Here is a 56865-nt window from a genome sequence, read left to right as displayed (position 1 = left end):
CATCCTTGCCAGGATCCTAAGTGAAAGGCATCCTGGACCGGTCAGATATGGGGTCTGCCACGGCACAAGGCGCGGCAAGGAGCAAGAGTGGTTTGAGAAGTACCTCGCAGATGGCGCAGATGTTTTTGGCACCGAGATTTCGGATACTGCGACAGATTTTCCAAAAACCATTCAATGGGATTTTCATGAGAGAAAGGCCGAGTGGGAAGGTCGTTTCGATTTCATTTATTCAAATTCATGGGACCACACGTATGATCCAAAACTCCTGTTTACGACTTGGGCATCCTGCTTGAACAAGAACGGCTATCTGATGATCGATCATGGGTGGAATTACGATCCCGATCGGGTCGATCTGCTCGACGCGTTTGGAATATCAGAGACGAATCTGATCACTTTACTGAACCGCGAATGCGCAGAATTCGGGCAGGTGGAGGATGTCATAGATGGCGGGCATCACAAGCGACTTCCAATCAGAACGATACTCTTCAAGGCGCTTTCATGACATCTCGCGATAACGGGGTCGTTCTCTATTCATGTTATTTTGGTCACCACGAGCCGCTGAACATTGACTGCCTCGGGGTTTCAACAGCTGCACATAAGATTTTATTCACGGATCGCGAGGATCTGCGCGAGCTCGGTCTACCGGATGATGTGGAATGTCTTCGTTTGCCCGGCGACGACGCCAAGACAGCATCGCGGCTGCCCAAGATCTGCCCGCATCTGGTGCTTCCTGAGACGGCGCGATGGGCTTTGTATGTCGATAACCGCGCAATCCTGAAAGTTTCGCCAGAAATTGTCATTCAAGACCTTGAACTCCAATTCGGTAACTGCCCTTCGGGACGCTATCTCTTTAGGCATCATTCCCGCCGCGACGCCTATCGAGAGCTAAAGACCATTTTGAACAAGGGCTATATCGATCAGAGCCAGTACGATCAGACCCGAGCGCTTTTTCAGAGGTCGGGCTTGCCAACGGGCGGAAATCTTTATGTGAACACAATGATGGTTCAGAAGATGGGTGATGACAGAACTGATCGGCTTAATGAGACTTGGCTCGAATTGTTCTCCACAACATGCCCGCGCGATCAGCCGATCCTTCCTTACGTTATGTTCAAGGCCGGTTATCCCGAAAGAATTATCTCAGCAGATATCTCTGATTACATCGACTGGCCGGTGTTCAAATTCAAAGATCGGCGCCGCTACCGCCGCGAAGTGGAACAGAGCAAAGCACTCCGTCAGAAAGCATCGTGACAGATGACGGGCGCGCGCAATTGTTAGCTTGCGTCCTGCGCCTGGCTTCGGCACCCTTCGGCTTTAGCAGAGAGTAGCTGACCCATGTCGGACATGTTCGAAGACGACACCCCCGATCCCGGCGGCCCCGGCGGCAACGCTCCGCCGCTGTCGGTCTCCGAGATCTCGGGCGCGGTGAAGCGCGTGATCGAAGGCGAGTTCGGCCGGGTCCGGGTGCGCGGCGAGATCGGGCGGGTGTCGATGCCGCGCTCGGGGCATGTCTATTTCGACCTGAAGGACGACCGCGCGGTGATCGCGGCGGTGAGTTGGAAGGGACAGGCCGCCCGGCTGAGCCAGAAACCCGAGGAGGGGATGGAGGTCATCGCCACCGGCAAGCTGACCACCTTTGCCGGGCAGTCGAAATACCAGCTGATCGTGGACGAGCTGGAACCGGCCGGGGCCGGCGCGCTGATGGCGATGCTGGAAAAGCGGCGCAAGGCGCTTGCCGCCGAAGGGCTGTTCGATGCTGCGCGCAAGCAGCCCCTGCCCTTTCTGCCGCGCGTGATCGGGGTCGTCACCTCGCCCTCGGGCGCGGTGATCCGCGACATTTTGCACCGGCTGCGCGACCGTTTTCCAAGCCATGTTCTGATCTGGCCGGTGGCCGTGCAGGGCGCGGCTTCGGCCGGTGAGGTCGCGGCGGGCATTCGCGGCTTCAACGCGCTTGCGCCGGACGGGCCGATCCCGCGCCCCGATCTGCTGATCGTGGCGCGCGGCGGCGGCTCGATCGAGGATCTGTGGGGCTTCAACGAGGAAATCGTCGTCCGCGCCGCCGCCGAGAGCGCCATCCCGCTGATCTCGGCGGTCGGGCATGAGACCGACACCACGCTGATCGATTTCGCCGCCGACCGCCGCGCGCCGACGCCCACGGCGGCGGCGGAAATGGCGGTGCCGGTGCGGCGCGAGCTGGGGCTGCAATTGCAGCAGGCGCGGTTGCGGATGGGGCAGGCGATGGGCCAGCGGCAGGAGCGGATGGCGCAGCGGCTGGTGGATCTGGCGCGCGCGCTCGGCCGGCCGCAGGCGCTGACCGAGGGCGCGCGGCAACGGCTGGATTTTCGCGGCGGCACGCTGGAGCCGGCGCTTCGCAACCTCGTCAATCGCCGCCGCGACCGGCTGGACGGGTTGCGGCTCGGCCCGGCGATGCTGGGGCGGCTGACCGAACGCGCGCGGACTGCACTTGGCAATCTGACCCGGCATATGGGCGTGGCCGCGCAGGGGGCCAACACAAGGCGGCGCGACCGGCTGGACGGGCTGGGGGCGCGGCTGGAAAACGGCCGCAACCGGGTGCTGGCCGATGCGCGCCGCGAGACGGCGAAAGGCCGCGACCGGCTGGCGCCGCTGTCGGCGCGGCTTCAGGCGGGTTTCGCGCGCGGCATGGCGCAGCGCGATGAGGTCTTGCAAAGGCTGGACCGGATGCGTGTCTCGCTCGGCTACCGGCAGACGCTGGAGCGCGGCTTCGCCGTGATCCGCGACACGGAGGGCGCGGTGCTGACCACCGCGCAGGCCGCACAGGACCGCGCCCGGCTGGAGATCGAGTTCGCCGATGGCACGCTGCCGGTGCGCAGCGACCGCGACCCTCAGGGCTCGCTGTTCTGATCGGCGGGCGTCGGGGGAGGCGGTCTCGGCCGTTCGTCCCATGCGCCCGAGAGAATCCGCGCCGCGTCGCCCTTGGGATCGTCATATTGCCGGGCGTGCAGCGACCACAGGAATGCCCCAAGACCTGCCCCGCCGAGCAGGATCGAGACCGGGATCAGCACCGCCAGGATCTCCATCAGCGCAGCCTCAGCGCGTTGAGCGTGACCGAGACCGAGCTGGCCGACATCGCCAGCGCCGCCATCAGCGGCGTGGCCTGGCCGGCCATCGCGACGGGCACGGCCAGCAGGTTGTAGCCAAGCGAGATGGCGAAATTCTGCGTCATCCGCCGCCGTGCCTGCTGGGCCAGGCCGAGTGCCGCGGCCACCGGGCGCAGATCCTGCCCGGTCAGCACGATGTCGGAGGCCACCCGCGCCGCATCCAGACCCGTCGCGGGAGAGATCGAGACATGCGCCCCGGCGAGTGCGGCGGTATCGTTCAACCCGTCGCCCACCATCAGCACCTTCGCCCCCTGCCGCGCCAGATCGGCAATCCGGGCCTGCTTGCCCTGCGGAGAGATCTCCGCGCGATACGCCGAAATGCCAAGCCGCTCCGCCGTGCCGCGCACCGCCGGGGCGGCGTCGCCGGAGAGCATCATCACCTGAATGCCCTGCAAGCGCAGCTCCGCGATGCATTCTGCGGCGCCGGGTCTTGGCGCATCGGCAAAGCGCAGCACCACCGGTGCCGCCCCTTCCACCGCCAGCAAGCTGCGCGGGCCGTCGGCGGCGGGGCTGTCTGCCGGTGCGCGACCGCCCTCGGCCCAGCTTGCCCGGCCAAGCCGCACCCGCCTGCCCTGCCAGACCCCCTCCACCCCATAGCCGGGCCGTTCGCGCAGCCTGTCCATCGGCGCCGCCACCACGCCCTGCTCACCCAGCACGGCAGAGATCGCGGCGGAGAGCGGATGGGCCGAGCCTGCCGCCATCGCCAGTGCGACCGGGCGCAGCGCGTCGGGCAGATCGTCGGGGTTCAGCCAGTCCGGCCGGCCGAGCGTCAGCGTGCCGGTCTTGTCGAACACCACCGTATCCACCTCGGCCAGCCGTTCGAGCGCGGTGCCGTCCTTGATGAGCAGGCCGCGCCGGAACAGCCGCCCCGAGGCCGCCGTCACCACCGCCGGCACGGCCAGGCCGAGCGCGCAGGGGCAGGTGATGATCAGCACCGCCGCCGCGACATTCAGCGCCAGCCGCGCATCACCGCTCTGCCACAGCCAGACGCCGAAGCTGAGCAGCGCCAGCAGATGCACCAGTGGCGCGTAGAGACGCGCGGCGCGCTCGGCCAGCGAGGCATATCGCCCCCGCGCGGTCTCGGCCATCGCCACCAGATCGGCCAGACGTGACAGGGCGCTGTCCCGGCCTGCCGCGACGACACGCAGATCCAGCACCCCGGTCAGGTTGATCTCTCCCGCCGACAGCATCGCGCCCGGCCCGGCCTGCACCGGCAGGCTTTCCCCGGTCAGCAGCGCGCGGTCGATCTCGGACATGCCGGCCACCACCTCGCCATCGGCGGGCAGCCGGGCACCGGGGCGCACCCGGATCAGCTCGCCCGGCACCAGATCGGCGACATTCACAACCCGCTCGCCCCCGTCGCAGATCCGCACGGCGCGCGGCACTTCGAGCGCGGTCAGCTCCTCGGCGGCGGAGCGCGCAATGGCGCGGCTGCGGAAATCCAGATAGCGCCCGACCAGCAGAAAGAAGCACAGCATCACCGCCGCGTCGAAATAGGCGTGGCGGCCGGACTGCGCGGTCTCGAACAGCGAGATCGCGGTGGCAAGGATCAGCGCGAGCGAGATCGGCACATCCATCCCCAGCCGCCCGGCCCGCAGCGCGGCCCATGCGCTGGCGAAGAAGGGCTGTCCGGCGAAGGCCACGGTCGGCACGGCGATCGCGGCCGAGATCCAGTGGAACATGTCCCGCGTCGGCCCCTCGGCCCCGGACCAGACGGCGACCGAGAGGATCATGATGTTCATCATCGCGAATCCCGCAACGCCGATCCGCATCAATATGTCACGCCCCTGCCGCGCCGCGGCCCCGCTGGTGACGGCGCTGCCGTCCAGTTCGAACGCCTCGTAGCCGATGGCGTGCAGCACCGGAATGAACTCGGCCGCCTGCCGTCCCGGCGCGTCGATCATCACCCGGCGCAGGGTCAGGTTCACCCGCGCGCCGCGCACATCGGGCGCGGCCATCAGCGCGCGCTCGATCGCGGCGATGCAGGCGGCGCAATGCGCGCCTGGCACGGAGAGCAGCAGATCCCCCTGCCGCAGCCCGCGCCCCGCCACCCGCTCCGCCATCGGGGCGGCTGTGCAGGCCGGACAGGCGCTGATTGCGGCACGCTCGCTGCGATGGGCGCTGATCTCAGCCATGTCAGCGCGCCACCATGCTGCCGGGAAACCCCGACAGGCGCTGCCGGAAGTCCGTGCCGTCCGGGGCCCTCGCCGCGACATGCAGCACCCAGGCACCCGGCGGCAGGTCCACCTCTGCGCGCCAGACCCCGCCCGCGCCCCGCATCTCGAGCGATCTGTCGTCTCGGCTCTGTGTCGGGCGGCCGATGGTCACGCTGAGATCGCTGAGCGCGGCCGGCAGGCCCTGCGCATCGCGGATCGCCAGCGTCAGGGCCTGGCCGTCATAGACCGGCGCGACCTGCCAGCCGAGCGCCTGCTGCGCCGCACGCGCGCGGTCGAATTGCTGCGAGGCGACATAGGAATTGGCCACCTCCAGCCCCGGAAAGCTGCGCAGCGCGGTGACGGCCATGGTCAGGTTGGCCGCGATCACCACCCCGAACAGCGACAGAACGAGGCCGAGCATGGCGGTCGCACCGAGCGCCCGGCGGCGCAGGAACAGCAGGAACGGCGCCAGAAACAGCAGCGCCACCAGCACCACGAGGATCAGGCTGGCGACACCCGGCGGGATCTGCGAGACCAGTTTCATCGCTCAGTCCTTTCCGTGAAACACCGTGCCGACCGTGGCTTGCGCGCCACCCGCATCGCGCACCACCAGCCGCAGATCCGAACTGTCCGCCCGGCTCAGCGGCGTTCCCGGCCCGGCGGTCAGATAGATGCGCAGGCTGGCCGTGGCATCGGGCGGCACGGCGATGCGCCCGCCTGCCGCGCCTTCGATGCCCAGCGTCAGGCCGGGGATCGCGCCCCCCCGGTCGTCGGTCACGGCGACGGTGTATGCCATCTCTTCACCCTGCTTGTTGCGCAGGCGCAGCGCGTAGATGTTGCGGATCGCACCGTCCGACAGCGTGACGAACAGCGGATTGCGCTCCGGCGTGACGTTCAGATCGAAGGGCGCGCGCATCAGCAGCGCCAGCAGCAGAACCACGCCGATCCCTGACCACAGCGTGAAGTAAAGCAGCGTGCGCGGGCGCAGCACATGGCGGATCAGGCTATCGCCCTCCTGCCCGGTGCGCTCGGCGGTCTCGTCCTTGAGCGCCATGTAGTCGATCAGCCCGCGCGGCTTGCCGATCCGGTCCATGATCTCGTCGCAGGCATCGATGCACAGCGCGCAGGTGATGCATTCGAGTTGCTGGCCGTCGCGGATATCGATGCCCATCGGGCAGACATTCACGCAGGCGAAACAGTCGATGCAGTCACCCTTCGCACCGGGCGGCTGATCGGATTTGGTCGGCTCGCCGCGGCGGATCTTGCCGCGCGCTTCGCCGCGCCATTCGCGGTAAGCGACGGTCAGCGTGTCCTCATCCATCATCGCGCCCTGGATGCGCGGCCAGGGACAGGCATAGATGCAGATCTGTTCGCGCATGAACCCGCCGAAGACGAAGGTGGTCAGCGTCATGATGATGATGGTCGAATAGGCCACCGGATGCGCCTCGCCGCGCAAGAGATTGCCCATCAGCGTCGGCGCATCGGTGTAGTAGAATACCCAGGCTCCGCCCGTCGCCAGTCCGATCACGAGCCACAGCGCCCATTTCGTGAGCCGGAGCCGGATCTTGCGCGCGTCCCATGCCGACCGGTAAAGCCGGATCTGCGCGTTCCGGTCGCCCTCGATCCAGCGTTCGACATGGGTGAAAAGGTCGGTCCACACGGTTTGCGGGCAGGCATAGCCGCACCAGACCCGGCCGAGCGCCGAGGTGAACAGGAACAGCCCCAGCCCGGCCATGACCAGCAACCCGGCCACGAAATAGAATTCATGCGGCCAGATCTCGATCCAGAAGAAGAAGAAGCGCCGATTTGCCAGATCGACCAGAACCGCCTGGTCTGGCATGGCCGCGCCGCGATCCCAGCGGATCCAGGGCGTGACGTAATAGACCGCAAGCGCGATCCCCATGATGATCCATTTCAGCCGGCGGAACCGGCCATGGGCGGCGCGCGGAAAGATCGGCTCGCGGGCGGCATAGAGCTGCGGCGGATGGGACTCCGGGTTCGACATGACGTGATTCCTGTTGCGCGTCTCTGGCATAGCGCCGATCCGGCGCGGGCGACTTGACCTGCATCAAACCGGGCGGCAATCGCCCGGCCCCGTCCGCGTCCCGATCAGGCGCATGCCGCACAGAGGATGCCCGCCTCGCCGCGGTTGCTGACCCCTTGGCGTGGCGGGCATCACTGCCTTTTCGGGATGCCGGCCCCTCTTGAAACGCGCGAACAGGACGAGGGACCGGCACCATCCCGGCGACCGCAGCCGCCGGAATTCACATGGCTCATTCACCGCCGCCGAGGCTGTGGACATAGTAGGACACGGCGCGGATCTCGTCCTCGGACAGGCGCGGCGACCAGCCGGGCATCACCCCGAAGCGCGACTGCGAGACGGATTGCCGGATCGCTGCCTCTGACCCGCCATAGAGCCAGATCGCATCGGTCAGATCCGGCGCGCCCTGCATCCGGTCGCCGCCGCCATCCGCGCCGTGGCAGGCGGTGCAGTTCTCGGCGAAAACCCCCGCGCCGCGTTCAGCCGAGGCGGCATCATGGTCCTGACCCGACAGCGCCAGCACATGCTGGGTCACGTCGTCGATCTGCGCCGCCTCCAGCAACCCGTCCGCCCCGAAGCGCGGCATTTCCGAATAGCGCGCGTCGGGATCGTCGGTGGTGCGGATGCCGTGGGTGACGGTGGTGTGGATCTCCGCCAGCGAGCCGCCCCAGAGCCAGTCATTGTCCAGCAGGTTCGGATAGCCCCGCGCGCCGGCCGCCCCCGATCCGTGGCATTGCGCGCACCAGGTCGCGAACACCGCGCGGCCCGCATTCATCGCATAGCTGGACAGTTCCGCATCCGCGCCGATCTCCTCCAGCCCGACCGCGGCAAGCCGGGTCTGAACCGCCCCATTCGCCGCATCGAACCGCTGGATCTCGGCCGCGACCTCCTTGCGGTAATCCGTGCCCAGCAGACCCTGCGTCGCCCCGTTGATCAGCGGCCAGGCCGGGTAGAACAGCGTGTAGAGCACCGACCAGATGATGGTGGCATAGAAGGTCCACAGCCACCAGCGGGGCAAGGGGTTGTCGTATTCCTCGATCCCGTCCCAGCTGTGCCCGGTCGAGGAGACCTCTGCGATCATCCCGCCGGCCTTCTGCTTGCCGGTGCGCGGCCCGGCGCGGCGGGGCTTATGCAGGTTCTTGCCCTCTGCCTCTCCGGTCGGGTGGGCCAGGATCTCGGCCTTGTGCTCGGCGTCGGCGGCGCTGCGCTCCAGCCCGATGCGGTTCTCGGGGTTCTGCTTGCTGTCGGTTTCGTCGTCTCCGGCCATCATCCGCGCTCCCGAACGTCGCGGCCTGCCCCGGCGGGGCGGGTCTCGTTGCGGAAGATGCTGGCGGCGGCGGCGTCATGCGCCTTGCGCGCGCCGGGCCGCCAGACCCAGACCAGAACCCCCAGGAAGATGAGGCACAGCCCCAGCAGGGCCCAGCTATCGGCGAATTGGCGCATCAGACCGTAGGTATCCATCGCGCGCTCCTTAACGGGTCGGATCGGGTTCAAAGGTCGAGAAATCGACCAGCGTGCCGAGCATCTGCAGATAGGCGATCAGCGCATCCATCTCGGAGATGCCGGGATTGCCGTCGAAATTGCGCTGCTGCATCTTGGGATAGCGCGCCTCCAGCCCCTCGCGGTCGCCATAGGGATCGGCCTGGGCCATGAAATCGGCCCGCGCGAGCTGGATCATCTCGTCGCTATAGGGGACGCCGACCATCGACTCGGTGCGGATGCGTTGCACGATATCCTCGCCGGTCAGCATCCGGTCCTCGAGGAAGCCATAGGACGGCATGATCGATTCCGGCACCACGGATCGCGGATCGCGCAGATGGTCCAGATGCCATTCGTCGGAATAGCGCCCGCCGACCCGTGCCAGATCCGGCCCGGTGCGTTTCGAGCCCCACTGGAACGGGTGATCATACATCGATTCCGCCGCCAGGCTGTAATGGCCGTACCGCTCCACCTCGTCGCGCATCGGGCGGATCATCTGGCTGTGGCAGACATAGCAGCCCTCACGGATATAGATGTCGCGCCCGGTCAGCTCCAGCGGCGAATAGGGCCGCATCCCGTCCACCTCCTCGATGGTGTTGTCGATATAGAAGAGCGGCGCGATCTCCACGATGCCGCCCACCGTGACCACCAGGAAGGAAAACACCAGCAGCAGCGTCGCGTTGCGCTCCAGGATCTTGTGTCGTTCGAGAATTCTCATGGCGCGTCCCCCCTCACTCGGCCGGCACGGTGACGGCGGCGGGCCGGGCGCGGTCCTGCCGCGTGACCGTGGCCCAGAGGTTCCAGGCCATGATGACCCCTCCGGCCAGATAGGCCGCCCCGCCCAGGAAGCGGACCACGTTCATCGCGTATTTGGCCTGCACCGTGTCCGCGAAGGCGTTCACCAGGAAGCCCTGGTCATCGACCTCGCGCCACATCAGCCCTTCCATGATCCCCGAGACCCACATCGACGAGGCGTAGAGAACCAGTCCGATCGTCGCGAGCCAGAAATGCCAGCTCACAAGCTGCGCGGAATACAGCCCGGCCCGGCCCCAGAGCCGCGGCACCAGGTAATACAGCGCGCCGAAGGTGATCATCCCGTTCCAGCCAAGCGCGCCGGAATGGACATGGCCGATCGTCCAGTCGGTGTAATGGCTCAGCGAATTGACCGCCTTGATCGACATCATCGGCCCTTCGAAGGTGGCCATGCCGTAGAAGCCAACGGCGACCACCATCATCCGCAGCACCGGATCGGTGCGCAGCTTGTCCCAGGCCCCTGACAGCGTCATCAGCCCGTTGATCATCCCGCCCCAGCTCGGCATCCACAGCATGATCGAGAACACCATGCCGAGCGTCGAGGCCCAGTCGGGCAGCGCGGTGTAATGCAGGTGATGCGGACCGGCCCAGATATAGAGGAAGATCAGCGCCCAGAAATGGATGATCGACAGCTTGTAGGAATAGACCGGGCGCTCGGCCTGTTTCGGGATGAAGTAATACATCATCCCAAGGAAGCCGGCGGTCAGGAAGAAGCCCACGGCGTTGTGGCCATACCACCACTGCGTCATCGCATCCTGCACCCCGGCGAAGACCTGCACCGATTTCGCCCCGAACAGGCTGACCGGGACGGACAGGTTGTTGATGACATGCAGCAGCGCGATGGTCACGATGAAGGACAGGTAGAACCAGTTCGCGACGTAGATATGCGGCTCGCGGCGGCGCAGGATCGTGCCCAGATACACGACCAGATAGACCACCCAGACCAGGGTCAGCCACCAGTCCACATACCATTCCGGCTCTGCATATTCCTTGGACTGGGTGGCGCCGAGGATATAGCCCGTCGCGGCCAGCACGATGAAAAGCTGATAGCCCCAGAACACGAACCAGGCCGCGTTCCCGCCCCAGAGACGCGCCGCGCAGGTCCGCTGCACCACGTAGAACGAGGTCGCGATCAGCGCGTTGCCGCCGAAGGCGAAGATGACGGCCGAGGTGTGCAAGGGCCGCAGCTTGCCGAAATTCAGATAGCCCTGCGCGGCATCCGAGAAATTCAGCGCGGGCCAGGCCAGTTGCGCGGCGATGGTGACGCCGACCAGGAAGCCCACGATCCCCCAGAACACGGTGGCGATCACACCGGCGCGAATCACCCCGTCCTGATAGGCGGTTTCGTCAATTGCGGGCCGCGGCTCGCCGGTGCGGCGCAGATAGAAGATGAACAGCCCGGCGCCGCACAGCATCACGATGGCCATGTTCACCGTATAGGCCGCATCGCGCCCGTAATTCGCCGCGATCGCGGCCAGAAGCGTCACCAGCCCCAGCAGGATGAGCTTGACGTAATCCGACATCTGTTCCTGTCCCCTTTCCGGCTCACGAAAGGCAACCGGCGCGCCCGGCCTGCGCGCGCCCCGGTCATGTTCGCAGGAACCAGTGCTACCGGCCGGCGGCGGCGCGCACCTTGATCTGGGTCAAATCGCAGCGACAGGTTTCCGGCTGTGCTGCGCCACGCACCGACCCGCGGCCGAGACCGCTTGCGCGACGCCCCGGATCGGTCGCAGACTGGACCACAGGGGACGAAAGGATATGCCCATGGCCTACAAGACGATTCTGACGGTCCTGTCCACCGAGGGGCAGACGGCCCAGCTTGACGCCGCCATCGGCCTGGCGCGGCGCGAGGATGCCCATCTCGACGTGTTCTGCCTCGGCATCGACCATTCCCAGACCGGGTATTACTACGCCGGCGCCTCGGCCTATGTGTTCCAGGAAAGCATCGACGCCTCGATGGCGGCCGCCGAGAAGCTGGAGGCCCAGGTCCGCGACCGGCTGGCGCGTGAGGATCTGCGGTGGTCGGCGGACAGCGCGGTGGCGCAGGTCGGCGGGCTGACCACGCTGATCGGCATGCGGGCGCGGTTTTCCGACCTGGTGGTGCTGACCCGCCCTTACGGCGAGAACGCGGCACCCGATGCCGAGGCGGTGACCGAGGCCGCGCTGTTCGAGGGCGCGGCTCCGGTGCTGATCGTGCCCCATGCCGGTCTGCCCGAAGGCTTCGGGCGCAAGGTGATGATCGGCTGGAGCCAGTCGGAGGAGGCGCTGACCGCGGTGCGCCGCGCCTTGCCGCTGCTCAAGGCTGCCGAACAGGTCGAGATCACCGTGATCGACCCCTCGCCGCACGGGCCGGAACGCGCCGATCCGGGCGGTGCGCTGTGCCGGATGCTGACCCGGCACGGAGTCACCTGCGACATCGCCGTGCTGGCCCGGACCCTGCCCCAGACCAGCGACATCCTTAATCACCGCGCAACGGAGATCGGCGCCAACCTCATCGTCCTTGGCGCCTACAGCCATTCCCGCTTCCGCGAGGCGATCCTGGGCGGCACCACGCGCAACATGCTGGGCAAGACCGGATTGCCGGTGCTGATGGCGCGCTGATCCGCGCCCGTCCGGGCATCTTCTTCACCGAAATACCCTGGGGGGAGGCCGCAGGCCGGGGGGCAACGCCCCCCCCCTTCTCCCGACCTCAGACGAATTGCTCGCGGGTCAGCCGCTCCTCCAGACCGTGACCGGGATCGAAGAGCAGCCGGTGCCGGATCGACGCCTCGGACCGGATCTCGACCGAATGAACCGAATCCACCCCGCGGGAATCGGCATCCGCCATGACCGGGCGTTTCTCCGGCTCCAGCACATCGAACCGCACCACCGAGGACTGGCGCAGGATCGCCCCGCGCCAGCGGCGGGGCCGGAAGGCGGCGATCGCGGTCAGCGCCAGCACATCGGACCCGACCGGCAGGATCGGCCCGTTGGCGCTGTAATTATAGGCTGTGGACCCGGCGGGCGTGCAGAGCAGCGCGCCATCGCAGACCAACTCCTCCATCCGCACTTTGCCGTCGACGGTAATGCGCAGCTTCGCCGCCTGCGGCCCCGCGCGCAGCAGGCTGACCTCGTTGATGGCCAATGCGGTATATTCGCGCCCGTCGGCGGTGAGCGCGGTCATCGACAGCGGGTTGGTCACCGCGGCCTCGGCTTGGCGGATCCGCGCCGGCAGATCCTCCTCCGAGAACTCGTTCATCAGGAACCCGATCGTGCCGCGATTCATCCCGTAAACCGGCAGGCCGCGATTCTGATGCATCACGTTCAGCATCAGCCCGTCCCCGCCAAGTGCGACCACCACCTCGGCCTCGCGCCAGGGGGTCTGGCTGTGGCGGGCGATCAGCCGGGCAAGCGCGGATTGCGCGGTGTCGGTCTCGCTGGCGATGAAATGGATCCTCATGCCGGGTATCATGGCCCGCCTGCCGGGCTTGTCCAGCGGCAATCTCGCGCAAGGTCTTTGCCGGGCCGGAAAAAGCCGCTACACCCCACGGCAATGCCAGCCAAGGAGCCGCCCATGAATCGCGACCAGTTCTTCACCGAGACGCTTTCCGCAGCCGATCCCGACATCGCCGCCGCCATCGACAAGGAGCTGGGCCGGCAGCGCGACGAGATCGAGCTGATAGCCTCGGAAAACATTGTCAGCCGCGCCGTGCTGGAGGCGCAGGGATCGGTGCTGACCAACAAATATGCCGAAGGCTATCCGGGCAAGCGCTATTACGGCGGCTGCCAATATGTCGATATCGTCGAGAACCTGGCCATCGACCGCGCGAAAGAGCTGTTCGGTGCCGAATTCGTCAATGTGCAGCCCAATTCCGGCAGCCAGATGAACCAGGCGGTGTTTCTCGCCCTGCTGAAGCCGGGCGACACCTTCATGGGGCTGGACCTGAATTCCGGCGGCCATCTGACCCATGGCTCGCCCGTGAACATGTCGGGGAAATGGTTCAACGTCGTCAGCTATGGCGTGCGCGAGAAGGATCACCAACTGGATATGGGCGAGATCCGCGACAAGGCGCGCGAGCATAAGCCGAAGCTGATCTTGGCCGGCGGCACCGCCTATAGCCGGGTCTGGGACTGGGCGGCGTTCCGCGAGATCGCGGATGAGGTCGGCGCCTATCTGATGGTGGACATGGCCCATATCGCCGGGCTCGTCGCGGGCGGCGCGCATCCCTCGCCGGTGCCGCATGCCCATGTGGTGACCACCACCACCCATAAATCCCTGCGCGGCCCGCGCGGCGGCATCATCCTGACCAATGACGCGGATATTTCCAAGAAGATCAATTCCGCCGTCTTCCCCGGTCTGCAGGGCGGGCCGCTCATGCATGTCATCGCCGCCAAGGCTGTGGCCTTCCGCGAGGCGCTCGATCCCTCCTTCAAGGATTACGCGGCCCAGGTCGTGCGCAACGCGCAGGCCATGGCAGACGAGTTGACGCAAGGCGGCATCGACATCGTCTCGGGCGGCACCGACAACCATCTGTGCCTGGCCGATCTGCGCCCAAAGGGCGTCACCGGCAAGGCCGCCGAGGCCGCACTTGGCCGCGCCAACATCACCTGCAACAAGAACGGCGTGCCGTTCGATCCGGAAAAACCCTTCGTCACCTCGGGCATCCGTCTGGGTGCGCCCGCCGGCACGACGCGCGGTTTCAAGGAGGATGAGTTCCGCCAGATCGCCCGCTGGATCACCGATGTGGTGGACGGTCTCGCCGCCAATGGCGAGGACGGCAATGCCGAGACCGAGGCCCGCGTGGCGCAGGAGGTGCAGGCGCTCTGCGATCGCTTCCCGCTTTACGAGGGGATGTGAGGACAGACCAGTCTCGGGCCGGCGCCACCCGCCGGCTCGAACGACGATTAGGGGATTGGGCGCGCGCGCGCCTGCCCGGCCCGATCGTCGATCTGGTCATGTTCACGCTGAAAATGGGCTGGTCCGCCCTGTTCGGTGGGCTGCTGCTGATCGCGATCCTGCTCAGCAAGGCCGTCTGGCAGGCGGATTGGGTCGTCCATCGCTATGACGCGCTGTTCCTGTTCGCGGTCTCGGTTCAGGCCCTGCTGCTGATCCTGCGCATGGAGAGCAGGGCCGAGGCGCGGGTGATCCTGCTGTTTCACCTGACCGGCACGGCGATGGAGCTGTTCAAGACCTGGGCGGGGTCGTGGTCCTATCCCGAGGCCGCGATCTTCCGCATCGCCGGGGTGCCGCTGTTTTCCGGCTTCATGTATGCCGCTGTCGGATCGTTCATCGCCCGCGCCATCCGAAATTTCGAAATGCGCTTTGTCCCCTACCCGCCCTTCTGGGCCACGGTGCTGCTGGCGTTGGCGATCTATGTCAATTTCTTCGCCCATCACTATCTGTCCGATCTCCGCTGGCTGCTCTTTGCCGCGACTTTGCTGGTCTATGGGCGGACGATGATCTGGTTCGACACGGGCCGCTGGTATCGTCTGCCGATGGTGCTGTCGGCGTTTCTGGCCAGCCTGTTCCTCTGGATCGCGGAGAATATCGGCACGCGCAGCGGCACATGGCTCTATGCCGGGCAGAACGAGGCGCAGATGGTCAGCCTGGGCAAGATCGGATCGTGGTATCTGCTGCTCTATGTCAGCTTCGTCACCGTGACAATCGCCGCGCCCGGCGCGATCATCGGCGCGCGCCGGCCCGATCCCGTCGCGAGGACCATTGCCGAGGCGGAGCCGCAGGGATAGCCTGCCGGCAAGTCAATTGCAGGAGTCGATCATGGCCCAACCGCAAAGCTGGGAAAAACGCGCCGAGGAATACAGCTTCTACGGCTTCACCGACCTGCCGAGCGTCCATCAGCGCGGCACGGTCGTCGTCACCCATGGCGAGGGGCCGTATATTTTCGACACCAACGGCAAGCGCTATCTCGACGCCAATTCCGGGCTGTGGAACATGGTCGCGGGCTTCGACCACCAGGGGCTGATCGAGGCCGCCAAGGCGCAATATGACCGCTTCCCCGGCTATCACGCGTTTTTCGGGCGCATGTCAGATCAGACGGTGATGCTGTCGGAAAAGCTGATCGAGGTCTCGCCCTTTGAGCGCGGGAAAGTGTTTTACACGAACTCTGGCTCCGAAGCCAATGATACCATGGTGAAAATGCTGTGGTTTCTTGGCGGGTCGGAGGGCCAGCCGCAGAAGCGCAAGATCCTGACCCGCTGGAACTCCTATCACGGCGTCACGGCGGTCTCGGCCTCGATGACCGGCAAGCCCTATAACGAGGTGTTCGGCCTGCCGCTCGACGGGTTCATTCATGTCGGCAGCCCGCATTACTGGCGGTTCGGCGAAGAAGGCGAGACGGAGGAGCAATTCACCGCCCGCCTCGCCCGCGAGCTGGAGGAGGTCATCACCCGCGAAGGTGCCGACACCATCGCCGGGTTCTTTGCGGAACCCGTGATCGGCGCGGGCGGGGTGATCCCGCCATCGAAAGGGTATTTCCAGGCCATCCAGAAGGTGCTCAAGAAACACGGCATCCCGCTGATCGCCGACGAGGTGATCTGCGGCTTCGGGCGCACCGGGAACACCTGGGGCTGCCAGACCTATGATTTCATCCCTGACGCGATCATTTCCTCGAAGAACCTCACGGCGGGCATGTTCCCGATGGGCGCGGTGATCCTCGGCCCCGAACTTGCCGACCGTCTGGATGCGGCGGTGGAGGCGATCGAGGAGTTTCCCCATGGCTTCACCGCCTCGGGCCACCCGGTCGGATCGGCCATTGCGCTGAAGGCCATCGACGTGGTGATGAACGAGGGGCTTGCCGATAACGTCAAGCGCCTCGCCCCGCGGATGGAGCAGGGGCTGCGCGAGATCATGGAGCGGTCCAACCATATCGGGGAGCTGCGCGGCGTGGGCTATATGTGGGCGCTCGAGGCCTGTCTTGACCCGGCGACCAAGACACCGTTCGACGGCGATCTGTCGGTGTCGGAGCGCATCGCCAATACCTGCACCGATATGGGGCTGATCTGCCGCCCGCTCGGCCAGTCCATCGTGCTCTGCCCGCCATTCGTGCTGACCGAGCCGCAGATGGACGAGATGTTCGACAAGCTGGAACAGGCGCTGAACAAGGTCTTTGCCGAGGTCGCCTGAGCGCATTGCCCGGCGGACGGGTCGCGCCGCCGTCGGCCCGGTCCGGCGGCCGGCATGACGGCCCGGTCGACCGGGCGGGATGTCTCACCCCGCTTTGCCTCCCATGCCAGCGGCTTGGTGCCCGGTATGTCGGGCACAAAGACCCGCGCTCAGGGCGATCAAGCCGCCTCTCAGTGCGGTCCCGGACTTGCCTGTCGATCTGATCGGCACCCGGCTGCATGCGCCGCACCGCCTGGGCCACGGCCCGGCGCGTCAATGCGACCAGGGGCGGTTGCCTGTGACCGTCGCGGTGCTGCGCCAATGCCATGCGCCGTCGCGCAGTGTCACCGACATCGCCCCGCTCTGCCGCAGGTGGCGACGGTCGAGGAGCAGGCAGTCACCGCTGAGCGGCCCGATCTCCTGGTTCGAGACGATCACCATCTCCGGCCCACATAATCGGGACGCGGCCTCCGCCGATCCCTTTCCGGTCAGATGCAGGATCTCCAACCCGCCCAGCCGGGCCTGCCTGGCCTTGACCGGACCCGTCCATCCAGCTCGCTCGGCCGCCTCCGCCCTGTCCGCCCGGTCGCCATCCTTTTCCAGCCATTCCCCGACCGTGAAGGCGCCGCCCTTCGGCTTGGAGAGGGCGCGGCCGGCCTGCGTCATCAGCCCGACCGCATCGCCATCGCGCGAGATCAGCAGATCGGGCCTTGGCGTCGCGATCCACAGCAGCGCCGCCGCAGCGATCAGCAGCCCGCCCGTGCCAACGCGCGGGTTCCGCCAGAACGGCAGATCGGCGCGGCCGCACAGAAGCGCCAGCAACGCGCCCAAGCCCATCATCGGCAGCGCCCCGGCCGGCGGCATCACCACATAGCTCACCGCCCCGTCAAGCCCGGCGATCCACCCGCCCACCGCCAGCATCCATCGCGTGCCCAGCCCCATCAGCCACAGCGCCGGCCCCTCCAGCCCGACGGGCGAAAGCAGTGCCGCGACCGGCCCCATCGGCATGATGAGAATGCCGGTGACCGGAACCACCAGCAGATTGGCCAGGATGCCGTAATGCGCCATGCGGCTGAAATGCGCCGCGGCGATGGGCGTTGTGGCGAGCCCTGCTATGGCGGAGGACAGGATCAGCATCAGCGCCGGGCGCAGCAGCAGCGGGACCGCGCGCCCCCATCGCTGCCACGGCGCATAGATCAGGATCAGCGCGACGGTAGCCGCGAAGCTCATCTGGAAGCCGGGCGTCAGCAGCGCCTCGGGCGCCAGCGTCAGGATCACCACCGCCGCCAGCGAGACGGTGCGCAGCGACAGCGCCCGGCGGTCGGCCAGGATCGCGCCCAGCATCACCGCGACCATCAGGAAGGCGCGCTCCGTCGCCACCCCGCCGCCTGACAGCCACAGATACATCAGCGCCGCCGCAATCGCCCCGCAGGCGGCGAGCTTATGCGCGGGCCAGTCCCGCAACCGCCCGGTCGCCGCCTGCACGGCAACACAGCAGAGCCGCAGCGCCGCATAGACGAACGCCGCCAGCATCCCCATATGCAGGCCGGAAATCGAGATGATGTGGTAAAGGTTCGAATCCCGCATCACCTGGTTGGTGGCCTCCGCGATATGGCTGCGATCGCCGGTCATCAGCGCGGCCGCGACCGCGCCCGCCTGCCCGCCGATCCGCTGCTGCATCGTGGCAGACAGCTCCATCCGAAGCCGGTGCATGGCAAAGCCGCGCCCGGTATCGGGGGGGCCTGCCAGCAGCACCGGGTTGCGGGTATAGCCGATGGCGCCCAGACCGGCGAACCACGCGCTGCGCCGGAAATCGAACCCGCCCGGCTCGGTCGGCCCGGGCGGCGGGCCCAGATGGCCGGTGGTCATCACATGGGCACCGGGCGCGGGCGCATGGCGCACCCCGTCAGGCAGGGACAGCCGCACCCGTCGGGGGATCTTCGCCGGGTCCATGCGCGCCAGCCGCACCCGGTCCAGCGTCAGGCGGATCCGGTCGCGGCCGGAGCGGTCAACCGCGATCACCCGGCCTTCCACCGGGCCGTAATAGCGAAAACCCAGAACCGGCGCCTCGACCCGCGCAGCCCGCAGGCTGGTCACGGCAAACCCGGCCGCCAGGAAGATCAGCGCGAATCCCGCCAGCCGCGCGCCCTCAGCGCTGATGCCGATCCCGACGCCGCGCAGCCGCCCGGCGCCTTGCCAGGACGGATGCCACCACAGACACAGCCCCCCGCACAGCGCCGCGAGCGCCAGAAGATTGGCCGCCGGACCCGGCTGTTGCGGCATCAGGAACCACAGCCCGATCCCGACGCTCATCCAGACCGGCGCCCAGGGCATCAGCCCGGCGCGTTCGCCGATTGCCGGCACGGCACCGCCGCGCGCATCCCCCGGCCGATGCCGCCAGCTTGCCGGGGCCGCGCGGCGCGACCCCGGCCCGGCCGGCATGGAAGCGGTTGCGCCAGATGCGGCCATTCTTGTCTTGTCCCGGACCCTTCGCTATCCCTCCGCCAACGCTAGAACCAAGATCGTTGAGAACAGGTTAACCGGCGCGACCGGCCGGAACCCGAGCGAAAGGCACGCCATGTCAGACCAGATCGTCACCCGCTTCGCCCCCTCGCCCACCGGCTATCTGCATATCGGCGGCGCGCGCACCGCGCTGTTCAACTGGCTCTATGCGCGCGGAAGGGGCGGCAAGTTCCTGCTGCGGATCGAGGACACCGACCGCGCCCGCTCCAGCCCCGAGGCGACGGAGGCGATCCTGGACGGGCTGCGCTGGCTGGGTCTCGACTGGGACGGCGCGCCGGTCAGCCAGCACGCCCGCGCAGAGCGTCACGCCGAGGTCGCTCGCGAGATGCTGGACAAGGGCCATGCCTATCGCTGCTATGCCACGGCCGAGGAAATCGCCGCCTGGCGCGAGGCCAATCCCAACCGCCCCTTCCCGTCGCCCTGGCGCGACCGCGACGATGCGCCCGACGCGCCTTTCGTGATCCGGCTGAAAGCCCCGCGCGAGGGGGACACCACCATCGCGGACGCGGTGCAGGGCGATGTGACGGTGCGCAACAGCCAGCTCGACGACATGGTGCTGCTGCGCAGCGACGGCTCGCCCACCTATATGCATGCGGTGGTCGTGGACGATCACGACATGGGGGTGACCCATATCATCCGCGGCGACGACCATCTGACCAATGCCGCGCGTCAGGCGCAGATCTATGACGCAATGGGCTGGAAACGCCCGGTTTTCGCCCATATCCCGCTGATTCACGGCACCGATGGCAAGAAACTGTCCAAGCGGCATGGTGCGGTCGGGCTGCATGAATACGCGGCGATGGGCTATCCGGCGGCGGCGATGCGCAACTACCTGGCCCGGCTGGGATGGGCGCATGGCGATGACGAGCTGTTCGACGATGCGCAGGCCCGGCAATGGTTCGATCTGGACGGAATCGGACGCGCCCCGGCACGGCTGGATTTCAAGAAGCTGGAGCATGTCTCCGGCTGGCATATCGGGCGGATGGACGACGTGACGTTGCTGACCGAAATCGCCGCTTATCTGGAGGCCAGCGGGGCCGCACCGCTGACCGACGCCCAGACACAGACGTTAAGACCTGTCCTTTCCGTTCTGAAAGAAAAGGCAAAAACCATTCCCGCGCTGCTTGACCAGGCGCATTTTGCCCTGATCTCGCGCCCCGTGGAAGTCGATGAAAAGGCGGCCAAAAATCTCGACACGGTATCCCGTGGTATGCTGACGCAATTGACTGCCGCAGTGCAGCATGCTAACTGGTCGCGAGACGAGTTGGAGCAAGCCGCGAAGTCTGTCGCAGAATCGCATGGCCTCGGCCTGGGGAAGATTGCGGCACCCTTGCGGGCTGCCCTGGCTGGGAAGACCTCTACCCCCAGCGTGTTCGACATGATGCTTGCGCTTGGACGCGATGAAGTCCTCGCGCGGTTGCAAGATCAAGCGGGCTAGTCCCGTGCCCATGCCCGGCGCGTCTGCGCGTGGCCGGCCTATGCAAAGGAAACCGGAATGGCTGATAACAAACCTGCGATCCTGTCGGTCTATGACAAGGAGATCGAACTTCCGATTCTGAAGCCCACCGTCGGCCCCGAGGTTCTGGACATCCGCAAGCTCTACGGCCAGGGCGATGTGTTCACCTACGACCCCGGCTTCACCTCCACCGCGTCCTGCGATTCGGAGATCACCTTCATCGACGGCGACAAGGGCGAGCTGTGGTATCGCGGCTATCCGATCGAGCAACTGGCCGAGAAGTCGCATTATCTCGAAGTCTGCTACCTGCTGCTTTATGGTGAGTTGCCCGATGCCGGCCAGCTCGAGGATTTCGAGAACCGGGTGACCCGGCACACCATGGTTCACGAGCAGATGAACAATTTCTTCCGTGGTTTCCGCCGTGACGCGCATCCGATGGCGACCATGGTCGGCGTGGTCGGCGCGATGTCGGCCTTCTACCACGATTCGACCGATATCAGCGATCCCTGGCAGCGCGAGGTGGCGGCGATCCGGCTGATCGCGAAACTGCCGACCATCGCGGCGATGGCCTATAAATATTCGATCGGCCAGCCCTTCGTATATCCGCGCAACAATCTCGATTACGCGTCGAACTTCCTGCATATGTGCTTTGCCGTCCCGGCCGAGGATTACAAGGTCGATCCGGCGCTTGCGAAGGCGATGGACCGGATTTTCACGCTGCATGCCGATCACGAACAGAACGCCTCCACCTCCACGGTGCGTCTGGCGGGGTCGTCGGGCGCCAATCCCTTCGCCTGCATCGCGGCGGGCATTGCCTGCCTGTGGGGCCCGGCCCATGGCGGCGCCAACCAGGCGGCGCTGGAAATGCTGCAGGAAATCGGAAGCGTCGACCGCATCCCGGAATATATCAAGCGCGCCAAGGACAAGGAGGATCCGTTCCGCCTGATGGGCTTCGGCCACCGGGTCTACAAGAATTTCGATCCACGCGCCAAGGTGATGAAGGAATCCGCCGACGAGGTTCTGGACCTGCTGGGCATCGAGAACAACGAGACGCTGAAAGTCGCCAAGGAGCTGGAGAAGATCGCTCTTGAGGATGACTACTTCGTCTCCAAGAAGCTCTATCCGAATGTCGATTTCTATTCCGGCATCATCCTGTCGGCGATGGGCTTCCCGACCGCGATGTTCACCCCGATCTTCGCGCTGTCGCGGACCGTCGGCTGGATCTCGCAGTGGAAGGAAATGCTGAGCGACCCGCAGAACAAGATCGGCCGTCCGCGCCAGCTTTACGTGGGCTCGGGCAAGCGCGACTATGTCGACGTCGCCAAGCGCTGAGCAGGATCAAACCGACAATGCGGCCCCGGACTCCGGGGCCGTTTTGCTGCGCCCCCATCATGTGATGTGCGCCATCGGCTGGGCCGGGCATGGCTATTCGCCGGAATTCACCGAGAACATGAATGCGGTGGTGGTGGGCCGGCTGCGGGCCGATCCGGCGACCCGGATCCGCTTCACCGCGCAGGCGGATTCCGTTTGCGCCCCCTGCCCGCATCGGCGTGGCACGGGCTGCGCGTCCAGCGAGAAGATCAACGACCTGGACCGGCGCCATGCCGCGGCGCTCGACATCGCGCCGGGGCAGGAGATGAGCTGGTCAGAGGCGCGCGGGCGGGCCGTCAGCCGGCTTGTCCCCGATGATCTGGACCGGATCTGCGCGCGCTGCCAGTGGCTGAGCTATGGTCTGTGCAAGGCGGCACTGCGCCGCGTGCAGCAGGAATGAGAAACGCCGCCCCGAGGGGCGGCGTTCTGTCTGTCCGATCCGGTTTCGGGATCAGCGGCGATCCAGCATCGACCAGCCGGCCTTGACGGCCATCGCGGCAATCGCAGCCTTGACCACAGCGCCGACCAGGAACGGCACCATGCCGGCCATCGCAGCGCCCTGCCAGTCCAGCCCGGTCACCAGCTTCAGCGCCACAACACCCGGCACGAACAGCAGCATGCCGGGCACGATGGCGGCGATGAACAGCTTCACGAAGCCACGATCAAACCCACGCTCGACCATGAACCCGGTCAGCCAGGCCATCGCCACGAAGCCCCACAGAAAGCCCGAGGTCGGGCCGAACAGCGGCGCCGGCCCGCCCGAGGCATTGGCGAAGACCGGCAGCCCCATCGCGCCCTCGGCCAGATAGGCGATCAGCGTCACCGCCGCCAGCCGCGCGCCATAGGTCAGACCGATCAGCGAAATCGCCAGCGTTTGCAGCGTCATCGGAACCGGGAACATCGGGACCGAGATCTGCGCCGACAGCGCCAGAAGCACCGTGCCCGCCAGGACCAGCAGGGAATTGGTAAGAAGCGACCGTTCCGGCAGAGCGGCTTGGGAAAGAGTCATGAGACTGCCCTTCGTTTGAAAATCTTAATCCGCGCGATCATGTCGCACTGCGCCAGAAAGTCAATATTTCTCGGCCAGCTTGCGCATGTCAGGCGGCTGTGCAAAAGCCTCAGCCATGAACGCAGAAGCACAGAACATCGCGCTCGTCACGGGCGCGTCGCGCGGGCTCGGGGCGGCGATGGCTGAACGGCTTGGCGCGCGTGGCTGGCATGTCATCGCAGTGGCACGGACCACAGGCGCGCTCGAGGAACTCGACGACCGCATCCGCGCAGAGGGGGGTCCTGCTGCGACGCTGGCGCCGATGGACATCAACGAGCCGCAGGCGATGATGCAACTGGCCGGCGCGATTGCGCAGCGTTGGGGCGGGCTGGATCTGTGGGTGCATTGCGCCATCCACCCCGCGCCGCTGAGCCCGGCGGGCCATGTGGACGGCAAGGACTGGGCCAAGTCGATCCAGACCAATGCCACCGCCACGCAGAACCTGATCGGGCTGACCGAGCCTTTGCTCCAGGCGCACGGCGGCACGGCGATCATTCCCGACGATCCGCGCGGCGGGCAGAAATTCTTCGGTGCCTACGGGGCGAGCAAGGCAGCACAGATGGCGCTTGTCCAAAGCTGGCGGGCGGAGGCCGAACGGATCGGGCCGCGCGTGCTGACACCGGTCCCGGCGCCAATGCCGACCGCGACCCGCAACCGCTTCTTCCCCGGCGAGGACCGGGCCGGCCTGTCGCCCTGCAGGACCGAGGCCGAGAAGATCCTGGCCGCGGCGGGGATCTGAGGCTCACACCTCCCAGTCATCGTCATGGGTGACCGGGCCGATCGCCAGCCATTGTGCCCGCACCCGCGCGACGCGGGTATCGCCCCAGGTGCTGAACACGATGGTGAAGCCCGAACGGCCCACCTCCTCCGTGCCGATATCGACACGCTGGTTCTGCTGGCTGTCGATATCCCACATCGACAGCCCCACATGCACGGTGGGCGGCTCGATGAAGCTGTCCGCGAACTCGACCCGCTGGCGCAAGGATCTGGAGCCGGTGCCGGTCCACATTTCGCCACCATCCTGAAAATCAGAGAAAAGAACTTCGTCGCCGCGCAAAACGCCCACGGCATAGTGGCCAATCCGCTTCATTGATTCTCCCCCGGCTTCGCGGCCAAAGCTAGGTGACTGTTCACACAAGGAAAAGCCCCGGTGTCACCGGGGCTTCGCCTGACTGCAATATTTCAGGACGCTCAGTCCGGCGCGGTCGAGTGATGCGCAGACAGCCCGATATGCGAGCCGAGCGCCTCCATATCGGCCAGCAGCTTGGCGGCGGCGGCGACGACGCCTTCGGCCCCGTGCTGCTCCTCCTTCTGCTCGGCGGCCTTCTTCTTGCGCTGCGCGGACCGCATCATGTCGTCAAAGACATCCTGCGTCATCTCATCGCGCTTGCGCCCGATCTCGGCCAGAAGCGAGAGCGATTCATTGTTGATCTCGGCAAAGCCACCGGAGATCGCGAATTGATGTTCCGCCCCCTGCTCATCGATCACCGTGACCAGGCCGGGGCGCAGGTTGACGATGGCGGGCGCATGGCCCGGCATTGCCGACAGATCGCCGTTCTCGCCCGGCAGGCGCACCTCGCGCACGGCGACGGACATCAGGTTCCGCTCCGGTGCGACGAGGTCGAACTGCATGGTATCGGCCATGATGCCCCCTTACGCCGCTTCCGAGGCGAGTTTCTGAGCCTTGGCTTTCACATCCTCGATGCCGCCGACCATGTAGAAGGCCGATTCCGGCAGGTGGTCGTATTCGCCGGCCACAACCGCCTTGAACGAGGAAATCGTGTCCTCCAGCGGCACCTGCACCCCGTCCGAGCCGGTGAAGACCTTCGCCACGTCGAAGGGCTGCGACAGGAAACGTTGGATCTTCCGGGCGCGGGCCACGGTCAGCTTGTCCTCTTCCGACAGTTCATCCATGCCGAGAATGGCGATGATGTCCTGCAGCGATTTGTATTTCTGCAGGATCCCCTGAACGTCACGGGCGACCTGGTAGTGCTCCTCGCCCACGACGGCCGGATCAAGGATCCGGCTGGTCGAGTCGAGCGGGTCCACGGCCGGGTAGATCCCCAGCTCCGAAATCGCGCGCGACAGAACCGTCGTGGCGTCGAGGTGGGCGAAGGTCGTGGCCGGGGCCGGGTCGGTCAGGTCGTCGGCAGGCACATAGACGGCCTGGATCGAGGTGATCGAGCCGGCTTTCGTCGAGGTGATGCGTTCCTGCATCGCGCCCATGTCCGTCGCCAGCGTCGGCTGGTAGCCCACGGCCGAAGGGATACGGCCCAGAAGTGCCGACACCTCGGAGCCCGCCTGGGTGAAGCGGAAGATGTTGTCCACGAAGAACAGAACGTCGGTTCCGGTGGCGTCGCGGAACTGCTCGGCCAGGGTCAGGCCGGTCAGGGCCACCCGCATCCGCGCGCCCGGAGGCTCGTTCATCTGGCCGTAGACAAGCGCCACCTGCGATTCCGCCAGGTTGTCCGGCTTGATGACGCCCGATTCCACCATTTCGTGATACAGGTCGTTGCCTTCACGGGTCCGCTCGCCCACACCGGCGAACACGGAGTAGCCCGAGTGCACTTTCGCGATGTTGTTGATCAGTTCCATGATCAGAACCGTCTTGCCGACGCCCGCACCGCCGAACAGGCCGATTTTGCCGCCCTTGGCGTAAGGGGCCAGCAGGTCGATGACCTTGATGCCGGTGACGAGGATTTCCGAGCTGGTGGCCTGCGACGCGAAGTCGGGGGCCGGCTGGTGAATGGCGCGGGTTTCGGTGACGTTCAGCGCCTCGCCCTCGTCCACCGGCTCGCCCACCACGTTCAGGATCCGGCCGAGCGTCACGTCGCCCACCGGCACCTGGATCGGCTGGCCCATATCGCGCACTTCGGCGCCGCGGACCAGACCTTCGGTCGCATCCATGGCGATGGTGCGCACGGTGTTTTCACCCAGGTGCTGCGCCACTTCCAGAACAAGCCGCTTGCCGTTGTTCTCGGTCTCGAGCGCGTTGAGGATCGCCGGCAGGTGATCATCGAACTGCACGTCCACGACGGCGCCGATGACCTGCGTGATCTTACCTTTTGCTTTGGCCTCTGCCATGTGTTTCCCCTTTGCGGTCAGAGCGCCTCGGCGCCCGAAATGATTTCGATGAGTTCCTTGGTGATCGCGGCCTGACGCGAGCGGTTATACTCGGTGGTCAGGCGGTCGATCATGTCGCCGGCATTGCGGGTCGCGTTGTCCATGGCGGTCATCCGCGCGCCCTGCTCGGAGGCGGCGTTTTCCAGCAGCGCGGTGAAGATCTGCGTGGCGACGGCGCGTGGCAGCAGATCGGCAAGGATCACCTCCTCGCCCGGCTCGTAGTCATACTCGGCCGAGACACCGGACGCGGCCGCGTCGTCGCCCTCGCCCTCCTCGATCACCGCGGGGATGATCTGGCGCGAGGTCGGCACCTGGCTGATGACCGACTCGAAGCGGTTGTAATAGAGCGTGGCGACATCGAAATCGCCGGTCTCGAACCGTTCCAGCACGTCGTCGGCGATGTCGCGGGCATGTTCATAGCCGAGGCGCTTCACCTCGGACATGTCGACATGGTTCACGAACAGATCGCCGTAGTCGCGCTTGAGCTGTTCGCGGCCCTTCTTGCCGACGGTCACGATTGTGACCTCCTTGCCCTCGCCGCGCAGCTTGTCGGCGTGCTGACGCGCCAGTCGCACGATGGACGAGTTGAACCCGCCCGCCAGACCGCGTTCCGAGGTCAGCACGACCAGCAGATGCCGCTTGTCCTCGCCGGTGCCGGCCAGAAGCCGCGGCGCGGTGTCGGAATTCGCCGCCTTTTCCGCCAGCCCGGCCATGACCGCATTCATGCGGTCGGCATAGGGCCGGGCGGCCTGCGCGGCCTCTTCGGCGCGGCGCAGCTTGGCGGCGGCGACCATCTGCATCGCCTTGGTGATCTTCCGCGTCGATTTGACGCTGTTGATCCGGTTTTTCAGATCCTTGAGGCTGGGCATTTATCCCTCCTCTCAGGCGCGGGTTTTGTTGTAAGCGTCCAGAGCAGCCTTGATCGCGTCTTCCAGATCACCGGCGACCTTGCGGTCGTTCTTGGTGATGTCGTCCAGAAGATCGGCTTTCTGGTTGCGCAGATACTGGATCAGCCCCTGTTCCCACGCGACGACCTCGCCCACCGGGATATCGTCCACGTAACCATGCGTCCCGGCATAGATCACGATCACGATCTCGGCGTTGGTCAGCGGGTGGTATTGCGGCTGCTTCATCAGCTCGGTCAGGCGCGCGCCACGGTTCAGAAGTTTCTGCGTCGCCGCGTCGAGATCGGAGCCGAACTGCGCGAAGGCCGCCATCTCGCGATACTGCGCCAGTTCCAGCTTGACCGGGCCGGCCACCGATTTCATCGCCTTGGTCTGCGCGGCAGACCCCACGCGCGACACCGACAGGCCGGTGTTCACGGCCGGGCGGATGCCCTGGAAGAACAGATCGGTTTCCAGGAAGATCTGGCCGTCGGTGATCGAGATCACGTTGGTCGGGATATAGGCCGAAACGTCGCCCGCCTGGGTTTCGATGATCGGCAGCGCGGTCAGCGAGCCGCCGCCGTAATTCTCGTTCAGCTTGGCCGAACGCTCCAGCAGGCGGGAATGCAGATAGAACACGTCGCCCGGATATGCCTCGCGCCCCGGCGGGCGGCGCAGCAGCAGCGACATCTGGCGATAGGCCACGGCCTGCTTGGACAGATCGTCATAGATGATCAGCGCGTCCATGCCGTTATCGCGGAAATACTCGCCCATCGCGGTGGCCGAATAGGGCGCGAGATACTGCATCGGTGCCGGGTCGGACGCGGTCGCGGCCACGACGATGGAGTATTCCATCGCGCCGGTCTCTTCCAGCTTCTGCACCAGCTGCGCGACGGTCGAGCGTTTCTGGCCGACGGCGACATAGATGCAGTAGAGCGTCTTCATGCCGTCATCTTCACGGCCGTTATAGTTCTTCTGGTTCAGGATCGTGTCGAGCGCCAGGGCGGTCTTACCGGTCTGACGGTCACCGATGATGAGTTCGCGCTGACCGCGGCCGACGGGGATCATCGCGTCCACCGATTTCAGGCCGGTCGCCATCGGCTCATGCACGGATTTCCGCGGCATGATGCCCGGCGCCTTCACGTCGGCCACGGCCATGGTCGGATCGGCGATCGGTCCCTTGCCGTCGATCGGGTTGCCCAGGCCGTCCACAACGCGGCCCAGCAGGCCCTTGCCGGTCGGCACTTCCACGATGGAGTTGGTGCGCTTGACCGTGTCGCCTTCCTTGATGTCGCGGTCGTCCCCGAAGATGACGACGCCGACATTGTCGGTTTCCAGGTTCAGCACCATGCCGCGCACGCCGCCGGGGAATTCCACCATCTCGCCGGCCTGCACCTTGTCCAGACCATAGACGCGGGCAATCCCGTCACCGACCGACAGCACCTGGCCCACTTCGGCCACTTCGGCATCCTGACCGAAGTTCTTGATCTGATCCTTGAGGATCGCCGAAATTTCGGCAGCCTGGATTCCCATTATCCGACCTCTTTCATGACATTCTGAAGGGAAGCGAGCTTCGAGCGGATCGAGCTGTCGATCATCTGCGAGCCCAGCTTGACAATCATGCCGCCGATGAGGCTCTCATCGACGCGCGCGTTCAGTTTGACCGTCTTGCCCGATTTCTCGGCCAGCGTGTCGGTCAGACGCTTTTTCTGTTCGTCGCTCAGCGCCACGGCGGAAACGACATCGGCGGTGACTTCGCCGCGCTCATTGGCGATGAGCGATTTCAACCGGCTCACGAATTGCGGCAGGGTGAACAGGCGGCGGTTCTGGGCCATCAGCTTCAGCGTGTTGGCCAGCGGCGCCTCCAGCCCCATCTTCGCGGCGATGGCGGCGATCCCCTCGCCCTGCTGCGACCGGCTGTAGATGGGAGAGGAGATCAGGTCGCGCAGTTCCGCGCTGTCATCGATGGCCACGCCGAGTTCGTCGGTCTGGCTGGCGAGACGGTCGATGCCCCCGGACTCCTTGACGATGTCGAACAAGGCCTGCGCATAGCGCCCGGCGATCGAAGCGGAAATCGAAGCGGAGTTTGCCACGGTCATCCTTCCGGTTTGCGCGTAGCCCCGCCGGCAGGCCGTCCCTTGGCGGGGCGGTCGGTCGCGGGGCGCGCGCGGGTCTTGGGGCGGGCCTCACCGGCCCGTTATCTCGGGGTGGTCTCTAGCAATTGTTTCCCGCACCCGCAACCGCCTTGAAGCCCGGCTTTGCACGGTTTTTGGCCGCTGTCGCAGAGCGGGCGCGGCAGACGGCGCGCAGGCGGCGAAAATGCGCAGGAAATCCTGACATTTTTGCAACCGCAGCAGGAACCGGCCGGGATTGCCGCGTCGCAGAAATATTTCCCCCGGCAGGGGCGTGCCGACCGCGGCAGCCGCTCAGCCCCCCGGCCGGGGCCATCTGCCCTGCCCCGCGCCCCCGGCAACCGGGCGTCCCGCCGGGCGGGGCCGGGCGATTCCCTCCAGCATGTCGAGCGGGCTGGGCACGGTGATCCGGCGCGCGCCATCCACCGGCGCATGGACCTGCTTGGAGAATTCCGCCCAGATCACCCCGGCCACCAGCATCGACGAGATCCGCGCGCCCACGCCTTCCCACCAGACCGCACTGCGCAGCCAGAACCGGCGATCCGATGGCGGCACGTAGATGGCCGCCCCCGAGCGTTCGGTGACGAAGCCCGCCGCCTCGGCCTGGCGTTCAAGCTGGCCCGCCGTGTAGCTGCGCCCGAAGCCGAACGGCGTGCTTTCGGTCCGCGCCCACAGCCCGGCGCGGTTGGGCACCATCACCACCATCCGACCGCCCGGCCCCAGCACCCGCCACGCCTCCGCCAGCAGGGCCGAGGGGTGGTCGGAGGTCTCCAGCCCGTGCAACATCACCAGCCGGTCCAGCCGGCCGGTCTCCAGCGGCCAGGCGGTCTCATCGCACAGCACGGAATGGTTCTCCGCCCCCGCCGGCCAGGCCATCACACCCTGCGGCCCCGGCATCAGCCCGATCACCCGCCGGGCATGCGCCAGATACGGCCGCAGCATCGGCACCGCGAAACCATACCCGCCGACGCTCATTCCCGTGGCCTGCGCTGCGGGCCAGTTCGCCACCAGCCGGTCGCGCAGGATGCGCTGCGCCACCCGGCCCAATGTGCGGGTGTAATAGAAACGGCGCAGCTCGATCACGTCGTGATGCATGGAGGTCCGGGTTGCGGTGGTCGGTCTCGCGCTTCACACTGCCCGCAAAACAGATGAGGTTGCAATGTCCGAAGCCGAGATCGTCACCATCCGCTGCCTGCGGGACAATTACGCCTATCTTCTGCACGCCAATGGCCGCACGGCGCTGTTCGACGCGCCTGAAGCCGGGCCGATCCTCGATGCGCTGTCCGGGCGGGGATGGTCGCTCGACCAGATCCTGCTGACCCATCACCACGGCGACCATATCGACGGGGTGGCGGAGCTGGTGGAGAAAACCGGCGCACGCGTCACCGGCGCCAAGGCGGATGCCAAGCGCCTGCCCGGTCTCGATGACGCGGTGGCAGCGGGCGAGACCACCCAGGCCGCGGGGCTCTCCGCCCAGGTGATCGACGTGTCGGGCCACACGGTCGGCCATATCGCGTTTTACCTGCCCGACGCCCAAGCCGCCTTCACCGGCGACAGCCTGATGGCGCTTGGCTGCGGGCGGCTCTTCGAGGGCGATGCGGCGATGATGTGGGACAGCCTGACGCGGCTGAACGCGCTGCCGGGCGACACGCTGATCTGTTCCGGCCATGACTACTGCGCGAGCAACGGGGCCTTCGCGCTGAGCGTCGATGACGGCAATGCGGCGCTGCGGGCGCGGCTGGAGGAGACGGCATCGGGCACCCGCCCCTGCGCGCCCACCACGCTGGACGAGGAGCGCGCGACCAACCCGTTCCTACGCGCGGGCGATCTCGCCCCGTCCCTCGGCCTTGACGATGCGGCTGCGGCCTTTGCGCGGCTGCGGCAGATGAAGGATGATTTCTGAACGCCCGCCCATCTTGAATCCCCGCGGCGCTGCGCCCAAATTGTGACCATCAAGGCAGGATTTCGCAGCAAGCGCGCAAAATTGACTTGCAACGCCGCGGAATCCACCAATCCTTAAAGCTACGATGACAGTCTGTGCAGGTGGGCCGTCGGTCCAAACCGCCGGACAGACTGACAGGAGATGCACGTGCCCTCATTCTCGACCTCGCTGGAACAGGCCATCCACGCAGCGCTCGCGCTTGCCAATGAACGCCGGCATGAACTGGCGACACTGGAACATCTGCTGCTGGCGCTGACCGACGAACCCGATGCGGTGCGCGTCATGCGTGCCTGCAATGTCGATCTGGCAGAGCTGCGCCAGAGCCTGAACGATTTCATCGATGACGACCTGTCCACGCTGGTGACCGATATCGACGGCTCTGAAGCCGTGCCGACCGCCGCCTTCCAGCGGGTGATCCAGCGGGCCGCGATCCATGTCCAGTCCTCCGGCCGGGCAGAGGTGACGGGCGCGAATGTGCTGGTCGCGATCTTCGCCGAACGCGAATCCCACGCCGCCTATTTCCTGCAGGAAATGGACATGACCCGCTATGACGCGGTGAACTTCATCGCCCATGGCGTGGCCAAGAACCCCGATTTCAACGAGGCGCGCCCGGTGACCGGCGCCGAACAGAACCAGCAGGACGAGCCGCAGCCGCAGGCGCAGAAGGACGAGACCGCGCTTGATAAATACTGCGTCGATCTGAACGCCAAGGCGATCGGCGGCGATGTCGATCCGCTGATCGGCCGCGAATCCGAGGTGGAGCGCTGCATCCAGGTGCTGTGCCGGCGGCGCAAGAACAACCCGCTTCTGGTGGGCGATCCGGGCGTCGGCAAGACCGCCATCGCGGAGGGGCTGGCCAAGAAGATCGTCGAGGGCGAGACCCCCGATGTCCTCGCCGGGGCCACGATCTATTCGCTCGACATGGGCGCGCTTCTGGCCGGAACCCGCTATCGCGGCGATTTCGAGGAGCGGCTGAAGGCGGTCGTCAAGGAGCTGGAAAACCACGACGACGCGATCCTGTTCATCGACGAGATCCACACGGTGATCGGCGCGGGCGCGACCTCGGGGGGCGCGATGGATGCCTCGAACCTGCTCAAGCCCGCGCTTGCCGGCGGCAAGCTGCGCTGCATGGGCTCGACCACCTACAAGGAGTTCCGGCAGCATTTCGAGAAGGACCGGGCGCTCTCGCGGCGCTTCCAGAAGATCGACGTGAACGAGCCCTCCGTGCCGGATTCCATCAAGATCCTGATGGGGCTGAAGCCGCATTTCGAGTCGCATCACGAGCTGCGCTATACCAATGACGCGATCAAGACGGCGGTGGAACTGGCCAGCCGCTACATCAACGACCGCAAGCTGCCCGACAGCGCCATCGACGTGATCGACGAGGCCGGGGCGGCGCAGCATCTTGTGACCGAATCCAAGCGCCGCAAGACCATCTCGCCGCGCGAGATCGAGGCGGTGGTGGCCAAGATCGCCCGGATCCCGCCCAAGAAGGTCTCCAAGGACGATGCCGAAGTGCTGCGCGATCTGGACGCGACGCTCAAGCGGGTGGTGTTCGGACAGGATGCGGCCATCGACGCGCTGTCCTCGGCCATCAAGCTGTCGCGCGCCGGGCTGCGCGAGCCGGAAAAACCCATCGGCAACTACCTGTTCGCGGGCCCGACCGGCGTCGGCAAGACCGAGGTGGCCAAGCAACTGGCGGATTCGCTGGGTGTCGAGCTGCTGCGCTTCGACATGTCCGAATATATGGAGAAACATGCCGTCTCGCGGCTGATCGGCGCACCGCCCGGCTATGTCGGCTTCGACCAGGGCGGGCTGCTGACCGACGGGGTGGATCAGCATCCGCATTGCGTGCTGCTGCTCGACGAGATCGAGAAGGCGCATCCGGATGTCTACAACATCCTGCTGCAGGTGATGGATCACGGCAAGCTGACCGACCATAACGGCCGGACGGTGGATTTCCGCAATGTCGTGCTGATCATGACCTCGAACGCGGGTGCGGCGGATCTGGCCAAGGCCGCGATCGGCTTCGGCCGCGACCGCCGCGAGGGCGAGGATACGGAGGCCATCGAGAAGACCTTCACCCCGGAATTCCGCAACCGGCTGGATGCGATCATCAGCTTCGCGCCGCTCTCGCGCGAGGTGATCGTGCAGGTGGTCGAGAAATTCGTCCTCCAGCTCGAGGCGCAGCTCATGGACCGCAACGTCCATATCGAGCTGACCCCGGCGGCGGCGAACTGGCTGGCGGAACGCGGCTACGACGACAAAATGGGCGCCCGCCCGCTGGGCCGCGTCATCCAGGAAAGCATCAAGAAACCGCTGGCCGAGGAATTGCTGTTCGGCCGCCTGACCAAGGGCGGGGTGGTCAAGGTGCGGATCGAGGATGACAAGCCGGTCTTCGAGATCTCCGGCCCCGACGCGCCGCGCATCGGGGGCGCGAACAGCACCAAGCTGCTGACGGCCGACTGAGGCTGTGACCGGATCCGGTCCGACGCGATGAAACGGGGCGCCGCTGGCGCCCCTTTTTCATGGCCGACGCTGAGCACAGCCTCCGGCCGCGCGGCATCGCGGCTGCGCGTGTGGGCGCTCGTCAGGCCTGGGCCGCGCAGCCTTCTGATCCGGCTGGACTTTTCCACCCCAGCACAACCCTGGGTCGGTTCCGCTAACTTAGATTAGCAGAACCGCCGGGACGCTCGCGGGTTTGCCTTGCGGTGCAACTGCGAGAGGGAGGCCCCGGTGGCGGATTTCGATGACAAGGCCTCGACTGGCCACCGCATCCCGGCAGATGACGACGCGCGAGAGACGATGGAGGTCGCCGAGGAGACGGCGCGGATCGTCAAGCGCGTCGTGGATCGCGGCGGGGTCCGGCTGGACAGCGTGACCGAGCATCGCGACGAGCTGCTCAGCGCCGAGTTGCGGCAAGGCCATGTCGAGATCCGACGCATCCCCCGCGACGAGGTGGTGGAGGAGGCGCCCGCGATCCGCGAGGAAGACGGCGTCACCATCATCCCCGTCCTCGAAGAGCGCGCGGTGCTGCGCACCGAGCTCGTGCTGGTCGAGGAAGTGCATCTGGTAAGGACCGAGACCCGCGAAACGGTCGAGGTTCCCGTCACGCTGCGCCGCCAGCGGCTCATCGAGACCGAGCTGGAGGCGGAAGATCCGCCCCCCGGCGCGGATCCGCTGGACGACACAGACATCATGAAAAGGAAGTGACCATGAATTACGAAAACACTGGCCGGACCCTGTCCGCGATGTTCGACAACCGGAACGAAGCCGAACGCGCCGCCGCCGCGCTGCGCGAGATCGGGGCCACCGACGTGGTCATGCATGGCGAGAACAATCCCGGATATGGCGAGGTCCGCCACGAGGAGAACGAAAGCCGCGGCTTCTTCGACGCGCTCGGCGATTTCTTCTTTCCCGATGAGGACCGCGCGGCCTATGCCGAGGGGCTCAGCCGCGGCGGCTATCTGGTGGCCGCGACCAACGTGCCCGACGACCTGGCCGAGCCCGCGCGCGAAATCCTCGAACGCGAAGGGTCGGTCGATCTGGATCAGCGCGAGAATGAATGGCGCGACGATGGCTGGGATCAGACCGCTTATGTCGGCGCAGGTGCCGCGGCCGGCATGGCCGCCGCCCCGGCGCGCGATCCGGGCGCCGTCGACACTGATCGCGAAACGATCGACGTGGTCGAGGAACAGCTTCGCGTCGGCAAGCGGGACGTGGATATGGGCACGGTGCGCGTGCGCTCCTATGTCCGCGAAGTCCCGGTCAGCGAAGAGGTCGAGCTGACCAGCGAGCAGGTCGAGGTCGAGCGCCGCGCAGTGGATCGCCCGGCCGGCGCCGATGCGTTCGAGGAGCGCACCATCGAGGCGCGCCGCCATGCCGAGGAGGCGGTGGTCGAGAAGGATGCCCGCGTGGTCGAGGAGATCGAGCTCAACAAGACCCGCGAGAGCCATGTCGAGCAGGTCGAGGACACGGTCCGCAAGACCGAGGTCGAGATCGACGAGGATGGCAACGAGATCCGCCGCGACCCCAATGATCCCGACCGCCGGATCTGAGCGGCCTAGCCGTTCGTAACCACCCGACGCGACAGGCGGCCTCCGGGCCGCCTGTTTCGCGTTCCGGGCCGCCCGTCTCGCGGATCAGATCAGCCGCGCCGGGATCAGCCCGCGCAGGGCATTGCCGCACAGCACATCCGCGCCTTCCAGATCGCCCGATCGCAGCACCGCCTCCCGCGCCGCGCCGGAGGCGAGCAATGTCTCGCGCAGGATGCCCGGCAGCAGCCCGCATGCGCGCGGCGGGGTCAGCAGGGTGCGGCCGCGGCGGATGAACAGGCTGGTGATGCTGCCCTCGCACAGCTCGCCGCGCTCATTCATCAGCAAGACCTCGTCGCAGCCCGCCGGCATCGCGGCGCGGGCCGCATCATAGGCCGGGCGGTGCGAGGATTTGATCCGCAGCCAGGGATCGGCGCTTTCCAGCCGGATCTCCGAGACCGCGACGCGCCAGACCGGCGGATCGGGGTCGAGCGGCTGAGTTGTTACCGCCACCTGCCCCGCCGCATCCACCGTCAGACGCACCCGGTGCACCGCACCGCGCGGCAGCGTTGCAAGCGCCCGCGCCACATCGCCCTGATCGAGCGGGAACCCCACCGCGGCGCAGTCACGGCGCAGCCGGGCCAGGTGCCGGTCCAGCAGGGCGATCTCGCCCTCCGGGTCCGCCCGCATGGTCTCGATGATGGTCAGCCCGTCGGGGACAGCGCCAGGAACGCGGATTTGCACAGCGCTTCCTCCCATTCCGATCCGGCGCGGCTGTCATGGACGATGCCGCCGCCGACATTGAGTTGCAAGCATCCCGGCGCGGTCAGCATGGGCGAGCGGATGGCGACGGAGAACCGGGCCTGCCCGTCCGGCGCGGCCCAGCCGATGGCGCCGCAATACACCCCGCGCGGGGCCTGTTCCAGCTCTGCAATGATCTCCATCGCGCGGATCTTCGGCGCGCCGGTGATCGAGCCGCAGGGAAACAGCGCGCGCAGGATCCCGCCCAGCCCGGCCGTCTCGGTCAGCACGCCTTCCACGGTCGAGGTCATCTGGTGAAGCGTCGCGTAGCGCTCGATCTCGAACAGCGCGGGCACCCGGACCGAGCCGGGGCGGCAGACCCGGCTGATGTCGTTGCGCAGCAGGTCGACGATCATCAGGTTCTCGGCGCGGTCCTTCTCCGAACACTGCAACGCGCGCGCAAGCGCCGCATCCTCGCCCGGCGTCGCCCCGCGCGGCCGCGTGCCCTTCATCGGGCGGGTGACGATGCGGCGATCCGCATCGACGGCAAAGAACAGCTCCGGGCTGCGCGACAGCACCACCGGCCCGCCAAGATCGACGAACGCGCCCTCGCTGACCGGCTGGCGGCGCGCGAGAGCCGCGTGGATCGCCAGCGGATCACCCCCCGCATTGGCTGTCATCGGAAAGGTCAGGTTGACCTGATAACAATCGCCCGCCTCGATATAGCGATGCACAGCCGCCATCGCGCGGTCGTATCGCGCGCGGCTCCAGCACGGGTGGGCCGCACCGATCCGCACCGCGCCGCCATGCGGCAGCGGCCCGGCCGGGCGCGGCGCGTCGAACACGCCCATCAGGATCAGCGGCACCGGCCGGTCGGGCGGCATCTTCGGCAGCAGCCGCTCGCTCAGCGCGTATCCGAGTTCATAGGACAGATACCCGGCCAGCCATTTGCCGCGCGCCTGCGCCGCCTCCATCGCGTCGAGCGCCTCGTCCACCTCGCCCGGATGATCGGCGCGGATCATCGCGCCGGGATCGGCAAACAGCGTGCCGTCCCCCAGCGGGCCGCGATCGAACCGGACCTGCCCGCTCAACCGGCCGCCTTCGCCTTGGCCGCCAGGTCGCGGGCGATGCCGTAGGCGCCCTTGATGCGGTCGCCATCGCTGTTCCAGTCGCGGCGGATGACGATCTTGTTGTCGGCCACCTTGGCCTGTCCGCGCTGATCGTTGAGGAACTGCACAAGCCCCGACGGGTTCGGAAACTTGTCATTGTGGAACTGCACCGTGGCCCCTTTCGGCCCGGCATCCAGCTTCGCGATATTGGCGCGTTTCGCCATCGCCTTGATGCGGATCACGTTCATTAGCATGTTCACCTCGCGCGGGACCGGGCCGAAGCGGTCGTGCAGCTCGGCCGCGAACCCCTCCATCTCCACTTTGGTGGTGATGTCCGACAGGCGGCGATAGAGACCCAGCCGCACATCCAGATCGGCGATGTAGCTTTCCGGGATCGTCACCGGCACACCGAGATTGAGCTGCGGCGCCCATTCATCCTCGGGCGTGCCCTCGAGTTCGCCGGATTTGAGCTTGGCGATGGTTTCCTCCAGCATCGCCTGATAGAGTTCAAACCCGACCTCCTTGATATGGCCGGATTGCTCCTCGCCCAGCAGGTTCCCCGCCCCGCGCAGATCGAGATCCTGCGACGCCAGATTGAACCCGGCCCCCAGCCCGTCGATATTGCCGAGGAATTTCAGCCGCCGTTCGGCCTGCGGGGTCAGCGGCGCGCGGGGTTTCGTGGTCAGGTAGCAATAGGCGCGGGTCCGCGACCGGCCCACCCGGCCCCGGATCTGGTAAAGCTGCGCGAGGCCGTAAATATCCGCGCGCCAGACCACCATCGTGTTCGCGGTCGGAATATCCAGACCCGATTCCACGATGGTCGTCGCCAGCAGCACGTCGTACTGCCCGTCATAAAACGCGTTCATCCGCTGATCCAGATCGCCCGCCGCCATCTGGCCGTGGGCGACGACAAAGCTGATTTCCGGCACACGCTCGCGCAGCCAATCCTCGATTTCCGGCAGATCGGCGATGCGAGGGACGACGAAGAAACTTTGCCCGCCGCGATATTTCTCGCGCAGCAGGGCCTCGCGGATGGTGACGCTGTCGAACTCGCTGACATAGGTGCGGATCGCCAGACGATCCACCGGCGGCGTGCCGATGACCGACAGATCACGCACACCGGACAAGGAGAGTTGCAGCGTGCGCGGGATCGGCGTCGCCGTCATGGTCAGGACATGGACATCGCTGCGCAGCTCCTTCAGCCGTTCCTTGTGCGAGACGCCGAAATGCTGTTCCTCGTCGATGACCAGCAGGCCGAGATTGCGGAACTTCACCGCCTTGGCCAGCACCGCATGGGTGCCGACGACAATATCGACACTGCCATCGGCGAGGCCTGCCCGCGTCGCCGCCGCCTCTTTCGCGGACACAAACCGCGACAGCGCGCGCACATTCAGCGCCGTGCCCCGGAACCGTTCGGCAAAGCTGCGGGCATGTTGCCGCGCCAGCAGCGTGGTGGGTGCGATCACCGCCACCTGCTTGCCCTGGGACGCCGCGATAAAGGCCGCGCGCATCGCCACTTCGGTCTTGCCGAAACCGACATCGCCGACGATCAGCCGGTCCATGGGCCGGCCCGTCGCCAGATCCGCCGCGACATCGTCAATCGCCGCCATCTGGTCATCGGTCTCGGTATAGGGGAAGCGCGCGGAAAAGCTTTCCCAGTCGTGATGCTCCGGCTCCAGCACCGGCGCGGTGCGCAGCAGCCGTTCCGCCGCCACCCGCATCAGCCGGTCGGCAATCAGGCGGATGCGTTCTTTCAGCCGGGCCTTCCGCGCCTGCCACGCCCCGCCGCCGAGCTTATCCAGAAGCCCCTCTTCATGCCCGTAACGGCTGAGCAGCTCGATATTCTCGACCGGCAGGAACAGCCGGTCGCCGCCCGCATATTCGAGCGCCACGCAATCATGCGGCACGCCACCCGCGGTGATCGTCTCCAGCCCCTTGTAGCGCCCGATCCCGTGTTCGACATGCACCACCAGATCGCCGGGGGTCAGCGCGGTCGTGTCCTTCAGGAAGTTCTCGGCCCGCCGCCGCTTGCGCGCACCCCTTATCAGCCGGTCGCCCAGTACATCCTGCTCCGAGATCACCGCGAGCTTGCCGACCGCGCTGCCATCGGCGGTAAACCCCTCCTCCAGTGGCCAGACGGTCAGGCCGAGCGCGCCGGGCTGATCGGGCAGATCCGACAGCCGCGCGATATCCGTGGCCCCCTCGACGCCCTCATCGGCGATCAGCCCGCGCAGCCGTTCCCGCGCACCATCGCTGAAGGACGCGATCACGACGCGGTGGGTCTTGCGCAAATCGCGCAGATGCGCGGCGAGCGCGCCGAACAGATCGAGTTGTTCCGCCTGCCGCTCGGGCGCGAAGTTCCGCCCGGTCTTGCCGCCCGCATCCAGCACGCCCGGCCCCGGCGGCGCGGCATTCACGGACAGGCGCAGCACGCGGCGATCATCCAGCCAGCCGGACCATTCCGCATCGCCCGCAAACAGCGTCTCCGGCGCGACCGGGCGATAGATTGTCTCGCCCACCCGCCGACCGGCCGCCTCGCGCCGCGCAGAATACTGCTCGCGGATCATCTCCCACCGGGCTTCGCGGACCTGGTCCAGCCGGTCGTCCAGCATCACCGAGGCCTCGGGCAGGTAGTCGAACAGGCTGTCCAGCCGGTCATGGAACCAGGGCAGCCAATGCTCGACTCCGGCCAGCTTGCGGCCCGCGCTGACGGCTTCGTAAAGCGGATCGCTGGAGCCGCCGCCATATTCGGCGCGGTAGGTGGTGCGGAAGCGCGTGATGGCGTCGTCGTCCAGGATCACCTCGGACATGGGCACCAGCTCCAGCCGGTCCAGCTTGCCGGCGCTGCGCTGGGTTTCGGGGTCGAAGCGGCGCGCGCTGTCCAGAACATCCCCGAACAGGTCCAGCCGGATCGGGCCGGACGGGCCGGGCGGAAAGATGTCGATGATCCCGCCGCGAATGGCGTAATCGCCCGGCTCGGTCACGGTCGGGGCCTGCGTAAAGCCCATCCGCACCAGCCAGCCCCGCAGCCCGGCCTCGTCCATGCGATCCCCGACCCGTGCGGTAAAGCTCGCCGCGGCCACCGTGTCGCGCGGCGGCACGCGCTGCAGCGCCGCGTTCAGCGTGGTCAGCACGACGAACCGCCCCGGCACCGCCTCGTGCGCCAGCATGGCCAGCGTCGCCATGCGCGATGCCATCACCTCGGCGGCGGGCGAGACGCGGTCGTAAGGCGTGGTGTCCCAGGCCGGGAAGTCCAGCACGGTCAGCTCGGGCGCGAAGAAGCGCAGCCCCTCGCGCATCGCCTCTGCCCGGCGGTCGTCGCGGGCGATATGGATGACGGGACCGCGCGCGGCCTCCCGCGCCAGCAGGGCCGCGTCATAGCCCGAAGGCGCGCCGGAGAGGGTGATGTTTTCAGCCATGTGGTCCAGATAACTTGCCTGTGCCGAAGGTCAAGCGCGCCGCGCCGCGCCGTCACAGCCCGTTGGGATGCGTCAGCAGCCAGAGCGAGGCCCACAGCGCCGTCGCCATCACCGACAGCACCGAGATCACGGCGTGGACAGTGCGATAGCGGTTGATCCGCCGCAGGGCTTGCGCCGCCGCCTCGCGCGCGGGCTGACCCAGATGCGCGGCTTCCAGCACCCAGCGAAGATGATGGGCAAGCCGCAGCCGCAGCGCAAACAGCAGCGCCATCGGGATCAGGATCAGGCTCAGCGCCTGCGCCATTTCCAGACCGTAGCCGAAGCCGAGCAACGCCAGCAGCGTCAGCCCGAAGCAGCTCAGCCCGGTCAGCACCGCGCCGCCCCGCCGCCCGATGCGCATGCGCGGGATGTTCAACCTGAGCCAGTCGAGCAGCATCGCGGCCTCGGCAGGCGTCGAGGCCGCATCCTCGCGCAGCGCGCGCCCGGCGCGGCTGAGCACATCGCTCGGCACGCCCAGCACGCTGCGCCCGGCCAGCGACCAGGCGGCAAAGAAGACCAGCCAGAACCAGGGCGACGCAAAGGACCGGGAATCGAGGAGGATCAGGGCTTCGGAAAGGAACTGCACGCGGGGTTGCCTGCTTGTCGTGGCGAGGCGCCGACCTTAGAACAAGGGCCGAACAAGGAAAAGCCGAAAGCCCCTGCGCCATGTCCCCTGCCCCGATCACCGCGCCCTTTCCGCACTCCCGCCCGCGCCGCTTGCGCCGAAACCCGGCGCTGCGGGCGATGGTAACGGAGACCACCCTGTCGGTGGCGGACCTGATCTGGCCGGTCTTCGTGACCGAGGTGGCGGGCGCGGATGTGGACATCCCCTCCATGCCCGGCGTGCGGCGCTACACGTTGGACGGGGTGCGGCAGGCGGCGGAGCGCGCGGCGGAACTCGGGATCCCTGCGATCTGCATCTTCCCGCATTCCGATCAGGACCACAGAACGGAAAGCTGCGAGCGGGCCTGGGACCCCGACAATATCGGCAACCGCGCCATCAGGGCCGTGAAGGAGACGGCGCCCGATCTGATGGTGATGACCGATATCGCGCTCGACCCCTATAACGCCAATGGCCATGACGGCATCGTGCGGGGCGGGGTCATCGTGAATGACGAGACCGTCGAATGCCTGGTGCGCATGGCGCTTGCCCAGGCAGAGGCCGGGGCGGATATCCTCGGCCCTTCCGACATGATGGACGGCCGGATCGGCGCGATCCGCACGGCCCTGGAGGCAAATGGGCACAGCGATGTCGCGATCATGTCCTACGCGGCGAAATATGCCAGCGGCTTCTACGGCCCGTTCCGCGACGCGGTGGGTGCGTCCGGCCGGCTGGTCGGCGACAAGAAGACCTATCAGATCAACCCCGCCAACCGCGAGGAGGCGTTGCGCTGCGTCGCCCGCGATCTGTCGGAAGGCGCGGATATGGTCATGGTCAAGCCCGGCATGGCCTATCTGGATATCTGCCGCGAGGTCCGCGACCGCTTTGCCGCGCCCACCTTCGCCTATCAGGTCAGCGGCGAATACGCGATGATCGAGGGCGCAATCCGGCAGGGCTGGCTGGGCCGCGAGGTGATGCTGGAAAGCCTGCTGGCGTTTCGCCGCGCGGGCTGTGACGGGATCCTGACTTATTTCGCGCCAGAGGCCGCCGAAGCACTGGCCTGAAGCCGCGAAACTGGCTAAGCTATCCCCAAAATACTGGGGGTATCACCATGGGACACCACAAGGTCTGGACACGGCGCGGGTTCATCGGCGGCGCTGCAACTCTCGCGCTCGCGGCGTGCAATAACGGGCTTGCGACGAATGCCACGCAGACGCTGGAAAGCCGCGTCAATGCCACGCTGAACGAGCTTTTCGCGACCTATCCCAATGCCCGCCCGGTGGTCGAGAACGCGCGCGGCGTGCTGGTGATGCCGGTGATGACCCAGGCCGGGTTCGGCGTCGGCGGCTCCTATGGCGAGGGCGCGCTGCGCGTGGGCGGCCAGACGGTGGATTACTATTCTGCCGCCCAGGCGTCGATTGGCTTGCAGGCCGGCGCACGGCAATTCGCCCATGTGCTGGTGTTCCAGACCGACCGTGCATTGGAAAACTTCCGCAACGCGCCCGGCTGGGTGGCGGGCGCGGGCGCGTTCTACGCCGTCCCGGCCGAGGGGATGAGCTTCGGCACCGACACGGTGACGCGCAATCACCCGGTGATCGCGATGGTGTTCGGCCAGACCGGCATCATGGCGGGCGCCGCGATCGAGGGCACGAAATACACCCGCATCATCCCGTCTTCGATCGGCGCGCGGAACTAGCGCCGCCCTGCATTGCGCCGCGGGAATAGAAAAAGGGGCCGCATTGGCCCCTTTTTCACCGGCTGCCTCGTTTTGGCGGCATCAGCCCCCCGCGATGATCCGGACATAGTTCCGGGTCTCGCGATAGGGCGGGATGCCGCCATATTTCTGCACCGCGCCGGGACCGGCATTATAGGCCGCAAGCGCCAGTCGCCAGTCACCGAACTTGTTGTACATCATGCGCAGGTAACGCGCCCCGCCTTCCAGGTTCTGCACCGGATCGCGCGGGTTCACGCCCAGCGTGCGCGCCGTGCCCGGCATGAGCTGCGCCAGCCCCATCGCGCCCTTATGCGAGCGCGCATTCGGGTTCCAGCGGGATTCCTGGTTCACCAGCCGCAGGAACAGCGCCTCGGGAATGCCGTATTTGCGGGCCATGGCCTGGGCGTGGGGGATATAGGCGGACCGTTTGCCGCTATAGGCCTTGGTCGAGATGGTCGGCGACAGCTCGATCGTGGTGACGTTGACGGTCTGACGGCCCGTCGGGCGCAGGCGCTTGGACTGCTGATACTGGCTCGCCAGCCGCGAATCCATCAGCTGCTTCTGGCGCGCGAACTGGGCCTGGCGGTTCTTCTCGCTGACCCGCTTGAGGTTCAGCCCATCGGCGGCGGCGGGCATGGCGGTGACGCTCACGCTCAGCGCAATCAGGCCGACCTGCGCGCACAAGCCCAGTTTTTTCAACACTTTAAACACCATATCCCTCACTCGCGCCTGTTTGTTTTGTCCGACTATACGCGAAATGAACCATATCGCCAGCACCATGCACCGCCGGTTCCGGCGGGCGCTCGGATCGGCGCTTTCTTGCCGACGTCCGGTCCCGGGCTCGCCCGGCGGCAGTCCACCACAAGCTGTGTCATCGCGGCAACAGCACGCGCGGTGATTTTGCACCACCGGCCGGGCGGCAAAACGCTTGCCCCCCGCCGCGCATCGGCGTTAGACCGGCGTGACCCGAATTGGAAAGGCAAGACATGGCAGGCAGCGTCAACAAGGTGATCCTGATCGGCAATCTGGGTCAGGACCCCGAGGTCCGCACGTTCCAGAACGGCGGCAAGGTGGTCAACCTGCGCATCGCGACATCCGAGCAGTGGAAGGACCGCAACACCGGCGAGCGGCAGGAGCGCACGCAGTGGCACTCCGTCGCCATCTTCGCCGAACCGCTGGCCCGCGTGGCCGAGCAATATCTGCGCAAGGGCAGCAAGGTCTATCTGGAAGGTCAGCTCGAGACCCGCAAGTGGCAGGACCAGTCCGGCCAGGACCGCTACACCACCGAGGTCGTGCTGCGCCCCTATCGCAGCGAGCTGACGATGCTGGACGGGCGCGGCGATGGCGGCGGGCGCAGCGGCGGCTCGGGCGGCAATTACGGCGGCGGCGGCGGGTATGGAGACAGCGGCGGCTATGATGACGGCCCGTCGGGCGGCGGCAGCGCATCGGGCGGCGGTGGCGGTGGCGGCCGGTCGGATTTCGACGACGACATCCCGTTCTGATCCTGCGCGACAAGCGGCAAAAACGGCGGATTGATTATCCGCGAAAAGGGCGCCGATGGGCGCCCTTTTTTGCGTCTTGAGTTGTTGTCAGCGAGGCCGGATGACGCCGCGCCGACGCGGCAAGCCAACTTGACACGCCGACACGCTGCCCGCTTCAATTAACTGAAAAATAACACTTTTAATAGATGATATTTTACATAAATTGTCATCAATTTCCGCCGTTGAGATGAGAGGGCACGCTTCCGATGAAAATCAATTTGATCAAGAATGGTGATTTTGAACTGAAGGGACAGGACTGGTCCGGCAATGACCACGAGGTCAACCCGCGCCAGGCTTATTTCGGCGGCACCGTGAAAGGGTGGGCCGTTGAAATGGACGGCTCGGCCGGGGAGGTCACGACCGTCTACGAGCAGAATATCGCGGTCCCGTCCGCAATCGAGACGGAGCTGCAATTCTTGCTCGGACTGCGAAAGAATCTCGCGACAGATGTTGGTGAGGGGGCGCGCGTCGAAATCCTGGACAGCACCGGCGCGGTCCTTGTGTCACAGGATGTCCTTCCCACCGCGAATGCCATGCAGACATTCAAGATCCCGGTCGAGTTCACTGAGGCGGGCACATACACGGTGCGCTTCACAGAGCTGGGTCCGCAGGATGGCCTGGGTGCTGTGCTCGACGATGTCGCGCTCATGCTTTGCTTTGCGGGGGAGACACGGATCGACACCTCGACCGGGTCGAAGGCGGCCCGCGACATCCGTCCGGGCGATCAGGTGCGCACCGCCAGCGGTCTCAGCACCGTGCGATGGGTTGGTTGCCGTCGGATCGAGACGGCCCGGATGGATTCCGAACCCCGGCTGAGGCCGGTCAAGATCGCGGCCGGCGCGCTCGGCAACGGACTTCCCGTTGCCGAGCTGCGCGTCTCGCGCCAGCACCGCATGCTTGTCAGCTCGCCGATCTGCCAGCGCATGTTCGGCAAGGACGAAGCGCTCGTCTCCGCGATCCGGCTGACCGAATTGCCCGGCATCGAGATCGACTGGTCGGTCCCGGAGATCGAATATGTCCATCTGCTGTTCGATGAACATGAAATCGTCTTTGCCGAAGGCGCTACGAGCGAGAGCCTGCTACTCGGCGAGCAGGCCAGAATCATGCTGCCTCCTGCCGCGTTGGATGAGATCCGGTTGATTTTTCCCGAGTTGGCCGATCCGGACGAACTGATCACACCCGCGCGGATGATTCCGGCGAATACGCAGCAGAGAAAGCTCGTCTACCGCTTGTCAAAGAACGGCAAGTTGCCACTCAGCGCCGCCTGAAACTGCAGTCTGATCGGCCGCTCCCGGGCTTTGTGGCGGGTCCGGGCGGCCGGGCCATGGCCGTGGCAGCCTCAGCGCGCCGCGGCCAGCACCGCGGCCAGATCCGACCGGTCCACCGCGTCGCTCACGAAGGCCGCGCCGATCTCGCGCGCCAGGACGAAACGCAGCCTGCCATCCACGACCTTCTTGTCCTGCCCCATCAGCGCGATCAGCGCCGCGTCATCGGGCAGCGCGCCGGGAATATCGGCGATGCGCGACGGCATCCCCATCTCGGCCAGATGGGCGGTGACGCGCGACGGCTCCTCCTGGCTGCACAGCCCCATCCTTGCCGACAGATCGAAGGCAAGCGCACAGCCGATCGCGACGCCTTCGCCATGCAGCAACCGGTCGGAATAGCCGGTCGCGGCCTCGAGCGCATGACCGAATGTGTGGCCGAGATTGAGCAGCGCCCGCTCGCCCTGCTCGGTCTCGTCCCGCGCCACGATGCCGGCCTTCATCTCCACCGAATGGGCGACGGCATGGGCGCGGGCGTCGAGATCGTGGCGCAGGCGCGGGCCGTGTTCCTCGAGCCAGGCAAAGAATTCGGCATCGCCGAGCAGCCCGTATTTCATCACCTCGCCATAGCCGGCCAGAAAATCCCGGCGGCGCAGCGTGTCCAGCACCCCGATATCGGCCAGGACCAGCGACGGCTGGTGAAACGCCCCGATCAGGTTCTTGCCCTGGGCGGAGTTGATGCCGGTCTTGCCGCCGACCGAGCTGTCGACCTGGGCCAGAAGCGTCGTCGGGATCTGCACGAAGCGCACCCCGCGCCGCAGGATCGCGGCGGCAAACCCGACCAGATCCCCGATCACCCCGCCGCCGAGCGCCACCACCACGTCGCGCCGCTCCACCTTCTGCTCCAGCAGCCATTCGACGGCGCGGCTCAGATGGGGCCAGGATTTCGTGCTCTCTCCGGCGGGAAGGATCAGCGAATCGGAATCGATCCCGGCCTTTCGCAGCGCGGTCTCCAGTGCCGGCAGATGCAGCGGAGCCACGCGCTCATCCGTGACGATCATCACCCGCGGCCGCGCCAGGATCGGCGCGATTTCCGTTCCGGCATCGGCGATCAGCCCGGCGCCGATCCTGACATCATAGGCCCGGTCTCCGAGCGGGACGTGAACAACAAGGGTCATCACTTCTCCAGTATCCGTGGCTGGTGGCGCCGGATGGCGGCGATCACCCGCGCGGCCGTGGTCTCGATATCCGAACGGGAATCGGTGCGCACCCGCAAATCGGCGCGCGCATAGACCGGGCTGCGCTGCTCGATCAGCGCGACCAGCGTGCCGCGCGGATCCTCGGTCATCAGCAAGGGCCGGGTCGGGCGCTGCCGGACGCGATGCCACAGCGTGTCCAGATCGGCCTCCAGCCAGACGGCGATCCCGGCGGCGCGGATCAGCGTCCGGTTCTGCGGCTGGATCCAGGCCCCGCCGCCGGTCGAGATGACGCCGCACGCCCCGTCCAGCAGGCGCGCCAGCACCACCGATTCGCGGTCGCGGAAAAACGCCTCGCCGTCGCGGGCGAAGATCTCGGGGATGCTCATCGCCGCGGCGCGCTCGATCTCGGCATCGGTGTCGGTGAAGGCGACGCCGAGCTGGCGGGCGATCTCCTGTCCCACGGCGGTCTTGCCGACCCCCATCATGCCGACAAGCGCGATATGTCCCTGCATGTTGTTTTCCCGTTCACTTCCTGCCGTGAATGGCGTGATCTTTCCCGGAATGCCAGTTATAAAGCGGCAAAACCGGCCGAAAGACCGGAAAAGGGGCTGCGGGCGAAAGGGCTTGGAGATGCGGTTGCTGAAGATCCTGCTGGTGCTGATCGTGCTGGCTGTGCTGGGGCTGACGGGATACGCCTATCTGGGCGACATGGCGCCGCGCCAGCAGGAGATCCGACAGCCCGTCGATCTGGGCATCGGCGCATCCCCGGCGCGATCCGACGCCGCCGCGGGCCAGCCGGACGAGGACGACGCGGCAGAGGCCGAAACGACGGATGCGAATGATCAGTAGACCCGGTTGCCCCGTTCTGGCCGCGTTCGGCCTGTCCCTGTTGCTGGCCGCCACGCCGGCACTGCCGCAATCGGGTCCGCTCTCGGCCAATGACTGGCTGCGCAGCGGCGGCGCGGCCCCGGCCAATTCCAGCGCCTGGCGCCCCGGAGATCCGGTCCCGCCCGATGCGGCACGGCTTCGCAAGCCCGTGCGCCGCCCGGCCACGCCCGAGGCGGTGCCCGACATCGCCGACAGCGCCGCAGCCATCCCGGTGGGCGTGCGCCGTCTGGGCGCGGCCGACCCCGACGGGGCCGGGATCATCTCGGCCCGGCAGGCGGGGCTGCCCGAGCGGTTCTGGGACGGCACCGAGATGGACACAGCACTCGGCCTGATTCGCGCCGATCCGGCGCTGCCCGCCGCAGCCCAGGTCGCGCGCCGCATCATCGAGGCGCAATTGCCGCCGCCCGCACGCAGCAACGCGGCACAGACCGGCACCTTCTTCGCGGCACGGGTGGACCAGTTGATCGCGCAGGGCGCCCTGCCCTCGGCGCGCGACCTGCTCCAGGGTGCGGGGCAGGACAATCCCGAGACCTTCCGCCGTCTGTTCGATCTGTCGCTGCTGCTTGGCGGCGAGGACCGGGTCTGCGCGCGGATGGAGCGCGCGCCGGGGATCAGCGACGATCCCGCCGCCCGCATCTTCTGCCTGGCGCAATCCGGCGACTGGCCGGCTGCGGCGACGCTGTTTCTCGGCGCCAGCCGGCTGGGCATGGTCGCGCCTGAAACGGAGGTGCTGCTGCGCCACTATCTCGACGATGCCAGCGTGGATGGCGCCGAAACCCTGCCCCTGCCCGATCCGATGACGCCGCTGAGCTTCCGGCTGCACGAGGCGATCGGCCAGCCCTTGCCGACCGGCAATCTGGGGCTGTCCTATGCCTGGGCCGACCTCGACGACCGCTCGGGCTGGAAGGCGCAGCTCGAGGCGGGCGAGCGGCTGGCGCGGGCCGGCGTGCTGCCGGCCAGCACGCTGCACCGGCTCTATGCGGCGCAGAAACCGGCCGCCTCCGGTGGCGTGTGGGAACGCGCCGCGGCGGTGCAGGCGCTCGAAGCGGCGCTGCCCACCGGGGACGCGTCGCGTATCGGTGCGGCGCTTGTCACGGCGTTCCAGCGGATGGAGGCGGCGGGGCTGCGCGACGCCTTTGCCGCGATGACCGCGACCCGGCTCGATCCGGCGCTGCTCGGCGGCGAGGCGGCGCGGCTGGCGCTCTGGCTGCGGCTGTGGAACGGGCAGACGGAGGCTACCGCCGCGCCGCAGAACGAGCTTGACGCGGCGCTGCTCGCCCTGGCCACGGGCGGACAGCCCGCGCCCCTGTCGCCGGCGCTCGGCGCGTTTGCCCCGGTCTTTGCGGGCGATCTGCCGGACGCGCCCGATCCGAACGGGGACAGCGCACTCGCCCCGGCGCTTTACGGTGCGCTTGCCGATGCCGATGCCGGGCTGCAGGGCGATGTGACCCGCGCCGCGCGCGGCATCCAGATGCTGCGCGAGCTGGGATTGCTGGCCGATGCCCGGCGCATCGCCACGCAGATCGCGCTCGACCCGCTGCTGCGCGGGGCGGCGCAATGACCACGCTGAACCGGATCGCGGCCTTCCTCGACGCGCAGGCGGCGGAGGCGGGTGCGGCGCGCAACACGATCCTGGCTTACGGGCGCGATCTGCGCGACTTTGCGGACTGGCTGGAGGCGCGCGGCATCGGGCTTGACGCAATGTCGCGCGACGACATCACCGCCTATCTCGCCCATTGCGAGGCGCAGGGGCTGGCGCGCGCCACCCGGGCCCGGCGGCTGTCCTCGATCCGGCAACTGACCCGTTTCGCGCTTGAGGAAGGCTGGCGCGAGGATGATCCGGCGCTGCGCATCACCGGTCCCGGCAAGTCGCATCGCCTGCCGAAAGTGCTGAGCCAGGCAGAGGTCACGCGGCTGTTCGATGCCCTGCCCGAGCTGGGCCGCGGCGAGACGGAGCGGGCGCGGAACCGCTGCCTGATCGAGCTGCTCTATGCCACCGGGATGCGGGTGAGCGAGCTTGTCTCCCTGCCGGTGGCGGCCACGCGCGGCGATCCGCAATTGCTGCTGATCCGCGGCAAGGGCGGGGGCGAGCGCATGGTGCCCCTGTCGGGTGCGGCGCGGCTTGGACTCTCGGCGTGGCTCGGGATACGCGACGGGGCGGAGCGCGACAGCCCGCTTGGCCGGCTGGTGGCGGGCAAGGGCGCCCGCTTCCTGTTTCCGGCCAATTCCAAGGCAGGTCACATGGCACGGAAATCCATGAACGACCTGCTGCACGATCTGGCCATAGCCGCGGGCATCGACCCCGCGAAGGTCACTCCTCATGTCATCCGCCACGCCTTCGCCACCCATCTTCTGGAAGGCGGCGCCGATCTGCGCGCCATCCAGTCGCTGCTGGGTCACGCCGATCTGTCCACGACCGAGATCTATACCCATGTGCTGGATGCGCGGATGCGCGATCTGGTGCTGAACCATCACCCCCTCGCCCGCGTTTGACCGCATCATGCTGATCCCATTTCTGACTTCCGCCGCCGCCTCCACCGCAGCCGCCGCCCCGACCGAACCCGATCCCGGCGGGGCCAGCCCGATGATCCTGGGCTTCGGCATCGCCATCCTGTTCCTTCTGGTCGGCTCCGCCTTCTTCTCGGCCTCCGAGACCGCGCTGACCGGTGCCAGCCGCGCCAAGCTGCGCAACCGTGCCGATCGCGGCGATATGGGCGCGGAGGCCGCGCTGAACATCACCAAGGAGAGCGACCGGCTGATCGGCGCGATCCTGCTGGGCAACAATGTGCTGAACATCCTGTCCGCCTCGCTGGCCACGGCGCTGTTCACGGCGCTGTTCGGATCCAGCGGGGTGGCCGTGGCCACTTTCGTGATGACGGTGCTGGTGCTGATCTTCGCGGAGGTGCTGCCGAAATCCTACGCCATCGCCAATTCCGAAACGCTGGCCTCGATCGTGGCCCGCCCGATGCGGATCATCATGCGGGTGTTGTCGCCCGTGGTGCTGGTGGTCCGCGCCTTCGTGCGCGGGATCATGCGGCTGTTCGGGCTGCAAAGCGATCCCGATGCCAACATGTTCTCCGTCCATGAGGAAATCGCCGGGGCGCTCAGCATCGGCCACGAGGCGGGCGAGGTCGAGAAGGAGGATCGCGACCGGCTCTTGGGCGCGCTCGACCTGGGCAACCGGACGGTGGACGAGATCATGAAGCACCGCTCCGAGATCCAGATGATCGACGCCGAGTTGGCCCCGGCCACCATTCTCGACACGGTGCTGACCAGCCCCCATACCCGCCTGCCCGTCTATCGCGGCGAGCGCGAGAACGTGGTCGGCATGATCCATGCCAAGGATGTGCTGCGCGCGGTGCATAAATCCGCCTATGACGGCAAGGGCGACCCGGCCGATGCGGTGCGCGATTTCGACGTGATGGCGGTGGCGATGAAGCCCTATTTCGTGCCCGACACCACCGCGCTCGACGAACAGATGCGCGAATTCCTGAAGCGGCGCACCCATTTCGCGCTCGTGGTCGATGAATATGGCTCGCTGCGCGGTCTCATCACGCTGGAGGACATCATCGAGGAGATCGTGGGCGAGATCGCTGACGAGCATGACACCGAGGCCGACCACGACCTAAAACCGGGCCCCGGCGGCGATTACGCCATCGACGGCGCCATGACGATCCGCGACCTGAACCGCGCGCTCGACTGGAACCTGCCCGATGACGAGGCCAATACCGTCGCCGGGCTGGTGATCCACATGGCTCAGTCCATCCCCGCGCAGGGGCAGGTGTTTTCCTTCCACGGCTACCGCTTCGAGGTGGTGACGCGAAAGGAAAACCGCATCACCAAGCTGCGCATCCGTCCGCTGTCGGGGACTGGCTGACAGCTTTGGCGCGGCTCAGCCGGCCTTCTCCTCCAGAGCCAGCCATTCATCTTCGGCTGCCTCCAACGCTTCCTGCCGCTCGCGCATCGCCTCGCTGGCCTTCTGGGCCTTTGCGGGTGCGCGGCTGTAGATCTCTGCATCGGACAGGAACTCGGAGAGTTTGGCGATTTCCGCCTCCAGCCGCGCGATGATGGCGGGCAACTCCTCCAGCCGGTGCTTCTCGGTGAAGCTCAGCCCGGATTTCGCGGGTTTGGGCGGTGCTGGCGCCGGTGTCGCCTGTGCGGGCGCGGCGGTCGGGTTGCGCGGTGCGGCGGGGGCTTCGCGCTCCGGCCGCTGCGCGCGGTAATCGCTCCACCCGCCTGGATAGATCACGGCGCGGCCATCCCCCTCCATCGCGACGGTGGAGGTGGCGACGCGGTCGATGAAATCGCGGTCATGGCTGACCAGCAGAACCGTGCCGTCATACTCGCCCAGAATGTCCTGCAACAGATCCAGCGTCTCGACATCCAGATCGTTCGTCGGCTCGTCCAGCACCAGCAGGTTGGACGGTTTCGCCATGATCCGCGCCAGCAGCAGCCGCGCCTTCTCGCCGCCCGACAGGCTGCGGACGGGGGCGCGCATCTGCGCCTCGTCGAACAGGAAATCCTTCAGATAGCCCACGACATGGCGCGGCGCGCCGCGCACCATCACCTGATCGGACCGCCCGGACACCGCCATGGACGGGTCCGTCGTCATCGCATCCCACAGGCTGATATCGGGATTGAGCGCGCTGCGCGTCTGATCGAACACCGCCAGTTCCAGATTGGTGCCGTGGGTCACGCTGCCGGTATCGGGCGCGATCTCTCCGGTCAGCATCTTGATGAGCGTGGTCTTGCCCACGCCGTTCGGGCCGACAAAGGCCACCCGGTCGCCGCGCAGCACGCGCAGATCGAAGGGTTTCAGGATCCCCCGCTCTCCGAAGCGTTTCGAGATCTCCCGCGCCTCGATCACCCGCTTGCCGGATTGCGGCCCGGCATCGAGTTCCATCGCCGCCGCACCCTGCCGCCGGATCTGGGCAGCGCGTTCGGCCCTCAGCGCCTGCAACGCCCGCACCCGGCCCTGGTTTCGCTTGCGACGGGCCGAGATGCCCTCCACCGCCCAACGCGCCTCGGCCTTGATCTTGCGGTCGAGCTTGTGGCGCGCTTCGTCCTCTGCCGCCCAGACGGTTTCGCGCCACGCCTCGAAGGCCTCGAACCCCTTTTCCTGGCGCCGCACCGCGCCGCGGTCGATCCACAGCGTGGCGCGGGTCAGCGCGCGCAGAAACGCCCGGTCGTGAGAGATCAGCACGAAGGCGGCGCGGGTCTGGGAAAGCTGGTCTTCCAGCCAGCCGATCGCCTCGATATCCAGATGGTTGGTCGGTTCGTCGAGCAGCATCAGATCGGGCGCCTCGGCCAGAAGCCGTGCCAGCGCCGCCCGCCGCCGCTCGCCGCCCGAAGCCGTGGCAACAGGGCGCGCGGCGTCGAATTTCAGCCCCTCCGCCGACATCTCCACCCGGTAGCCCTCGCCCGGCTCCAGGGCGGCACTGGCGAAATCTCCCAGCGTGGCAAAACCCGACAGGTCGGGATCCTGCTCCATATAGCCGACGCTGATCCCTGCGGGCGTGACGACCTCGCCCCGGTCAGGCTCCACCAGCCCGGCCATGACCTTCATCAGCGTGGACTTGCCAGAGCCGTTGCGCCCGACAAGCGCCACCCGGTCGCCCGGCTGCACGGTCAGGTTCAGCCCGTCAAACACGGGGTCCCCGCCGAAGGTCAGCGAAATCTCGGTCAGTTGCAGGATCGGTGCGCGGGCCATGGGGCGCGGTTAGACGCCATGCCGCCCGGCGTCAATCCACCGCGGGCCCGGCAATGAATGGCCGACGTTATTCTTATTCTTTTTGTCGGTTATTGACCTTTGCCGGGCGGGTTGCAATGTTAACAGGACTCGCCGCGGGTTCTGTCATTGTTCCCTGCCGGAGTCCGAACGGCGATAGTGAACCTGCATGTTCCCTCGCAGGCTCTCATGGCCCGGCCGCCTTGCGTGGCCGGGCTTTTTGATGTGATCTGGTGGAAAGCTTCCGGGGGACGGACATGGCGGCGCGCAAGATCATCATCGACTCCGATCCGGGACAGGATGACGCGGTGGCCATCCTGCTGGCGCTCGCCTCGCCCGAGCTTGACGTTCTGGGCATCACGACGGTGGCGGGCAATGTGCCGCTCGACCTGACCGCCCGCAACGCGCGGCTGATCGTCGGGCTGAGCGGGCGCGACGTGCCGGTCTTTGCGGGCTGCGGCGCGCCGCTGGCGCGCGATCTGGTCACGGCGGAGAATGTGCACGGCAAGACCGGGCTGGACGGGATCGAGCTGGGCGAGCCTGTCATCCCGCTGGCCGAGCCGCACGCCGTCGATTTCATCATCGAGACGCTGCGCCGCGAACCGCCCGGCACGGTGACGCTGGTGCCCATCGGGCCGCTGACCAACATCGCCACCGCATTTTCCCGCGCCCCCGACATCATCGAGCGGGTCCAGCAGATCGTGCTGATGGGCGGCGCTTATTTCGAGGTCGGCAATGTCACCCCGGCGGCGGAATTCAACATCTATGTCGATCCCGAGGCGGCCGAACGGATCTTCGATTCCGGATGCGAGATCGTGGTGATGCCGCTGGATGTGACGCATCGGGCGCTGACTTCGGCCGAATGGATCGCCGGGCTGCGCGGGCTGGGCAACCGCGCCGGCGAGGCGGTGGCAAGCTGGACCGATTTCTTCGAGCGCTACGACAAGGAGAAATACGGCAGCCTCGGCGCGCCGCTGCATGATCCCTGCACCATCGCCTGGCTGATCCGGCCGGAGCTGTTCTCGGGCCGCCGGGTCAATGTCGAGATCGAGACGCGGGGTCAATACACGCTTGGCATGACCGTCGCGGATTGGTGGGGCGTGTCGGGGCGCACGCCGAATGCGCTGTTCATGTCGGATGTGGACCGGGACGGCTTCTTTGCCCTGCTGACCGAGCGGATCGCGACACTGCCCTGAGGCGTCACTGGCCCGGGCCGGCCGCCTCACCGTCCGAAGGCGCGGCGCTGTCCGCGCCCGCCGGGGTCGCGGTCGGGTCCGCGCCGATCTGCGGCATGATCGCGTCCGGCGCGTCGGCGGCCGCCGCGCCCGCCCCCGTCGCCGCACCGTCTTGTGTCGCGGCAGCCTCCGGCTCGGCCTCGGCAAATCCGGGACCGGCACCAAGCGCGCGGTCCATCCGCTCCACCAGCGTCTCGGTGATGTCGACGCGGTTCGCCGCCAGCAGGGTCTGCTGCCGATCCAGAACGACAGATGCGTTCATCTCCTGCATGATCTCTGCCGCGACCGGCAGGGTCGCCTGGATGAAGGCGTTGCGCGTCGCCTGTTCACGACCCTGGAACGACACCCGCACGGCGGCGCGTTCGCGGCGGATGGTCTGGGCGCGGGCGTCGAATGCCTCGGCCTTGGCGCGGAACTCGGCCGGCGACAGCGTGGCGCGTTCGGCGGTCAGGGCGCGCTCCTCGGTGGTGAGCTGCTGTTCCAGCCGCGTATTCTCGGCCTCGATCTCGCGCGCGGCCTCCTGCATCTCGGCAAGCGCGGTGCGGCCCCATTCCGAGGTGGCGAAGGCGCGGTCGAAATCCAGCACCAGAACCGGCGATGTCACCGCAGCCACCGGGTCCGGCGCGGCCAGCCCGGCATCCTCCCCGGCCGACGGCGACGGCGCGACCGCGTCGACTGCCGGACCGGCACCATCCTGCGCCGCAGCCGCGCCCGGCATCGCCATCAGCGCCGCGACCAGGGCGGCGCGCCCGGCCAGATCCCGCGCGCGACCCATCAGAACCGGGTCGAGATGGTCAGATCGAAGCTCTGTTCCTCGTCGTAATCCTGCTTCTCGATGGCCTTGGCGAAGTTCATCCGCAGCGGCCCGATCGGCGTGGTCCAGAACAGCGACAGACCGACCGCCGCGCGGGGATGCATGGAATCGTCCACCGTGACGCCATTGGCGCCCGCCGTGTCATCCAGCCCCCAGACAGAGCCGACATCCGCGAAGACCCCGCCGGTCAGCCCGTATTCCTCGGGCAGACCGATGGGGAACTGCGCCTCGGCGCGGGCCACCCAGAAATAGTTGCCGCCAAGCGCGTCCTCGTTCGGCGCCTGCAGATCGCGCGGGCCGATGCCGTTCACCTCGAAGCCGCGCACGCGCTGCCCGCCGAAGCGTTCGATCACCCGGCTGTTCTGGTCGTCCAGCATATGCACCGCCCCGGCCTCGAACTCGGCCCGCAGGGTGATGTTCTCGCGCCAGGCATTCGATTCCACCCCCGCGGTCAGCACCGAGGTCACGGACTGCACGTCACCGCCCAGACCGGCGAAATCCTGGGTGAAGCTCAGCTTCGTGGCGGTGCGCGGGTTCAGACCGACGCGGCGGCTGTCGTAATCATAGCGATAGCCGAGCGCCGAGGAGAACAGCCCGCTCTCCTCGCGCACGAGGATGGGCGAGGACCCCACCAGCTCGCCGGTGTCGGGATCGACCTCGATCGGATCGACGTCATAGATCGAGTCCTTGGACAGCCGGTAATGCACATCCAGCCGCGAGGCGGCGGAAATCGGGAACTCGATCCCGGTCTGGAACCCGACCGAACGGGTGTCGTATTTCGCGTTGTCCTGATCGGTCTCGCGGTACCAGCCGGAGAAGCTGAAGCGCAGATCGCGGGTCAGGAAATACGGCTCCACGAAGTTGAACGAGCCGGAGCGCGAGCCCTTGGTGGTCGAGATGGACAGCCCGACCTCCTGTCCGCGGCCCAGGAAGTTGCGTTCCGACAGCCCGGCCGACAGCCCGATGCCGGAACTGGCGCCGTAGCTGCCGCCGAATTCCAGCGTGCCGGTCGGCTGTTCCTCGACGTTCACGTCGACGATAACCTGCTGCGCGCTCGACCCTTCGCGGGTCTCGACCTGGGCATCGACGAAATAGCCGAGCGCGCGGATGCGTTCGGCGGAATTGCGGATCTCGCGCGGGTTGAACGGGTCGCCCTCGACGGTGTTGAACTGGCGTCGGATCACCTCGTCCAGCGTGGTGGTGTTGCCCTCGATGTCGATGCGCTCCACGAAGACGCGGGGGCCGCGGGTCAGCGCGAAGGTCAGATCGAGCGTCTGGTTGCGCTGATTGCGGGTGATGCGCGGCTCGATGCTGACGAAATCCAGGCCTTGCTG

Annotated in this window: 52 protein-coding genes (2 of these 52 running past the window's edge); 24 read left to right on the top strand and 28 right to left on the bottom strand. The window is 66.9% G+C overall.

All coding sequences use genetic code 11. From position 1 onward, the window contains the following. The 3 genes from BLT73_RS10020 to xseA form a co-directional block, all read left to right on the top strand. On the top strand, positions 1 to 502 hold the 3' portion of the coding sequence (locus BLT73_RS10020; RefSeq protein ID WP_090523486.1) for a class I SAM-dependent methyltransferase. Its footprint begins 197 nt before the window's first position; 502 of the gene's 699 nt are visible here — the last part of the coding sequence; its start codon lies off the left edge, out of view; the stop codon is at positions 500 to 502. Continuing rightward, positions 499 to 1248: a hypothetical protein gene (locus BLT73_RS17015; RefSeq protein ID WP_143025659.1), complete on the top strand. Its 750-nt coding sequence runs from the start codon at positions 499 to 501 to the stop codon at positions 1246 to 1248. The genes BLT73_RS10020 and BLT73_RS17015 overlap by 4 nt, the downstream gene beginning before the upstream one ends. An 84-nt stretch (positions 1249 to 1332) precedes the next feature. Continuing rightward, positions 1333 to 2880: an exodeoxyribonuclease VII large subunit gene (gene xseA / locus BLT73_RS10010; RefSeq protein WP_090523480.1), complete on the top strand. Its 1548-nt coding sequence runs from the start codon at positions 1333 to 1335 to the stop codon at positions 2878 to 2880. On the opposite strand, the gene ccoS is transcribed toward xseA, so the two are convergent. The 8 genes from ccoS to ccoN all read right to left on the bottom strand — a co-directional run bounded on the left by ccoS (position 2862) and on the right by ccoN (position 11149). Then, on the bottom strand, positions 2862 to 3056 hold the full coding sequence (gene ccoS, locus BLT73_RS10005; protein WP_090523478.1) for a cbb3-type cytochrome oxidase assembly protein CcoS: 195 nt from the start codon (positions 3054 to 3056) through the stop codon (positions 2862 to 2864). The two genes, xseA and ccoS, sit on opposite strands and share 19 nt — an antisense overlap. After that, positions 3056 to 5272 (bottom strand): copper-translocating P-type ATPase, encoded by a 2217-nt coding sequence (locus BLT73_RS10000; protein WP_090523475.1) that lies wholly within the window; start codon positions 5270 to 5272, stop codon positions 3056 to 3058. The genes ccoS and BLT73_RS10000 overlap by 1 nt, the downstream gene beginning before the upstream one ends. 1 nt (position 5273) lies before the next feature. Next, the gene (locus tag BLT73_RS09995) at positions 5274 to 5837 is read right to left on the bottom strand and encodes a FixH family protein (protein WP_342705164.1); all 564 of its coding nucleotides are present in this window, start codon (positions 5835 to 5837) and stop codon (positions 5274 to 5276) included. A gap of 3 nt (positions 5838 to 5840) precedes the next feature. Continuing rightward, complete coding sequence (ccoG, locus tag BLT73_RS09990) at positions 5841 to 7298, bottom strand: cytochrome c oxidase accessory protein CcoG (RefSeq protein ID WP_090523471.1); 1458 nt, start codon at positions 7296 to 7298, stop codon at positions 5841 to 5843. A gap of 268 nt (positions 7299 to 7566) precedes the next feature. Beyond that, entirely contained in the window at positions 7567 to 8415 is an 849-nt protein-coding gene (gene ccoP, locus BLT73_RS09985) for a cytochrome-c oxidase, cbb3-type subunit III (protein WP_245727238.1), read from the bottom strand. A 185-nt stretch (positions 8416 to 8600) separates the two neighbouring features. Beyond that, on the bottom strand, positions 8601 to 8795 hold the full coding sequence (locus tag BLT73_RS09980; RefSeq protein WP_090523466.1) for a cbb3-type cytochrome c oxidase subunit 3: 195 nt from the start codon (positions 8793 to 8795) through the stop codon (positions 8601 to 8603). A gap of 10 nt (positions 8796 to 8805) precedes the next feature. Continuing rightward, positions 8806 to 9531 carry a cytochrome-c oxidase, cbb3-type subunit II gene (gene ccoO, locus BLT73_RS09975; protein ID WP_090523463.1) on the bottom strand — a complete coding sequence of 242 codons (726 nt, stop codon included), beginning with the start codon at positions 9529 to 9531 and terminating at the stop codon, positions 8806 to 8808. A 13-nt stretch (positions 9532 to 9544) separates the two neighbouring features. After that, positions 9545 to 11149, bottom strand: a complete 1605-nt coding sequence (gene ccoN / locus BLT73_RS09970) for a cytochrome-c oxidase, cbb3-type subunit I (RefSeq protein ID WP_090523460.1) — start codon at positions 11147 to 11149, stop codon at positions 9545 to 9547. Between the two features lie 241 nt (positions 11150 to 11390). On the opposite strand from ccoN, the gene BLT73_RS09965 reads away from it, so the two are divergent. Continuing rightward, complete coding sequence (locus BLT73_RS09965) at positions 11391 to 12227, top strand: universal stress protein (protein ID WP_090523631.1); 837 nt, start codon at positions 11391 to 11393, stop codon at positions 12225 to 12227. An 88-nt stretch (positions 12228 to 12315) separates the two neighbouring features. On the opposite strand, the gene BLT73_RS09960 is transcribed toward BLT73_RS09965, so the two are convergent. Further along, entirely contained in the window at positions 12316 to 13065 is a 750-nt protein-coding gene (locus BLT73_RS09960) for an NAD kinase (protein WP_090523458.1), read from the bottom strand. Between the two features lie 114 nt (positions 13066 to 13179). On the opposite strand from BLT73_RS09960, the gene glyA reads away from it, so the two are divergent. From glyA to BLT73_RS09945, 3 genes are read left to right on the top strand one after another with little or no spacing between them, the layout of a single operon-like run. Continuing rightward, positions 13180 to 14463 (top strand): serine hydroxymethyltransferase, encoded by a 1284-nt coding sequence (gene glyA, locus BLT73_RS09955; RefSeq protein ID WP_176805030.1) that lies wholly within the window; start codon positions 13180 to 13182, stop codon positions 14461 to 14463. Then, a complete protein-coding gene (locus tag BLT73_RS09950) occupies positions 14460 to 15353 on the top strand; it encodes a DUF817 domain-containing protein (protein WP_245727228.1) in 894 nt (297 codons plus the stop codon). Before glyA ends, BLT73_RS09950 begins: the two co-directional genes overlap by 4 nt. A 31-nt stretch (positions 15354 to 15384) precedes the next feature. Continuing rightward, on the top strand, positions 15385 to 16749 hold the full coding sequence (locus BLT73_RS09945) for an aminotransferase (RefSeq protein WP_090523449.1): 1365 nt from the start codon (positions 15385 to 15387) through the stop codon (positions 16747 to 16749). Between the two features lie 252 nt (positions 16750 to 17001). Here BLT73_RS09945 and BLT73_RS09940 read toward each other — a convergent pair whose 3' ends face one another. Further along, entirely contained in the window at positions 17002 to 19197 is a 2196-nt protein-coding gene (locus tag BLT73_RS09940; RefSeq protein WP_245727227.1) for a ComEC/Rec2 family competence protein, read from the bottom strand. 109 nt (positions 19198 to 19306) lie between these two features. Here BLT73_RS09940 and gltX point away from each other — a divergent pair, with 109 nt between their 5' ends. From gltX to BLT73_RS09925, 3 genes are read left to right on the top strand one after another with little or no spacing between them, the layout of a single operon-like run. Beyond that, positions 19307 to 20689 carry a glutamate--tRNA ligase gene (gene gltX, locus BLT73_RS09935; RefSeq protein ID WP_090523444.1) on the top strand — a complete coding sequence of 461 codons (1383 nt, stop codon included), beginning with the start codon at positions 19307 to 19309 and terminating at the stop codon, positions 20687 to 20689. Positions 20690 to 20746: 57 nt separating this feature from the next. Next, entirely contained in the window at positions 20747 to 22039 is a 1293-nt protein-coding gene (gene gltA / locus BLT73_RS09930; protein ID WP_090523442.1) for a citrate synthase, read from the top strand. Between the two features lie 43 nt (positions 22040 to 22082). After that, positions 22083 to 22478 carry a DUF1284 domain-containing protein gene (locus BLT73_RS09925; RefSeq protein ID WP_245727225.1) on the top strand — a complete coding sequence of 132 codons (396 nt, stop codon included), beginning with the start codon at positions 22083 to 22085 and terminating at the stop codon, positions 22476 to 22478. 51 nt (positions 22479 to 22529) lie between these two features. On the opposite strand, the gene BLT73_RS09920 is transcribed toward BLT73_RS09925, so the two are convergent. Continuing rightward, complete coding sequence (locus tag BLT73_RS09920; protein ID WP_090523439.1) at positions 22530 to 23087, bottom strand: biotin transporter BioY; 558 nt, start codon at positions 23085 to 23087, stop codon at positions 22530 to 22532. Positions 23088 to 23202: 115 nt separating this feature from the next. Between BLT73_RS09920 and BLT73_RS09915 the strand changes: the two genes are divergently transcribed. After that, positions 23203 to 23865 carry an SDR family NAD(P)-dependent oxidoreductase gene (locus BLT73_RS09915; protein WP_090523437.1) on the top strand — a complete coding sequence of 221 codons (663 nt, stop codon included), beginning with the start codon at positions 23203 to 23205 and terminating at the stop codon, positions 23863 to 23865. 3 nt (positions 23866 to 23868) lie between these two features. Here the strand turns inward: BLT73_RS09915 and BLT73_RS09910 are convergent, their stop codons facing one another. From BLT73_RS09910 to BLT73_RS09880, 7 genes are all read right to left on the bottom strand, one after another. Then, a complete protein-coding gene (locus BLT73_RS09910) occupies positions 23869 to 24216 on the bottom strand; it encodes an H-type lectin domain-containing protein (protein ID WP_090523434.1) in 348 nt (115 codons plus the stop codon). A gap of 101 nt (positions 24217 to 24317) precedes the next feature. Beyond that, positions 24318 to 24770, bottom strand: coding sequence for an ATP synthase F1 subunit epsilon (gene atpC / locus BLT73_RS09905; RefSeq protein WP_090523431.1), 453 nt, complete (start codon positions 24768 to 24770; stop codon positions 24318 to 24320). Between the two features lie 9 nt (positions 24771 to 24779). Further along, entirely contained in the window at positions 24780 to 26210 is a 1431-nt protein-coding gene (gene atpD / locus BLT73_RS09900) for a F0F1 ATP synthase subunit beta (RefSeq protein ID WP_090523430.1), read from the bottom strand. Positions 26211 to 26227: 17 nt separating this feature from the next. Beyond that, on the bottom strand, positions 26228 to 27118 hold the full coding sequence (locus BLT73_RS09895; RefSeq protein WP_090523427.1) for a F0F1 ATP synthase subunit gamma: 891 nt from the start codon (positions 27116 to 27118) through the stop codon (positions 26228 to 26230). A 12-nt stretch (positions 27119 to 27130) separates the two neighbouring features. Beyond that, positions 27131 to 28666: a F0F1 ATP synthase subunit alpha gene (gene atpA, locus BLT73_RS09890; protein ID WP_090523424.1), complete on the bottom strand. Its 1536-nt coding sequence runs from the start codon at positions 28664 to 28666 to the stop codon at positions 27131 to 27133. Then, complete coding sequence (locus BLT73_RS09885) at positions 28666 to 29232, bottom strand: F0F1 ATP synthase subunit delta (protein WP_090523422.1); 567 nt, start codon at positions 29230 to 29232, stop codon at positions 28666 to 28668. Before BLT73_RS09885 ends, atpA begins: the two co-directional genes overlap by 1 nt. Positions 29233 to 29559: 327 nt before the next feature. Continuing rightward, positions 29560 to 30360 carry a methyltransferase domain-containing protein gene (locus BLT73_RS09880; protein ID WP_090523419.1) on the bottom strand — a complete coding sequence of 267 codons (801 nt, stop codon included), beginning with the start codon at positions 30358 to 30360 and terminating at the stop codon, positions 29560 to 29562. 64 nt (positions 30361 to 30424) lie between these two features. On the opposite strand from BLT73_RS09880, the gene gloB reads away from it, so the two are divergent. The 4 genes from gloB (at position 30425) to BLT73_RS09860 (ending at position 35265) form a co-directional block, all read left to right on the top strand. After that, entirely contained in the window at positions 30425 to 31168 is a 744-nt protein-coding gene (gene gloB / locus BLT73_RS09875) for a hydroxyacylglutathione hydrolase (RefSeq protein WP_090523629.1), read from the top strand. Positions 31169 to 31354: 186 nt separating this feature from the next. Beyond that, positions 31355 to 33676, top strand: coding sequence for an ATP-dependent Clp protease ATP-binding subunit ClpA (gene clpA / locus BLT73_RS09870; protein ID WP_090523417.1), 2322 nt, complete (start codon positions 31355 to 31357; stop codon positions 33674 to 33676). Between the two features lie 267 nt (positions 33677 to 33943). Then, positions 33944 to 34420 (top strand): YsnF/AvaK domain-containing protein, encoded by a 477-nt coding sequence (locus tag BLT73_RS09865; protein WP_090523414.1) that lies wholly within the window; start codon positions 33944 to 33946, stop codon positions 34418 to 34420. A 2-nt stretch (positions 34421 to 34422) separates the two neighbouring features. Further along, positions 34423 to 35265, top strand: coding sequence for a YsnF/AvaK domain-containing protein (locus BLT73_RS09860; RefSeq protein ID WP_090523412.1), 843 nt, complete (start codon positions 34423 to 34425; stop codon positions 35263 to 35265). An 84-nt stretch (positions 35266 to 35349) separates the two neighbouring features. On the opposite strand, the gene BLT73_RS09855 is transcribed toward BLT73_RS09860, so the two are convergent. From BLT73_RS09855 to BLT73_RS09840, 4 genes are read right to left on the bottom strand one after another with little or no spacing between them, the layout of a single operon-like run. Then, on the bottom strand, positions 35350 to 35985 hold the full coding sequence (locus tag BLT73_RS09855) for an aminotransferase class IV family protein (RefSeq protein WP_245727223.1): 636 nt from the start codon (positions 35983 to 35985) through the stop codon (positions 35350 to 35352). Continuing rightward, positions 35946 to 37073, bottom strand: coding sequence for an aminodeoxychorismate synthase component I (locus BLT73_RS09850; RefSeq protein WP_090523408.1), 1128 nt, complete (start codon positions 37071 to 37073; stop codon positions 35946 to 35948). The genes BLT73_RS09855 and BLT73_RS09850 overlap by 40 nt, the downstream gene beginning before the upstream one ends. Beyond that, positions 37070 to 40510 carry a transcription-repair coupling factor gene (gene mfd, locus BLT73_RS09845; RefSeq protein WP_090523405.1) on the bottom strand — a complete coding sequence of 1147 codons (3441 nt, stop codon included), beginning with the start codon at positions 40508 to 40510 and terminating at the stop codon, positions 37070 to 37072. The genes BLT73_RS09850 and mfd overlap by 4 nt, the downstream gene beginning before the upstream one ends. Positions 40511 to 40562: 52 nt before the next feature. Further along, the gene (locus BLT73_RS09840; RefSeq protein ID WP_090523403.1) at positions 40563 to 41135 is read right to left on the bottom strand and encodes a hypothetical protein; all 573 of its coding nucleotides are present in this window, start codon (positions 41133 to 41135) and stop codon (positions 40563 to 40565) included. An 80-nt stretch (positions 41136 to 41215) separates the two neighbouring features. Between BLT73_RS09840 and hemB the strand changes: the two genes are divergently transcribed. After that, positions 41216 to 42214 (top strand): porphobilinogen synthase, encoded by a 999-nt coding sequence (gene hemB, locus BLT73_RS09835; protein ID WP_090523400.1) that lies wholly within the window; start codon positions 41216 to 41218, stop codon positions 42212 to 42214. A gap of 47 nt (positions 42215 to 42261) precedes the next feature. Beyond that, positions 42262 to 42846 (top strand): lipid-binding SYLF domain-containing protein, encoded by a 585-nt coding sequence (locus BLT73_RS09830; protein WP_090523399.1) that lies wholly within the window; start codon positions 42262 to 42264, stop codon positions 42844 to 42846. An 81-nt stretch (positions 42847 to 42927) separates the two neighbouring features. On the opposite strand, the gene BLT73_RS09825 is transcribed toward BLT73_RS09830, so the two are convergent. After that, entirely contained in the window at positions 42928 to 43500 is a 573-nt protein-coding gene (locus tag BLT73_RS09825; protein WP_245727236.1) for a lytic transglycosylase domain-containing protein, read from the bottom strand. Between the two features lie 350 nt (positions 43501 to 43850). Between BLT73_RS09825 and ssb the strand changes: the two genes are divergently transcribed. Together ssb and BLT73_RS09815 are read left to right on the top strand one after the other, a co-directional pair. Then, positions 43851 to 44366 carry a single-stranded DNA-binding protein gene (gene ssb / locus BLT73_RS09820; protein WP_090523394.1) on the top strand — a complete coding sequence of 172 codons (516 nt, stop codon included), beginning with the start codon at positions 43851 to 43853 and terminating at the stop codon, positions 44364 to 44366. A 245-nt stretch (positions 44367 to 44611) separates the two neighbouring features. Further along, complete coding sequence (locus BLT73_RS09815; protein ID WP_090523391.1) at positions 44612 to 45673, top strand: Hint domain-containing protein; 1062 nt, start codon at positions 44612 to 44614, stop codon at positions 45671 to 45673. A gap of 71 nt (positions 45674 to 45744) precedes the next feature. On the opposite strand, the gene aroB is transcribed toward BLT73_RS09815, so the two are convergent. Together aroB and BLT73_RS09805 are read right to left on the bottom strand one after the other, a co-directional pair. Continuing rightward, a complete protein-coding gene (gene aroB, locus BLT73_RS09810) occupies positions 45745 to 46845 on the bottom strand; it encodes a 3-dehydroquinate synthase (RefSeq protein ID WP_090523389.1) in 1101 nt (366 codons plus the stop codon). Beyond that, positions 46845 to 47378 (bottom strand): shikimate kinase, encoded by a 534-nt coding sequence (locus BLT73_RS09805; protein ID WP_090523387.1) that lies wholly within the window; start codon positions 47376 to 47378, stop codon positions 46845 to 46847. Before BLT73_RS09805 ends, aroB begins: the two co-directional genes overlap by 1 nt. 118 nt (positions 47379 to 47496) lie before the next feature. Between BLT73_RS09805 and BLT73_RS09800 the strand changes: the two genes are divergently transcribed. From BLT73_RS09800 to BLT73_RS09785, 4 genes are all read left to right on the top strand, one after another. Beyond that, positions 47497 to 47715 (top strand): hypothetical protein, encoded by a 219-nt coding sequence (locus tag BLT73_RS09800; protein WP_090523384.1) that lies wholly within the window; start codon positions 47497 to 47499, stop codon positions 47713 to 47715. Further along, positions 47705 to 49315, top strand: a complete 1611-nt coding sequence (locus BLT73_RS09795; RefSeq protein ID WP_143025658.1) for a hypothetical protein — start codon at positions 47705 to 47707, stop codon at positions 49313 to 49315. Before BLT73_RS09800 ends, BLT73_RS09795 begins: the two co-directional genes overlap by 11 nt. After that, entirely contained in the window at positions 49312 to 50247 is a 936-nt protein-coding gene (locus BLT73_RS09790; RefSeq protein ID WP_090523379.1) for a tyrosine recombinase, read from the top strand. Before BLT73_RS09795 ends, BLT73_RS09790 begins: the two co-directional genes overlap by 4 nt. A gap of 91 nt (positions 50248 to 50338) precedes the next feature. Then, positions 50339 to 51631: an HlyC/CorC family transporter gene (locus BLT73_RS09785; RefSeq protein ID WP_090523627.1), complete on the top strand. Its 1293-nt coding sequence runs from the start codon at positions 50339 to 50341 to the stop codon at positions 51629 to 51631. A gap of 15 nt (positions 51632 to 51646) precedes the next feature. Here the strand turns inward: BLT73_RS09785 and BLT73_RS09780 are convergent, their stop codons facing one another. Further along, positions 51647 to 53464, bottom strand: a complete 1818-nt coding sequence (locus tag BLT73_RS09780) for an ABC-F family ATP-binding cassette domain-containing protein (protein ID WP_090523377.1) — start codon at positions 53462 to 53464, stop codon at positions 51647 to 51649. Between the two features lie 275 nt (positions 53465 to 53739). Between BLT73_RS09780 and BLT73_RS09775 the strand changes: the two genes are divergently transcribed. Further along, positions 53740 to 54678 carry a nucleoside hydrolase gene (locus tag BLT73_RS09775; RefSeq protein WP_090523374.1) on the top strand — a complete coding sequence of 313 codons (939 nt, stop codon included), beginning with the start codon at positions 53740 to 53742 and terminating at the stop codon, positions 54676 to 54678. A gap of 4 nt (positions 54679 to 54682) precedes the next feature. Here BLT73_RS09775 and BLT73_RS09770 read toward each other — a convergent pair whose 3' ends face one another. Further along, positions 54683 to 55492 carry an OmpH/Skp family outer membrane protein gene (locus BLT73_RS09770; RefSeq protein WP_090523371.1) on the bottom strand — a complete coding sequence of 270 codons (810 nt, stop codon included), beginning with the start codon at positions 55490 to 55492 and terminating at the stop codon, positions 54683 to 54685. Next, on the bottom strand, positions 55492 to 56865 hold the 3' portion of the coding sequence (bamA, locus tag BLT73_RS09765; protein ID WP_090523369.1) for an outer membrane protein assembly factor BamA. Its footprint extends 957 nt past the window's final position; the window shows 1374 of its 2331 coding nt (coding positions 958-2331); the start codon falls outside the window, past its right edge — the gene reads right to left on this strand; its stop codon occupies positions 55492 to 55494. The genes BLT73_RS09770 and bamA overlap by 1 nt, the downstream gene beginning before the upstream one ends.

This window comes from Paracoccus isoporae (genome assembly GCF_900101865.1).
In the GTDB taxonomy this organism is placed as follows: domain Bacteria; phylum Pseudomonadota; class Alphaproteobacteria; order Rhodobacterales; family Rhodobacteraceae; genus Paracoccus; species Paracoccus isoporae.
The sequence above is the reverse complement of the archived record's forward strand: the minus strand, read 5'-3'. Positions and strand labels throughout refer to the sequence as shown.

Bases quoted from the DNA above. Each gene is read 5' to 3' on its own strand.
- BLT73_RS17015 (WP_143025659.1), top strand. From the start codon at position 499: ATGACATCTCGCGATAACGGGGTCGTTCTCTATTCATGTTATTTTGGT.
- xseA (WP_090523480.1), top strand. From the start codon at position 1,333: ATGTCGGACATGTTCGAAGACGACACCCCCGATCCCGGCGGCCCCGGC.
- ccoS (WP_090523478.1), bottom strand. From the start codon at position 3,056: ATGGAGATCCTGGCGGTGCTGATCCCGGTCTCGATCCTGCTCGGCGGG.
- BLT73_RS10000 (WP_090523475.1), bottom strand. From the start codon at position 5,272: ATGGCTGAGATCAGCGCCCATCGCAGCGAGCGTGCCGCAATCAGCGCC.
- BLT73_RS09995 (WP_342705164.1), bottom strand. From the start codon at position 5,837: ATGAAACTGGTCTCGCAGATCCCGCCGGGTGTCGCCAGCCTGATCCTC.
- ccoG (WP_090523471.1), bottom strand. From the start codon at position 7,298: ATGTCGAACCCGGAGTCCCATCCGCCGCAGCTCTATGCCGCCCGCGAG.
- ccoP (WP_245727238.1), bottom strand. From the start codon at position 8,415: ATGATCGCAGAGGTCTCCTCGACCGGGCACAGCTGGGACGGGATCGAG.
- BLT73_RS09980 (WP_090523466.1), bottom strand. From the start codon at position 8,795: ATGGATACCTACGGTCTGATGCGCCAATTCGCCGATAGCTGGGCCCTG.
- ccoO (WP_090523463.1), bottom strand. From the start codon at position 9,531: ATGAGAATTCTCGAACGACACAAGATCCTGGAGCGCAACGCGACGCTG.
- ccoN (WP_090523460.1), bottom strand. From the start codon at position 11,149: ATGTCGGATTACGTCAAGCTCATCCTGCTGGGGCTGGTGACGCTTCTG.
- BLT73_RS09965 (WP_090523631.1), top strand. From the start codon at position 11,391: ATGGCCTACAAGACGATTCTGACGGTCCTGTCCACCGAGGGGCAGACG.
- BLT73_RS09960 (WP_090523458.1), bottom strand. From the start codon at position 13,065: ATGAGGATCCATTTCATCGCCAGCGAGACCGACACCGCGCAATCCGCG.
- glyA (WP_176805030.1), top strand. From the start codon at position 13,180: ATGAATCGCGACCAGTTCTTCACCGAGACGCTTTCCGCAGCCGATCCC.
- BLT73_RS09945 (WP_090523449.1), top strand. From the start codon at position 15,385: ATGGCCCAACCGCAAAGCTGGGAAAAACGCGCCGAGGAATACAGCTTC.
- BLT73_RS09940 (WP_245727227.1), bottom strand. From the start codon at position 19,197: ATGGCCGCATCTGGCGCAACCGCTTCCATGCCGGCCGGGCCGGGGTCG.
- gltX (WP_090523444.1), top strand. From the start codon at position 19,307: ATGTCAGACCAGATCGTCACCCGCTTCGCCCCCTCGCCCACCGGCTAT.
- gltA (WP_090523442.1), top strand. From the start codon at position 20,747: ATGGCTGATAACAAACCTGCGATCCTGTCGGTCTATGACAAGGAGATC.
- BLT73_RS09920 (WP_090523439.1), bottom strand. From the start codon at position 23,087: ATGACTCTTTCCCAAGCCGCTCTGCCGGAACGGTCGCTTCTTACCAAT.
- BLT73_RS09915 (WP_090523437.1), top strand. From the start codon at position 23,203: ATGAACGCAGAAGCACAGAACATCGCGCTCGTCACGGGCGCGTCGCGC.
- BLT73_RS09910 (WP_090523434.1), bottom strand. From the start codon at position 24,216: ATGAAGCGGATTGGCCACTATGCCGTGGGCGTTTTGCGCGGCGACGAA.
- atpC (WP_090523431.1), bottom strand. From the start codon at position 24,770: ATGGCCGATACCATGCAGTTCGACCTCGTCGCACCGGAGCGGAACCTG.
- atpD (WP_090523430.1), bottom strand. From the start codon at position 26,210: ATGGCAGAGGCCAAAGCAAAAGGTAAGATCACGCAGGTCATCGGCGCC.
- BLT73_RS09895 (WP_090523427.1), bottom strand. From the start codon at position 27,118: ATGCCCAGCCTCAAGGATCTGAAAAACCGGATCAACAGCGTCAAATCG.
- atpA (WP_090523424.1), bottom strand. From the start codon at position 28,666: ATGGGAATCCAGGCTGCCGAAATTTCGGCGATCCTCAAGGATCAGATC.
- BLT73_RS09885 (WP_090523422.1), bottom strand. From the start codon at position 29,232: ATGACCGTGGCAAACTCCGCTTCGATTTCCGCTTCGATCGCCGGGCGC.
- BLT73_RS09880 (WP_090523419.1), bottom strand. From the start codon at position 30,360: ATGCATCACGACGTGATCGAGCTGCGCCGTTTCTATTACACCCGCACA.
- gloB (WP_090523629.1), top strand. From the start codon at position 30,425: ATGTCCGAAGCCGAGATCGTCACCATCCGCTGCCTGCGGGACAATTAC.
- BLT73_RS09860 (WP_090523412.1), top strand. From the start codon at position 34,423: ATGAATTACGAAAACACTGGCCGGACCCTGTCCGCGATGTTCGACAAC.
- mfd (WP_090523405.1), bottom strand. From the start codon at position 40,510: ATGGCTGAAAACATCACCCTCTCCGGCGCGCCTTCGGGCTATGACGCG.
- hemB (WP_090523400.1), top strand. From the start codon at position 41,216: ATGTCCCCTGCCCCGATCACCGCGCCCTTTCCGCACTCCCGCCCGCGC.
- BLT73_RS09830 (WP_090523399.1), top strand. From the start codon at position 42,262: ATGGGACACCACAAGGTCTGGACACGGCGCGGGTTCATCGGCGGCGCT.
- BLT73_RS09825 (WP_245727236.1), bottom strand. From the start codon at position 43,500: ATGCCCGCCGCCGCCGATGGGCTGAACCTCAAGCGGGTCAGCGAGAAG.
- ssb (WP_090523394.1), top strand. From the start codon at position 43,851: ATGGCAGGCAGCGTCAACAAGGTGATCCTGATCGGCAATCTGGGTCAG.
- BLT73_RS09815 (WP_090523391.1), top strand. From the start codon at position 44,612: ATGAAAATCAATTTGATCAAGAATGGTGATTTTGAACTGAAGGGACAG.
- aroB (WP_090523389.1), bottom strand. From the start codon at position 46,845: ATGACCCTTGTTGTTCACGTCCCGCTCGGAGACCGGGCCTATGATGTC.
- BLT73_RS09805 (WP_090523387.1), bottom strand. From the start codon at position 47,378: ATGCAGGGACATATCGCGCTTGTCGGCATGATGGGGGTCGGCAAGACC.
- BLT73_RS09800 (WP_090523384.1), top strand. From the start codon at position 47,497: ATGCGGTTGCTGAAGATCCTGCTGGTGCTGATCGTGCTGGCTGTGCTG.
- BLT73_RS09795 (WP_143025658.1), top strand. From the start codon at position 47,705: ATGATCAGTAGACCCGGTTGCCCCGTTCTGGCCGCGTTCGGCCTGTCC.
- BLT73_RS09790 (WP_090523379.1), top strand. From the start codon at position 49,312: ATGACCACGCTGAACCGGATCGCGGCCTTCCTCGACGCGCAGGCGGCG.
- BLT73_RS09785 (WP_090523627.1), top strand. From the start codon at position 50,339: ATGATCCTGGGCTTCGGCATCGCCATCCTGTTCCTTCTGGTCGGCTCC.
- BLT73_RS09780 (WP_090523377.1), bottom strand. From the start codon at position 53,464: ATGGCCCGCGCACCGATCCTGCAACTGACCGAGATTTCGCTGACCTTC.
- BLT73_RS09775 (WP_090523374.1), top strand. From the start codon at position 53,740: ATGGCGGCGCGCAAGATCATCATCGACTCCGATCCGGGACAGGATGAC.
- BLT73_RS09770 (WP_090523371.1), bottom strand. From the start codon at position 55,492: ATGGGTCGCGCGCGGGATCTGGCCGGGCGCGCCGCCCTGGTCGCGGCG.